Source organism: Collimonas sp. OK412, assembly GCF_900112135.1.
In the GTDB taxonomy this organism is placed as follows: domain Bacteria; phylum Pseudomonadota; class Gammaproteobacteria; order Burkholderiales; family Burkholderiaceae_D; genus Collimonas; species Collimonas rhizosphaerae.
In genome coordinates, this window is sequence record NZ_FOLC01000013.1 from 112,700 (window position 1) to 162,439 (window position 49,740).

A 49,740-nucleotide genomic window follows, 5' to 3' on the forward strand; every position below is an offset into this window, starting at 1 on the left:
AGGGCGCAGTTCCTGCCGAAATCCACGCTCAGCGGCGATGCCAATGTGCTGGTGACGCCGAACCTGGACGCCGCCAATATCCTGTTCAATGTGCTGAAGATGACCGGCGGCCAGGGCGTTACAGTGGGGCCGGTATTGCTGGGCGCCGCGGCGCCGGTGCACATCCTGAATCCGTCGGCGACTGTGCGGCGGGTGGTCAACATGACGGCGCTGGTGGTGGCGAACGCGATCTCTGCCAAGCAGGGAGCATAAGCTGACGGGGGACAGGATGCTTGATCCTGTCCCCCGCTCAATGCAATACCTGCAATGCTGTCAGTCGAACAGCTCTTGCCAGAAACTCTCTTTCTTCTTCGGCCGGCGGTAATCGCCGTACTGCGACCCCTGCTGCTCCTGACGATATTCGGGCTGATGCCGGACCGGAGCTGCCGGCTGCGCCCTGGCGCTTGCCAGTTCATGCGTCGATTGCTGGATGATCTTGTCCAGTTCGCCGCGGTCCAGCCAGACACCGCGGCAGCCGGGACAATAATCGATTTCGATGCCCTGGCGCTCGCTCATGACGAGCTCCTTGTCTTTACATACGGGGCAATGCATAGTCACTCTCCATAATAATCAAACGTAACCCTGGCAGGCCGTGCAGGCCCTGCCGCGGATTTACTCTTTGTTGACGAATCCCAGCAGCTGCAGCAGGCTGGTGAACAGGTTGAAAATCGAGACGAACAGGCTGACGGTAGCCATCACATAATTGGTCTCGCCGCCGCGCACGATATTGTTGGTTTCAAACAGGATCATGCCCGACATCAGCAGCACGAACACCGCGGATACGGTCAGCGACAAGGCCGGGATGCTGAAGAAGATCGCTGCCAGTCCGGCCACGAAAGCCACCAGCACGCCAACCGTCAGCATGCCACCCATGAAGGACAGGTCGCGCTTGGTGACCAGCGCGTAGGCGGACATCCCCAGGAAAATGACGGCGGTGCCGGCCAGCGCCATCATCACCGTCAAGCCGCCGTTAGGCAGGCTCAGGTAATGGCTGACGATCGGTCCCAGGGTGTAGCCCATGAAGCCGGTCAGGGCGAACACCAGCCCCACGCCGAGCCCCTGGTCACGGTATTTGGTCACCAGGAACAGCAAGCCGAAATAGCCGATCAGGGTAATGATGATGCCGGGCGCGGGCAGGCTGAACGCTATCGAGGCGCCGGCGACGATGGCGCTGAAGCCCAGGCACAGCGACAGCAGCAGGTAGGTGTTGCGCAGGACCTTGCGCGCAGCGCCGTCCATCACCGTGGTGGCGGCATGCCTGGCGCTGCTGTTTCTGAGAGTGTTGTAACGGTTGTTCATGATGGTCTTTCGTCAAATTAGATAAGAGCTGGTTCGCTGACCGGCACCGTGTATCTGGTATGCCGGATCGATTTGGCGCGCGACAGCAGGCGGTCGATGGCTTGTGCGGCGCGATGCGCGGCCTGGTCGACCATGGCCGCGACATCGTTTCCTTTTTCGGTGATCACCACGGTCGGCAGGCCGGGCAAGGTCAGCTGGATCTGGCAATGCTTGTCGATGCCGCCCTTGGGGCCGTTCTGGTCGCTGATGCGCACTTTCATTGCCTGGATGCTGTATTGCCTCCTGTCGAGCGCCAGGCTCAAGCGACGGATAACGTACTCGCGCAGCCTGCGGCTGAGTTTTACACCTTTGGTAGCGACGATGGCGATAGTCGGTTTCATCAAAGACTCCAGTTCGTTTCAGGAGAAATCATCATATAGCCGCGACATGAACTTAAAAAGCGAAGATAATCGAAGAATTACTTCGGAAAAACGGAACAATGAAGACATCGGGACTGAATTTCCGCCACCTGCATTATTTCTGGGTGGTGGCCAAGGAGGGCAGCGTCACGCGCGCCGCCGAACGGCTGGGACTGGCGGTGCAAACCATCAGCGCCCAGCTGTCGCTGCTGGAGCAGGCGATAGGAAAGTCGCTGCTGGCGCCGCAGGGGCGGCGGCTGGTATTGACCGAAGCAGGACGCCTGGCGCTGGGTTACGCCGACCAGATCTTCCTGCTGGGCGAACAGATGCAGGAGGCGCTTGCCGCCGTCGAAGACGAACCTACCTTGCGGCTGGCGGTCGGCATTTCGGATTCGCTGCCGAAACTGATCTCGTCGCGCCTGCTGGAAGCCGCGCTGCGCCTGCCGCAACGGGTCAAGCTGGTGTGTTTCGAGGACAAGTTCGAGTCGCTGCTGGGCGACCTCACCATGCACAAACTGGATGTGGTGCTGACTGACCGGCCGGCGCCGTCCGGCGCGGCATTACGTGTGTTCAGCCATCTGCTCGGCGAAAGCGACATCGCGCTGTTTGGCAGCAAGGAGCTGGCCAAGCGTTACCGCGCAGGATTCCCGGCCAGCCTGAGCGGCGCGCCCTTGCTGCTGCCGACCCGCAACAACGTGATCCGCGGCCGCATCGACCATTGGTTCGAGACGCATGAACTGCGGCCGGACGTGGTCGGCGAATTCGATGACAATGCGTTGCTGAACACCTTCGGCCGCAACGGCCTGGGCCTGTTTCCGGCGCCGTCGGCGCTCGCCGTAGACGTCGAGGAACAGTTCGGCGCGGTGCTGATCGGCGAGCTGGACCAGGTGCATGAGCAGTTCTATGCGGTGTCGAATGAGCGCAAGATCAAGCATCCGGCGGTGGAGGCGATTCTGTCAGCGATACACGGCAGGGTGTTCACCCCGGTCAAGCGTAAATGAGCTAGGCCTCTGACAAGGCGCGCCGGTGCTCGCCGGGGCTGCTTCCTGTCCATTTCTTGAAGGCTCGGTGGAAGGCGCTGGAATCGGCAAAACCAAGGCTGATGGCTATCTCTTCTATGCTCCTGGCTGAGCCGCTCAGGTAATTGATCGCCAGGTCGCGCCGCAGGTTGTCCTTGATCGCCTGGTACGATTGCCCCTCGTGGCTAAGCTTGCGGCGCAGGGTCGAAGCCGGCGTGTTCAGCTGTCTCGACAGGCTGTCGAAATCCGACCATTCCGTCAGCGGCAGCTGGCGCAGCCGGCGGCGGATGGTCGCCGCCAGGCTGTCGTGGTTGCTGTATTTCACCAGCAGGTTGCCGGGCGCTTCGCGCAGGAAAGGCTGCAGCGTGCGCTGGTTCTGCACGATCGGCAAAGCCAGGCAGGCGGCGTCAAAGGTGATGCTGGTTTGCGGCTGGCTGAAACGCGCCTGGTCGCAAAAGCGGATCTTGTAGTCCAGGCTGGCCAGCGGTTCCTCGCAGCGGAAGTCCGCCGACAGCAGCTGGATGCGGCGTCCGATCAGCCAGCTGCCGATGCCGTGCACGATCATCAGGAAGGTGCCGTAGGCGAACATGCGGCGCGGGTGGCCGCTGTCGCTGATGGCGATGCGCGCCAGGCCGTCTTGTTCGGTGAGGGTGGCTGACATGTCGTCCAGCACCAGACGCAGGAAAACCAGCATGCGTTCAAGGGCCTTGCCGAGATTGGCGCTGTGCAGGGCGCTGCGGCACAGCATGTTGAAGCTGCCGACCCGCATCGGATGGCTGTCCATGCCGAAGAATTCATCGTCCATGGCATGCGCGATCAGGTACCACAGCCGGCCGTAGTTGGCGGCGGCGACCCGGGCGTGCGGTTCGTGCAGCCAGCGCGGCGCGATGCCGGCCTCGAGCAGCAGCGATTCGGTATCCATGCCGCGCTGGCGCATGCTGTGCAGCGCTTCATCGACGAAGCTGATGGCGATCGTACCCTTTTCCCACTCTTCCATATGACCACCTCCAAAACCTACTGCGCGGCTCAATCTCGGGGCGGCGATGCTCACCGTACTTTCGTACGGCTGCGCTTCTCACCCCGACCTTGAGCCGCTCGCTACGGTTTTAGAGGTGGCCATAATCTTATTTGCTCGGTATTGCAATTCCGATCAAACCCGCTGATCGCTTTTGACATGGCTGCCAGCCACTAAATATTCTAGACTTGATTGCAGCAATTCTATTTCTAACAACAACAAGAGCCGATTAAGCCTGCCATTTTAGGTTAGAGGAGAACACTCATGCCATCTGCTTTTCCAGGCGATGCTGCAACTGCGCACGCCAGCATTCCTGAATATGCCGAGTTTTATGCGGATTTCAATGTCGACAGCATTGCCGCCGAACTGTCCGGCAGCCTGCAGAGCGGCATCAACGCCTGTGTCGAGTGCTGCGATCGCCATGCCGTGCCCGGCCGCATCGCGTTGCTTTGGGAAGGCAAGGATGGCCGCAGCGCCAGCTATACCTTCGCCCAGCTCAAGGAATTGTCGGGTCGTTTTGCCAATTTCCTGAAAGAACGGGGCGTCCAGCCCGGCGACCGCGTCGCCGGATTGCTGCCGCGCACGCCGGAACTGCTGGTCGCGATCCTCGGCACCTGGCGTGCCGGCGCGGTATACCAGCCCTTGTTTACCGCTTTCGGCTCGAAATCGATTGAATACCGGGTGGCCGCCAGCGAAGCCAAGCTGATCGTGACCGACGCCGATAACCGCCATAAGCTGGAGGAAGTGCCGGATTGCCCGCCCATCATGACCGTAGCCGATGAAACGGCGGCCGGCGATTTCAATTTCCGGGCCGAGATGGCGCGCCAGCCGGCCGAGTTTGCGCCGGTGATGCGCAAGGCTGACGACGCTTTCATCATGCTGTTCACCTCCGGCACCACCGGGCCGGCCAAAGGCGTTGCGGTGCCGCTGCGGGCGATGCTGGCGTTCTACGTCTACACCCGCTACGCGATGGATGTGCAGCCGGAAGACGCTTTCTGGAATATCGCCGATCCCGGCTGGGCCTATGGCTTGTACTACTGCGTGACGGGGCCGATGCTGATGGGGCACGCGATTACCTTCTATGAGGGTTCGTTCACGGTAGAAAGCACCTACCGCATCATCGACAAATACAAGATTACCAATCTCGCCGGTTCGCCCACCGCGTACCGGCTGCTGATCGCCGGCGGCGCCGAAGCGGCGGCGCCGGCCAAGGGCCGGTTGCGCGTTGTCAGCAGCGCAGGGGAACCGCTGAATCCCGAAGTGATCCGCTGGTTCGGCGAACACCTTGCCTGTCCGATCAACGACCACTATGGGCAGACCGAAACCGGCATGGTGCTGTGCAACCACCATGGCTTGCGGCACGAAGTGCACATGGGTTCGGCCGGCCTCGCCATGCCCGGTTACCGGCTGGCAGTGCTGGACGACGATGAAAACGAACTGGGAGTGGGCCAGCCAGGCGTGCTGGCGGTGGACCGCCGGCATTCCCCGGTGTACTGGTTCCAGGGTTATTGGCAGCAGGATGCCGCCGATAACGAGGGCCGCTATTACGTCACCGGCGATACGGTCGAGAAAAACCAGGATGGCAGCATCAGCTTTATCGGGCGCGGCGACGATATCATTACCTCTTCCGGTTACCGCATCGGGCCTTTCGATGTCGAAAGCGCATTGCTGGAGCACGCGGCGGTAGTGGAAGCGGCGGTGGTCGGCAAGCCCGATCCCGAGCGCACTGAACTGGTCAAGGCTTTTGTCGTCTTAAGCAAGGACTACCAGGCCAGCGCGGAACTGGTGGCCGAGCTGCAGCAATACGTCAAGCATCGGCTGGCGGCGCATTCCTATCCGCGCGAAATCGAATTTTTAACTGAACTGCCCAAAACGCCGAGCGGCAAACTGCAGCGCTTCATCTTGCGCAACCAGGAAATCGCCAAGGCTAAAATCTAAAGAAGAAAAGAAGAGAAAACCATGCAAATCGAAAATAATGTATTCCTGATCAGCGGCGGCGGTTCCGGCCTGGGCGCGGCTACCGCCGCCATGCTGGTGCAGGGCGGCGCCAAGGTGGTGATCGCCGACATCAACCAGGAAGCCGGCGCCGCGCTGGCGACGCAGCTGGGCGCCAACGCCCGTTTCGTGGCGACCGATGTGTGCAGCGAAGCCAGCGCCGCGGAAGCTGTCAGCACGGCGCTCACCGTGTTCGGCGGCTTGCACGGCCTGGTCAGCTGCGCAGGCGTGGCGCCGGCCAAGCGCATCGTCGGCAAGGAAGGGCCGCATGCCCTGGAAGATTTTGCGCGGGTGATCCAGATCAACCTGATCGGCACGTTCAACATGATGCGGCTGGCCGCGGATGCGATGAGCAAGGGCGAGCCGAATGCCGACGGCGAGCGCGGCGTGATCATCAATACGGCTTCGGTGGCCGCCTTTGACGGCCAGATCGGCCAGGCTGCCTATGCTTCGTCCAAGGGCGGGGTGGTGGCCTTGACCTTGCCGGCGGCGCGCGAACTGTCGCGCCACGGCATCCGCGTGATGACGATTGCGCCCGGCATCATGGAAACCCCGATGCTGCTCGGCATGCCGGAAGAGGTGCAGGAGGCGCTCGGAAAAATGGTGCCGTTCCCGCCGCGGCTGGGCAAGCCGGCCGAATTCTCGGCGCTGGTGAAGACCATCGTCGAGACGGTCTACCTGAACGGCGAAGTGATCCGCCTCGACGGCGGGATCCGGCTGGCGCCGAAATAACGGCGCAGTCCGGCTTGTGGGGAATGAGGGGCAGCTGGGCGCGAGCTTAGCTGCCTTGCCGTTTTACGATCTCTTTATTGAAGAAGTCATAGATGCCGTTCTCGCCCATGCGGCGGGCATCGGCCAGCTCGCCGGCCTTGGTCGAGTACAGGATCTTGTTGTCCGGGCTGAGCAGCACGGCGGCTGGAATCCCCTTCTTGATCGGGTTGCCGTAAGACTGGGCAATGTCGAGATTCTTGTCGAAATTGCCGACGTCGATTTTCACCAGCACAAATTTGCCGTCGATCAGCGACGCGCTTTTGCCATGGATCGCCTTGTCCAGTTCGCGGCAATCGGTGCACCAGTTGGCGCCGAACACCAGAATCACCTGCTTGTGGCTGGCCTGGGCCTGGCTCAACGCCTGGCTCAGGTCGGCCTTGGCGTCGGCCTTTTCATCGTAGGGCAGCGGGGCGGCGGCTACCGCCTGCGCCAATAGCAGTCCCAGGCAGAGGGCGAAGAATTTTTTCATCATGCAATCCTGTTCAGGTTGGGTATTTTACGGATACGGCCGTATGCCGAATAGTATATTTCGTTTTGGTAATTGGCGGCGCCGCCTCGATTTTGACTGAACGATAACTCGTTGCCTGGATCAGAATCAGCGGGAAAGCTCCGTGAGTTTGCCAATTTATGGCAAACTGCGGGCTGATTTCGGGAGCCTCGTTTGAGCATCTTAAAAAATTTACCGTTTGAGTGGCTGGTCGGCATCCGCTATACCCGTGCGGGCAAGCGCAGCGGCCGCAACAGTTTTATTTCCTTCATCTCGCTCATTTCGATGGCCGGCATCGCCCTCGGCGTGGCGGCGCTGATCGTGGTGCTGTCCGTGATGAACGGCTTCCAGAAAGACGTGCGCGACCGCATGCTGTCGGTGCTGGCCCATATCGAAGTGTTCGACGCTTCCGGCTCCATGCCGAACTGGGAAGAGGTCGCCCAGCAAGCATTCAAGAACAAGGAAGTGATAGGCGCAGCGCCCTATGTCGATGCGCAGGCCATGCTGGTGCGCGACAGCGTGTTGCGCGGCGTCGCGGTGCGGGGCGTGCTGCCGGCCGAAGAGCCGAAGGTGTCGGACGTGGCCAGCAAGGTCAAGCGCGGCAGCTTCAATGACCTCAAGCCGGGCGAATTCAATATCGTGCTGGGGATAGAGCTGGCGCACGCCTTGAGCGTCGGCATCGGCGACAAGGTGACGCTGATGGCGGCGCAAGGGCAGGTGACCCCGGCCGGCGTGATTCCGCGCCTGCGCCAGTTCACCGTGGCCGGGATTTTCGAGGCCGGCCATTTTGAATACGATTCGACCCTGGCCTTCATCCACCTGGAAGATGCGGAAAAGATGTTTCGCCAGGATTCGCCGTCCGGCGTGCGCCTGAAGGTCACCGACATGCTGCAGGCGCCGCAGATCGTGCAGCAGCTGGCGACCACGCTGCCGCCCAACCTGTACCTGCGCGACTGGACCCAGCAGAACAGCAACTGGTTCGCCGCGGTCAAGACCGAAAAACGCATGATGTTCATCATCCTGACCCTGATCATCGCGGTGGCCGCCTTCAACCTGGTGTCGACCCTGGTGATGACGGTGACCGACAAGCAGGCTGACATTGCGATCCTGCGCACCCTGGGCGCGTCGCCGGGCTCGATCATGAAGATCTTCATGATCCAGGGCGCGCTGGTGGGCCTGGTCGGTACCGCCATCGGCGTCGGCGGCGGGGTGCTGGTGGCCCTGAATATCGACGTTATCGTGCCGTTCATCGAACGCATGCTGCATGTGCAGTTCCTGCCCAAGAGCGTGTACGTGATCACCGAATTGCCGTCAGACCTGCGCTGGCCGGATGTCTGGACCATAGGCGGGGTCGCCGTGGTGCTGGCTTTCCTGGCCACCCTGTATCCGAGCTGGTGGGCCGCCCGGGTGAAACCTGCTGAGGCATTGCGTTATGAATAATACAAACAATTCCATCGTCCTTTCCTGCCGCAACCTGGGCAAGACCTTTACCCAGGGCAGCTATTCGGTGAAGGTCTTGAACGGTATCGATATCGATGTCGCCAAGGGCGAGCAGGTCGCCATCGTCGGCGCTTCCGGCTCCGGCAAGTCAACCCTGCTGCACCTGCTGGGCGGCCTCGATGCGCCTACCGCCGGCAATGTCAGCCTGCTGGGCAAGGACTTTACGACGCTGGGCGAAAAGACGCGCGGCGACTTGCGCAATAACGCACTGGGTTTTGTTTACCAGTTCCATCATCTGCTGCCGGAGTTTTCCGCGCTGGATAACGTCGCCATGCCGTTGATGATCCGCCGCCTCAAGCGCAGCGATGCGCAGCAGCAGGCGCGCGAGATCCTGGCGCGGGTCGGTTTGGCCGAGCGGGTGATCCATGTGCCGGGCGAACTGTCCGGCGGCGAGCGCCAGCGGGTGGCGCTGGCGCGGGCGCTGGTGACCCGGCCGGCCTGCGTGCTGGCCGACGAGCCGACCGGCAACCTGGACCGGGCTACGGCGCAGATGACGTTCGACCTGATGCTGGAACTGTCGCAGACCCTCGGCACGGCATTCGTGATCGTGACCCATGACATCGAACTGGCGCGCCGCTGCGGCCGCATCCTGCGCCTGTCAGAGCGCGGGCTGGAGCCGTACCAGGACTAAGCGCCTGATGTGCAGGGAATCAGGAAGCCGGCGTCGCGAGATGGCCGGCTTCCTTGTTTTGCAGGCTGCCGAAAAACAGCGCGTACTGGCGGGTGAACTGGGCGCCGAAGAAAAAAATCTGCGCCGAATAGTAAATCCACAGCAGCAGCGCGATCACCGAGCCGGCCGCGCCATAGCTGGAGGCGACGCCGCTGTTGCCAAGGTAGATGCCGATCAGGTATTTGCCCAGCACGAACAGGGCGGCGGTGCCGATCGAGCCTATCCAGACATCGCGCCACGGCAGTTTGACCTGCGGCAGCATCTTGTAGATCGAGGCGAACAGGCTGGCGATCACGGCAAACGAAAACAGTTGCGACAGCGGCGAGACAACCACCGTCACGCTGATCCACATACCGCCCAGGTATTTGGCCAGCAGCGCCAGCGCAGCGCTCACCACCAGCGAGGTGAGCAGCAGGAAGGCCAGCACCAGTATCAGCCCGAACGACAGCAGCCGGGTGCGGACCAGGCCCACGAAACCGGAGTGGCGGGTGACAGGCACGTACCAGATCTCGTCCAGGCTATCCTTCAGTTCGGAGAATACGGTGGTGGCGCCGACCAGCAGCACCGCCACCGCGATCAGCGCCGCCAGCGGCCCCGAACGGTTGCTGTGGGCCGCCGCCAGCAGCAGCTGGATGGCGTCGGCGCCGGTCGAACCGATCAAGCCGGAGAGCTGGCCTACAATCTCGCCGCGCGCCGCCTGTTCGCCGAATACCGCGCCGGCAATCGCGATCACCAGGATCAGCATCGGCGCCATCGAAAACAGGGTGTAGAAGGCCAGCGCCGCGCCCTTGCTGCCGCAGCGCTGCTTGAACCATTCCTGCAGGGTGCCGGCCAGCATGGCCTGGATCCGTTGCCGCTCGGGAAATTTGATCATGCAGTCGCCTTTTTTGAAATTTACCGGCCGAAGCGGGAATGCTCATAACGCGGATCGGGGCCGTTTTCGAGCTTGCGCACGATGCCGCTGTCGTCGAAATACACGGTCATCTGCGAGTTCCAGACGCCGGCTTCCTTGTAAGAGTAATTCCAGCCGTTTAGCTTGACCCGGTCGTAATAGATGGTTTCGTACGGTTTGCCGATGGTGCGCAGGACGTCGGCCTGGTTGAACTGGTTAACCTTGATGGTAGCGAATTTTTCCAGGGTCAGTACTTGCTCGTAAGAAATCAATCGATGGTCGGGGCCGATTTTCGCCATGTACGTCGCCTGGCCGAACGGGCCGCGCGAATATTCCAATAATACATCATTGCCGTCTTGATAAGATCCGGTCGGCCTTCCCAGGCGCGCCAGGACTTGCGCCTCGGGTTCGCCGGGATTGACCGGCGGCGCCAGCAGCGAGGCGCAGCCGCCGAGGCCCAGCAGCAAACCGGCCAGGAGGAGGGGAAAGGGTTGCTTCATGGTGATACTCCCAGATAAATTGTTGTTGGTGCGACGCTAAGTATTTGAATCCGCAGGATTTTTGCTATATACTGCGCGTCTGGTCAAGTTTGACCGGATTTTTTAATTGTTTGTTCACGGTGCATAGGGTTACGTACTCTGTACACCGCTTGTGAAAGGTAAAGCATGACTATCGAAAAAACAGCCAAGGCCGCTATTATCACTGATAATGCGCGCGGTCAAAACGACACCGGCTCCCCGGAAGTGCAAGTTGCGCTGCTGACAGCCCGTATCAACGACCTGAACGGTCACTTCAAAGCCCACGCCAAGGATCACCATTCCCGCCGCGGCCTGATCATGATGGTTAACCGTCGTAAAAGCCTGCTGTCCTACCTCAAGGGTAAGGATCTGAACCGTTACCGCTCGCTGATCGAAAAACTCGGCTTGCGTAAGTAATCGTAGTGCGCGGCTCATCGTCGGCCTCCGGTATTTTCAGCGGCATCCTGTTTCGATATTTCGTGACGATGTCCTTGGTCCGTCGATAAGTTGAAAAAAAATGCCTGTATCAGTTTCTGATGCGGGCATTTTTGCTTTTGGCAGCAGCTTCTTTGCGGCTTATCTGCACAAGTTTCAAGAGGTTGGTACTAGGCAAGGAGACGGCAATTCATTGGCAGCAGCCAGCGATGAATCGTCAGTGGTGAGGTGAACGACAGCGCCTGAAAATCTGTCGGCAAATAAACAATTGCGGGAAAGAGTTTAAGAGCCGCAAGCGTCAGCTTGCAGCGAATTACTCTGTCCCCAACTGATGAGAGGGATATATTGTGTTTAATAAAGTTACGAAGACATTCCAGTATGGTCAGCACCAGGTCACGCTGGAAACCGGCGAGATCGCTCGCCAAGCCTCCGGCGCAGTGCTGGTGTCGATTGAAGATACCGTTGTGCTGGCTACCGTGGTGGCACGCAAAGATGCCAAGCCAGGTCAGGATTTTTTCCCATTGACCGTTGATTACGTTGAAAAGACATACGCAGCCGGCCGCATCCCAGGCGGTTTCTTCAAGCGCGAAGGCCGTCCTTCCGAAAAAGAAACCCTGACATCGCGCCTGATCGATCGTCCGATCCGCCCGCTGTTCCCGGAAGGTTACCTGAATGAAGTGCAAGTCATCATCCATGTGCTGTCGGTCAATCCTGAAATCGATCCAGACATCGCTGCAATGATCGGCGCCTCGGCAGCCCTGTCGGTTGCCGGCATTCCTTTCGCCGGCCCGGTCGGCGCTGCGCGCGTCGGCTACATCGACGGCCAGTACGTGTTGAATCCAACTACTTCGCAGCTGAGCAAGTCGGCCATGGACCTGGTGGTTGCCGGTACTGAAACCGCGGTGCTGATGGTTGAGTCCGAAGCCAAGCAATTGTCGGAAGAAATCATGCTGGGCGCGGTTGTATTCGGCCACGAGCAATCGAAGGCAGTCATCAACGCCATCCACGAACTGGTGCGCGACGGCGGCAAGCCTGAAGTCGAATGGAGCCCGGCGCCCAAGAATGAAGCGCTGATCGCCCGCGTTGCACATTTCGGCGAAGCCAAGCTGCGTGAAGCCTACCAGACCAAAGACAAGCAAGCCCGCACCACCAAGCTGAAAGACGCTACCGCGGAAGTCAACGCGGCATTGGCTGCTGAAGCTGCATCGATCGGCGGCACCGCACCTGACTCATCCGAAGTCAGCGGCATCCTGTTTGACCTGGAAGCCAAGATCGTCCGTTCGCAGATCCTGGAAGGCGAGCCACGCATCGACGGCCGCGATACCCGCACTGTGCGCCCGATCACGATCCGTACCGGCGTCCTGCCGCGTACCCACGGTTCGGCACTGTTCACCCGCGGCGAAACCCAGGCGCTGGTAGTCGCCACGCTGGGCACCGCGCGCGACGAGCAAAAGATCGACGCGCTGATGGGCGAATACTCGGACCGTTTCATGCTGCATTACAACATGCCACCGTTCGCTACCGGTGAAACCGGCCGCGTAGGTACGCCTAAGCGCCGCGAAATCGGCCATGGCCGCCTGGCCAAGCGTGCACTGCAGGCAGCACTGCCGGCGCCGGAAGATTTCAGCTACTCGGTGCGCCTGGTATCGGAAATCACTGAATCCAACGGTTCGTCGTCGATGGCTTCGGTCTGCGGCGGCTGCCTGGCGCTGATGGATGCCGGCGTGCCGATGCAGGCGCACGTTGCCGGCATCGCCATGGGCCTGATCAAGGAAGGCAGCAAGTTCGCCGTCCTGACCGACATCCTGGGCGATGAAGATCACCTGGGCGACATGGACTTCAAGGTGGCCGGTACTGCCAACGGCATCACTGCCCTGCAGATGGATATCAAGATCCAGGGTATCACCAAGGAAATCATGCAGGTCGCTCTGGCGCAAGCCAAAGAAGGCCGTATCCATATCCTCGGCAAGATGCAAGAAGCGGTGCCGCACGGTAAAACCGAGCTGTCCGATTTCGCGCCGCGCCTGATCACCATCAAGATCAATCCGGAAAAAATCCGCGACGTGATCGGCAAGGGCGGCGCAGTGATCCGCGCCCTGACCGAAGAAACCGGCACCCAGATCGATATCAGCGACGAAGGTGTCGTGACTATCGCTTCGGTAGATGCCGCTGCAGGCCAGGAAGCCAAGCGCCGTATCGAAGAACTGACGGCTTCGGTTGAAGTCGGCAAGGTCTACGAAGGTACGGTCTTGAAGCTGCTGGACTTCGGTGCGATCGTGCAAGTGTTGCCAGGCAAGGACGGCTTGCTGCACATCAGCCAGATCGCCAATGAGCGCGTCAATGCAGTCGCCGACTACCTGAAAGAAGGCCAGCAAGTGCGCGTCAAGGTTCTCGAAACCGACGACCGCGGCCGTCTGAAGCTGTCGATGAAGGCAGCCCAGTCTGAAGAAGGCGGCGAAGCTGCTCCGGTAGCAGCACAGTAATCCAGTGCTGCAAGTAGCATGAAAAACGCCCGGGATGCATTTGCATCCCGGGCGTTTTTACGTTTGTGCAATAAGAAGTGCTGACGGGCCGCTCTTGCTAGGCTTCCCATCCTTCGATATTGATGTAGTAGCGCGTTGACCGGCCGGCTCCCGCCTGGCGCAACAGTTTCATTTGTTCCAGTTCGATGAGGTCGCGCGAAGATGTGGCCCGCGAGGCGCCAGTCAGGTTTTCGTACTTCTTTGTGCTCATCCCGCCTTCAAAGCCGCCGGGTCCTGCATCCAGCAATGCATTGAGCGCCTTGCGCTGGCGCGGGGCGAGTTCTTTGTCGCGATGATCGAACCAGAATCTCGCCTTCACCAGCGACTCGTCAATCACTAGAGACGCCTGCTCGCAAGCGACCCGGACTTGCGCGACGAACCATACGACCCAGCTGGTCACATCCATGGAGCCATGCTGCGCGCGTTCCAGTTCACGATAGTAGTCTTCTCTTTCTTCGAGCAGCCGTTGAGAGAGGCGAATCAGGCGGCTGGCTTCGCCAGTGTCGCGCGCAAGCACCAGATCGACGAGGACCCGGCCGACACGGCCATTGCCATCTTCGAAAGGGTGGACGGTCTCGAACCACAGATGGGCGAGCGCAGCCTGGGTGAGGCTCTCCGCTTCCGCCTTATTGTTGAACCATTTGAGCAGCTGCTCCATTTCTGCCGGCACGCGGGCGGAAGGAGGAGCTTCGTAATGAACATTCTCGCTGCCGATGCGCCCGCTGACGATCTGCATGGGCTCAGCGTGTTCGCGGTAAGCGCCGACACGGATCTTGCTCATGCCGGAAAAGCCGGTGGGAAACAATGCTGCTTGCCAGGCCTGGAGGCGTTCGTGGCTCAGCGGGGCGGAGGCATTGCTGACGGCGTCATCCATGATGTCCAGCAGGCCGTCGATATGCCGTGGCGCGTTCGGGCCTCCGCCGTTAACGACGCCCAGCCTGCGGCCGACGGATGAACGGACAGCCTGCAGATCCAGGCGCTCGCCTTCGATTGCGGCAGTTGAAACCGCCTCCTGGCTCCAGGCTTCCGCGGCCAGTTCCTGGCGCTGCTCAAATCCCAGTGCGGCCAGCTTTCCTTCGATCACGCCCTGGGCGCGTCTTGCGAGAGCGATTTCCTTGCCAACCAGCGCAATGTCATAGCGCATTTTTGGCCAACCGGGATCTTGCCAGATAAGATGAGGTGATTTCATTGCATTATCGACTCAATAAATGAGTTGATTATAATGCATAATCGACTCATTGCAAGATGTGAAAATTCCATGAAAGCGACTCATCGTGACGCATGGCCGCCCGCAACGACGATAAAAAGCCGTCCGAGAATTGCTCCTCGGACGGCTTTTATTGAATCAGGCAGGACTGCTTAATCGAACACTGGCGATTCCACACCCAGGATCTTGTGCAGCTTCGGCGATGTGGTGGTGTACTGCATGTGGATCTTCTTGTCCGGGAAAATGTAGGGCGCAGCGCCGAATGCGGCCAGCGCGGCTTCATGGAAGCCCGACAGGATCAGTTTTTTCTTGCCCGGATAGGTGTTGATGTCGCCCACCGCAAAGATGCCCGGCACATTGGTTTCGAACTTTTCGGTATCGACCACTTTCAACTGCTTGCGCTCGATATCCAGGCCCCATTCGGCGATTGGGCCGAGTTTTGGCGACAGGCCGAAGAACACCAGCAGGGTGTCCAGCGGCAGGCGGCGGGTGACGCCGTCCGGGCCGGTGACCTTGATCTCGCTCAGCTTGCCGTCCTTGGCTTCGTGGCCGGTGACCTGGCCGACCAGGAACTGCATTTCGTAGGCTTCGCACAAGGCTTTCATCTTGGCGACGGAAGCCGGCGCCGCGCGGAATTCTTCGCGACGATGCAGCAACACCACCGATTCGGCCTTGCCGACCAGGTCCAGCGCCCAGTCCAGCGCCGAATCGCCGCCGCCGCAGATCACCAGGTTCTTGCCGTGGAACTGGGCCGGATCCTTGACGCGGTAGAACAGCTGCGTGTTGTCGAACTGGTCGATGCCTTCGACCTTGATGGTGCGCGGCTGGAACGAACCGACGCCGGCCGCGATGAAGATGGTCTTGGTGATGAAGCGGGTGCCGGCCGAGGTTTCCAGGTCGAAGCGGTTATCTTCGCGGCGCGCTACCAGCGTCACTTCCTGGTTAAGGTGGAAGGTCGGTTCGAACGGCTCGATCTGCTTGAGCAGGTTGTCGGTCAGTTCCTGGCCGGTGCAGACCGGGACTGCGGGAATGTCGTAGATCGGCTTGTCAGGGTACAGCTCCACGCACTGGCCGCCGACCACCGGCAAGGAGTCGATGACATGGGCCTTGATTTCCAGCAGGCCGAGTTCGAAGACCTGGAACAGGCCGACCGGACCGGCGCCGACGATGACGGCATCGGTTTCGATCACGCTGTTGGCAGGGTTGAGTGCTGGTGCGAGTTTGACGGTGGTATCCATACGACGATCTGATTCCTGTTTCAGTTGGGTCCCCCAAAACGCCCTGCCGGTTTTGGCTGCGACGGCGATTGGATGAAGGTTTTCGCGAATTTCCGTGCGACGGCGAATACATGCTGCACTGTGGCTGGGGACAATGGCCTGGCTTAAATCGGCGCTTGGCGCCACGCCGCCCGGTAAGGGCGGGTTCCAGCTTAACGTTGCAAGAAGTCCAATTTTTCCTTGACGTCTTTCCATTCCTCGGCTTCCGCCAAAGGAGCGATGGTCTTGGTGATCGACGGCCAGTGGCGCGACAGGTCTTCATTCAATTTGATGAAATGCAGCTGGTCCGCCGGCACATCTTCTTCAGCATAGATGGCGTTGACCGGGCACTCGGCGACGCAGACCGCGCAGTCGATGCACTCGTCGGGGTCGATCGACAGGAAATTCGGGCCTTGGCGGAAGCAATCAACCGGGCATACATCCACGCAGTCGGTATAGCGGCAGCGAATGCAGGATTCGGTCACAACGTGGGTCATAACAACAGTCCTATCTGTAAATAATGTTCTTGAAGCGGATATTGAGGCGGCGGCGGGTAGCCCGGAGCAAGTGCTGCCCTTGATATATACCCAGTCGCAAAGCCTTGTATTTTAAGGTAATTCGGGTTTTCCCACAAACAGCTGTTATATAGAATCCATATAAGCAAATGTGAAATTCACATTAGCCGCAATTGCCGGTATTTCCGCAGTTTTACCACATCCGCCGGATGCATTTCGAGGCGGGGCCAGGATTGCTTGCGTCGGCTTGGCAAAATGGCTATCGTGGACGCCTTTGTTGCTACGGAATAATTATGTCATCTTCCAACGAAAGCTCCACCAAAGCGATTTTTTACGCCCTGGGCGCCAATGGCGGCATCGCACTGGCGAAGTTTGCCGCCTCGATCTATACCGGGTCGGGAGCGATGCTGGCAGAGGCAATCCATTCGCTGGCCGACTGCACCAACCAGGTGTTTCTGCTGATCGGCCTGAAAGAAGCCAAGAAACCGGCAAATTCGTCGCATCCCATGGGTTATGCGCGGGTGGTGTATTTCTGGGCAATGATGGTGGCGCTGCTGCTGTTTTTTGTCGGCGGCGCGTTTTCGGTGATGGAGGGCATCGAGCACCTGAAGCATCCGCAAGCCATCAGCACCCCTTGGGTGGCGCTGGGCGTGCTGGGCATATCGGTAGTGCTGGAAGCGTTTTCTCTGCGCGGCGCGATGGTGGAGATCCGCAAGATTTCGCATGGCAAGCCGTTCATGCAGTGGTTCCGCGAAACCCGGCAGTCGGAGCTGATGGTGGTGGCGGGCGAGGATATCGCCGCCCTGGCCGGGCTGGCGCTGGCGTTTGTCGCGGTGCTGATGACGGTGGTCACCGGCAATCCGCTGTGGGACGCCTGCGGCACGATTGCAGTCGGCTTGTTGCTGATGATCGTCGCGGTGATGGTGATCCGCGAGGTCAAGGCCATGGTCACCGGCGAATCGGCGGCGCCCGAGGTGCACGCTGCCATCAAGGCGCATATCGAAGCCGACGCCGACGTAGCGGCCGTCAGGAACCTGATTTCCATGCAATGGGGCGAGCAGGTCATGGTTGCAGTGCAAGCCGTGATGCGGCCGCAGCCCTCCGATGTGGCGCTGGTCGATGCGATCAACCGCATCGAAGCCTCGATCCAGCAGCGCTGGCCGCAGGTGCACTGGTGTTTCTTTGAACCGGACCATGCACAGGCGGCGCCGGCCGCTGCCGAAGCCTGACATTTCATTAGGGAGCATTGCCATGAACCTATGCTTTCCGCGTTTTCCACAAGCAGCATTGACAGTTTTGATCGCTGCCGCCGGACAGCCGGCGCTGGCTGCGGGCATGCCTGCAGCCAGCGATCCGGCCGTTCACTTCAATGCCGTCGGCGTCCGCAACAGCTTTAACAGTTTGTCGCGCGAAGACCGGCGGGACTTGCTGGCGGCGCCGGAATCGGAATCGTCTTCGCAGGGCGGCAGCCGCAGGCAGGCCATGAACAGGGCGCAGCGTTGCGAGGGGCTGGAGCAGCAGCTCAAGGGAGCCGCGCACCGCGAGCCGATAATCGCTCCCGATTTTTATCCGTATGCGGACCTGTCCCGGACCTATCCCGGCCAGCCGAATCGCGAGCCTAACGGGGCCCGGCCCAACTATGCGGAGCCGAACGGCAGGGATCGGGGCAACACCTCATTGATGGACGTCTTTTTCGCATCGAAGGATAAGGAGTCGCGCAGCCAGCGACGTGATCTGGAAATGCGTTATGCCGATGTGTGCGGCAAATGAGACCGCTGCTGTAAGATGCAAGATCGGTCCAGGCAATCCCGAGGTTTTGCCGGCCACTCACCGCCATGCAATTAATCAAAAACCATGATCATTACTTCACTGCTCGACACAGATTTGTATAAATTCACGATGATGCAGGTGGTGCTGCATCATTTTCCGGCGGCCGAAGTGGAGTATCGCTACAAATGCCGGAACAAGGGCATCGACCTGCGGCCCTACGTCGATGAAATCCGCGATGAAATCGCCGGCCTGTGCCGTTTGCGCTTCCAGGAGCAGGAACTGGCTTACCTGGGCAGCATGCGTTTCTTCAAAAGCGATTTCGTCGATTTCCTCAGCCTGTTCCACCTGCAGCAGAAATACATCAGCGTGCAGCCGTCGGCGGCGGACAACGGTGAAATCGATATCACGGTCAAGGGACCGTGGCTGCACACCATCCTGTTTGAAGTGCCGGTGCTGGCGATTGTCAACGAAGTCTATTTCCGTGCGACCCAGAGCGCGCCGGACCACGCAGAAGGACGGCGGCGCCTGCAAAGCAAGATGGCCCTGATCCGCGACGACCCTGCCATGGCCGGTTGCAAGGTGGCCGACTACGGCACACGCCGGCGTTTTTCCCGCGGCTGGCACGAGGAAGTGGTGCAGACCTTGCAACGCGACTTTGCGCAGCACCTGGTCGGCACTTCCAACGTCCATTTCGCGATGAAGTACGGCATGACGCCGCTGGGCACGATGGCGCACGAATACCTGCAAGCCTGCCAGTCGCTCGGTCCGCGGCTGCGCGACTCGCAGATCTACGGCTTTGAGATGTGGGCCAAGGAATATCGCGGCGACCTCGGAATCGCCTTGTCCGACGTTTACGGCATGGCGGCTTTCCTGCGCGATTTCGACCTGTACTTCTGCAAGCTGTTCGACGGCGCCCGCCACGATTCAGGCGATCCGTTCGAATGGGGCGAACGCCTGATCAAGCATTACCAGGACAACCGGGTCGATCCCTCGACCAAGACGCTGGTGTTTTCCGACAGCCTCGATTTCGGCAAGGTCAATGCGCTGTACCTGCGTTTCAAGGACCGGACCAGGGTAGCGTTCGGCGTCGGCACCAACCTGACCAACGACCTCGGCTACACGCCATTGCAGATCGTCATGAAGATGGTGCGCTGTAACGGCCAGCCGGTCGCCAAGCTGTCCGATACGCCGTCCAAGAACATGTGCGACGACCAGGCTTACCTGAATTACCTGCGCCAGGTCTTCGAGATCGCCGAGCCGGTTGCCGCGGCGACATAGTGTGGTGTCTTTGTTATTTTTTTGATATTGATTCCAGGCTAAAATAGCCGGCTTCGATCGATCACCTTATCTGGAAGATTACATTGCACAAAAAAATACTCGCTATCTTGATCGCTTTGCTGCCCGTGGCGGCGCAGGCAGCGGAGCTGGACGGCGCCCGGCTGTCGGCCTGGTGGGGCGTGCCTTTCATGGGCCTGCTGCTGTCGATTGCGCTTGGCCCGCTGCTGGCGCCGGCTTTCTGGCACCACCATTACGGCAAGATTGCCGTCGCGTGGTCACTGGCTTTCCTGATTCCCTGCGCGCTGGCGTTTGGCGTGCCGACAGCCGCCGCCGGCGTGGTGCATGCCTTCCTGGCCGAGTATTTTCCTTTCATCATCTTGCTCACTGCCCTGTTCGTGGTGGCCGGCGGCATATGCCTGCGCGGCAACCTGCATGGAACGCCGGCCCTGAACACCGGGCTGCTGGCGATCGGCACGGTGCTGGCCAGCCTGATGGGCACCACCGGCGCTTCGATGCTGCTGATCCGGCCGCTGATCCGAGCCAACGACAATCGCAAGCATGTGGTGCATATCGTGGTTTTTTTCATTTTCCTGGTGGCCAATGCCGGCGGCGCCCTGACTCCGCTCGGCGATCCGCCCTTGTTCCTGGGATTCCTGAAGGGCGTGGATTTTTCCTGGACCGTCAAGAACATCTTCGGCGAAACCATGTTCATGTGGGGTTCGCTGCTGGTGATTTTCTATTTGCTGGACCGCTTTTATTTCCATAAGCGCGAAGAAGAATTCGCGCCGTCGCTCGACCCGACGCCGGACGACGCCAGGCTGCGCTTCGAAGGAAAGTTCAATTTCGTCCTGCTGGCCCTGGTGGTGCTGCTGGTGCTGATGAGCGGCTTCTGGAAACCGGGCGTCAGCTACGACATCTATGGCACCACGGTAGAGCTGCAGAACCTGCTGCGCGACGGCTTGCTGGTGGCGGTGGTCCTGGCCTCGCTGTGGCTGACGCCGAAGGTCGCCCGCGAAGGCAACGATTTCACCTGGGGACCGATCCTTGAAGTCGCCAAGCTGTTTGCCGGCATTTTCGTCACCATCGCCCCGGTGATCGCCATGCTGCGCGCCGGCGAGCAGGGCGCTTTCGGCCTGGTGGTCAGCGCGGTCACCGGCGCCGACGGCCAGCCCAACAATGTCATGTATTTCTGGGCTACCGGCATACTCTCGTCCTTCCTCGATAATGCACCGACCTACCTGGTATTCTTCAATACCGCTTCCGGCGATGCGGGCGAACTGATGACGCGGCTGGCGGCGACGCTGGCGGCGATTTCCTGCGGCGCCGTGTTCATGGGCGCCAACAGCTATATCGGCAACGCCCCGAACCTGATGGTGAAAGCCATCGCCGAAGAGCGCGGCATCCGCATGCCTTCTTTCTTCGGCTACATGGGTTGGGCCTGCGTGGTATTGTTGCCCTTGTTCGTGATAATGACGTTTATTTTTTTCCGTTGATTTTTCCCCGTTAGTGGCAGAACCATGAAACCAAAGATATTGATGGCGCGCGCCGTGTTTCCCGAAGTGATCGCCGGCCTGCAGCAACACTTCGAAGTCGAAAGCAACCAGGAAGACCGCATCTTCAGCGCGGCCGCGCTGGCGCAAAAACTGAGCGACAAGGATGGCGTGATCGCCACCGCCAGCGAACGCATCTCGGCCGAATTGCTGCAAGCCTGCCCACGCCTGAAGGCGGTGTGCAACCAGGCGGTCGGCTATAACAATATCGATGTCGCGGCGGCCACCAAGGCTGGCGTGATGGTGACCAACACGCCGGACGTGCTGAACGAAACCACCGCCGATTTCGGCTGGGCCTTGCTGATGGCGACTGCGCGCCGGGTGACGGAGTCCGAGCACTGGCTGCGCGCGGGACACTGGAAGCAGTGGCGCTACGACAGTTTCCTGGGGGCGGACGTGCATGGCGCCACGCTCGGCATTATCGGCATGGGACGCATTGGACAGGCGATTGCGCGGCGCTCGCTGGGCTTCGACATGCAAGTGCTGTATCACAACCGTTCACGCCTGGCGCCAGAGCTGGAAGTGCGCGCCAACAACGCGCGCTATGCCGGCAAGGAAGAATTGCTGGCGGCAGCCGACCATGTGATCCTGGTGCTGCCGTATTCAAAGGAGTCGCACCATACCATCGGCGCGGCTGAACTGGCCTTGATGAAACCGGGCGCGACCCTGGTCAACCTGGCGCGCGGCGGCATCGTCGACGACCTGGCCCTGATCGCGGCATTGCGCGACAAGAAAATCGCCGCTGCCGGACTCGATGTATTCGAGAACGAACCGGCGCTGCATCCTGGTTTCCTGGAATTGTCGAATGTGGTGCTGACGCCGCATATCGCCAGCGCCTCTGAACCTACGCGGCGCGCGATGGCCGACTGTGCGGCGGCTAACCTGCTGGCGGCCTTGCTGCCGACAGCGGAGCGCAAATGGCCGCCGAACCTGCTTAACCCGGAAGTGCTGGGCCGGGTCACGCTGAGTTAGGCCGGCCCGGATCCGGTTTTAGTCTTTCAAGTCTTCGACCAGGTCGATGTATTGTTGTTTTGCATCGTCCTGGCCAGTGCCTTTCAGCTCATTCCATGCATCCCATTTGGCGCGGCCGACAAAATCGGTCATGCCAGGGCGTTCGCCGGTGACATCGCCGCTGCTGCCTTGTTTAAACAGGGCATACATCTTCAGCATGGTCATGTTGTCAGGACGCTCGCTCAATGTTTTTGAGTCGGCCTGGGCTTGTTCGAATTGGGCTTGGAGGGTCATGGGGATCTCGTATCAAGGAAGAGGGAAAAATCGGCTCAGTCGGGGGTGACCGCGCCGACCACTGCGGAACCTGCTTTAACGGTACCTTCAACTACGGTAGAGGCAACGCTGACAGCCGCGCTGCCGACACTGACGCCGGCGCCGACCACGCTGGTGGTCACGCTGACCACCGTGCAGGCGTCGAGCAGCGGCACGGCAAGCAGCAGCACCGTTGCCAGCCGCAGCGGGTTCAGGCCAGGCAGGCTGAAATGGTTCATCAAGGCGCCGTTGAACTTAGACGCCCAGCAGTTCAACTTCAAAAATCAGGGTGGCGTTCGGTGGAATCACGCCGCCGGCGCCGCGTGCGCCATAACCCAGCGCTGCCGGAATGATCAGTGTGCGTGTGCCGCCGATTTTCATGCCTTGCACGCCTTCGTCCCAGCCTTTGATGACATGGCCGGCGCCCAGCGGGAATTCGAACGGGTCGCCGCGGTCCTTGCTGGAGTCGAATTTCTTGCCGGCGCTGCCGTCGGGATTTTGCAGCCAGCCGGTGTAATGCACGGTCACGTGGTTGCCGGCTTTTGCTTCAGCGCCGTCGCCAACGGTGACATCTTCATATTGCAGGCCGGAAACGGTAGTGATGGTCGACATGGGTGTCCTTTTAAAGTAGTTAATGGTGCCAGGCTGCGTGGGTGCCAGGCTGCGTGCCAAAGCCAGCCGCCGGGCAGGGTAATGCAGTGTAAACGAAAATCCGGCCGCCAGCCCGGGCCGCGCGGCAATCTAGTGGGTTGCTTCGGCTGGCTGGCAAAAGCCATTTAAATCCGTGACCGCGATTCATGCGCGGTAAAATAGCCGTTTTCGCTTTTTCCGGGTTTGCCCCATGTTCGTTGTCATGCCAGTTTTTGTTCGCCGTTCTGTCCGTTGTTCCGTACTGGCCGCCTGCGGCCTGCTGACTGCATTTTCCACTTTCGCCGCCGCGCCTGCAGCGGCCATCGGCAACGCCGTGGTCGTGCTCAATTCGCGCGATGCCACCATCACCTTGCTGGACCAGGCGACTTATAAGGAAATCAATACTTTCCCGGTCGGCAAAGAGCCGCATCACCTGATGCCGACGCCGGACAATAAATCGCTGATCGTGGCTGCCGCCACCGGCAATTCCCTGCTGTTCCTGGACCCGAAAAGCGGGCTGCTGCAAAGCCAGGTCAAAGATATTGTCGATCCTTACCAGATCGGTTTTTCGCCGAACCAGAAATGGTTCATCGCCAACGGTCTGCGTCTCGACCGCATCGATATCTACGGTTACGACGGCAAGAACCTGAAGCTGGCCAAGCGCTTGCCGCTGCCGTCCATGCCTAGCCACATGGCGTTTACCGCGGACAGTGCGCTGGCGTTCATCACCCTGCAGGGCAGCGACGAACTGGCTGCGGTCGACCTGGCGACGCAGAAGGTGAAATGGACCATGCCGATCGGCAAGCAGCCGGCCGGGGTCTACATGACGCCGGACAACAAATACCTGCTGGTAGGCGTGATGGGCAGCGACTACGTGGCCGTGGTTGACTGGCGCACCCAGAAGATCGTCAAGAAGATCAAGACCGGCGACGGCGCCCACAATTTCCGTCCGCAAGGCGACAACCGCCATGTATTCGTCTCGAACCGGGTGGTCGGCAGCATCAACGTGCTCGACCTGAATACGCTGGAAAGCACCGGCAGCATCGCTGTCCCGGGCGGTCCGGACTGCATGGAGATCACCGCCGACGGCAAGACCATGTGGGTCACCCAGCGCTGGCTGAAGAGGGTGTCGGTAATCGACCTGGACACGCGAAAAGTGATCAAGACGATTCCTGTGGGGCGTTCGCCGCACGGCATCTATTTCAATAACCGTGCTTCTGAATTGTGATGCGCATGTTCCCCGCAACCAGGCGTAGCTGGCTGAGGGCAGCACTGGCGCTGGCGGCCCTGGCGCCGGCCACGCTGGCGCTGGCGCAGCCGCAGCCGGCCAAGGCATGCAGCGGCACGATCTACCTGAGTTTCGACACCGGCAGCCAGTCGCAAGCCGAATACATTGCACAGACCCTGAGACGGCACCGCATCAAGGCCACGTTTTTCATGGCCAACGAGAAAACCGTGAACGGCGATTACACCCTGGACCCGAGCTGGGCGCCGTTCTGGAAATCGCTGGTGGCTGACGGCCACGCTTTCGGCAGCCATACATTCGACCATGTGTACGCCAAGCGAGACCTGGCGGACGGCAAGATCGAAGTGAAACCGCAGTTCGGCGCCAACGCCGGCAAGCTGCAAGCCTGGACCCCGCAGCAATATTGCGATGAGCTGAACCGCGTCGACCAGCGTTTCCAGACGCTGACCGGCAAGCACATCGACCATTTCTGGCGCACGCCCGGCGGCCATCTGACGCCGCATACGCTGGCGGCCGGCGAGGCTTGCGGCTACAAGCATGTGGCCTGGGCCGCGGCCGGTTTTTCCGGCGACGAACTGCCTAGCGACAAATGGCCGAACCAGCTGCTGCTGGAGCGCACGCTGAAAAATCTCAAGGACGGTGATATCGTCATGGCGCACCTGGGAATCTGGTCGCGTAAAGATCCTTGGGCGCCGGCGGTGCTGGAGCCCTTGATCAGCGGCCTGGAGAAAAAAGGATTTTGTTTTGCGACGTTGCGCGACCATCCGGCCTACCAAGGCAGCCTGAAAGGCCCGGTCGCGGAAATCAAAGCGGGAAAGGCGCATAAGGCCTCATGATAAATACATTGGTGGACTGGTTCGCCAGCGTCCAGGCATGGCTGTTCCAGTCGGTGGTGCAGCCGCTCATGTTCCATGCCGGTTTCAGCGAATACCTGGAAGATGCTTTCGACGGCACCGAATGGTTCCTGATCGGCGTCTGCGAACTGGTCCTCCTGTTCCTTATCCTGCGGCCGCTGGAAGCATGGATTCCGGTGCACAGCTTCAGCGACCGGCGCGCGCGCTGGATCGATTTCCTGTACACCGTGCTGTACCGCCTCGGCGCCTTTTCGGTATTCGTGTTTTTCCTGGTCGATCCCCTGGTGGCGAAAGTCACCGAGCTGCTGCACCTGCAAGGGGTCAACCCGTTCAACCTGGAAGACCTGCTGCCGGGCATGACCGACCGGCCGCTGGCCGCCTTCCTGATGTACCTGGTGGTGCTGGACCTGTGCGAATACTGGTACCACCGCGCACAGCACAGCTTCGGCTGGCTGTGGGGCTTGCACAGCCTGCATCACAGCCAGCAGAACATGAACCTGTGGAGCGACGACCGCAACCACTTGCTCGACGGCCTGATCCATGACGTCGTGATGGCGCTGGTGGCGCTGGCGATCGGCGTCGAGCCGGCGCAATACGTGCTGCTGGTGTCGATCACGCGCATGCTGCAAAGCCTGCAGCACGCCAATGTGCGGATCCACTTCGGCCGCCTGGGCGACGCCATCGTCGTTTCGCCGCGCTTCCACCGCTGGCACCACGCGGTCGGCGTCGGCCACGAGAGCAAGGGCAAGGGAACACTGGGCGGCCATAATTTCGGCGTGCTGTTTGCGTTCTGGGATGTGCTTTTCCGCAGCGCGCATTTCGGCAAGACTTTTGAACATACCGGCGTGCGCGACCAGCTGCCGAGCGCCGGCAGGACGGTCCGCGACTACGGCAGCGGCTTCTGGGCGCAGCAATGGCTGGGCCTGAAGCGCATGGTCGAATTTTCCAGAAGGCGGTCCAGCTGATGCGCCCGGTACTGGTAGCCTTCGGCCGGGCTCTGTTGTCGCAGCTGCATTACCGCATGCTGATGCTGACTTTCCTGCCGTTCGTATTGTCGATCGTGATCTGGGGGCTGGCCTTGTGGTGGGGTTTGCAGCCGATGATCGACTGGCTGCAAAAGAATTATTTTGCCGGCAACGACGGCTGGGGCATTGCCAATTATGTGCCGGCCTGGCTCGGCCTGGGCGCGCTCAAGACCGTCATCGTGCCGTGGCTGGCGCTGTGGGCTTTGCTGCCGCTGATGATCCTGACCGCCTTGCTGTTCGTCGGCGCGTTTGCCTTGCCGGCGACCGCGCGCCACATCGGCCGCCGCCATTTCCCCGACCTCGAACTGCGCCACGGCGGCTCGCTGCTCGGCAGCGCCTGGACTTCCTTTACCGCCTTCCTGCTGTTCTGCGTGCTGTGGCTGGTGACGTTGCCGCTGTGGCTGATCCCGCCGTTCGCCTTCCTGGTGCCGCTGGTGTTGTGGGGCTGGCTGACATACCGGGTGTTTGCCTACGAAGCGCTGGCGGCGCATGCCGACAAGGACGAAATGCGGGCGCTGCTGCGGATCCATCGCTGGCCGCTGCTGCTGATCGGGGTGATCGCCGGCGCCCTGGGCGCGGCGCCGACCGTCTTGTGGCTGGGCGGCGCCTTGTGGCTGGTGGTGTTTCCCCTGCTGGCAGCCGCTTCCATCTGGCTGTATGTGCTGGTGTTCGTGTTCACCGGCCTGTGGTTTGAATATTATTGCCTGGCGGCGCTGGCCAAATATCGGGCGGCGGGCCAGGCTGCTATCATTATGGCTGAACGTGGCGAGGACCAGGTGATTCACCAGTTGTCCGATACGCCGCAGTTGTAGGGTTCATGTGCCGGTAAAGATTCGGAGTTAAGATCGGTGTGGAATGCCTTGACGTCATTAATTATCTTTCTGCCAAATACCTCTATCCATCCTCAGCTGAACGGCGATCCCCATGGCAATCGGACTTATCATCATCGGCGACGAAATCCTGTCAGGCAGGCGAGTCGATAAACACTTTCCGAAAATACTGGAAATGCTCACTGCCCGGGGTTTGCGCCTGGACTGGGCGGAATACATAGGCGACGACCGGGCCCGTATCACGGCCACCCTGAAACGTACTTTCGACAGCGAAGACATCGTGTTCTGCACCGGCGGCATCGGCGCCACGCCGGACGACCACACCCGCCAGTGCGCCGCCGCGGCGCTGGGCGTGCCGCTGGTGCTGCATCCCGAAGCGCGCGAGAAAATCCGCGAACGGATCGCCGACACCGCGCGCGACGCCGGCCTGGCGCTGGATTACGATACGCCGGACAACCTGCATCGGCTGAAGATGGGCGAGTTTCCGCAAGGCGCCGCCATCATCCCCAATCCGTTCAACAAGATCCCCGGTTTTTCGGTGTCGCACCAAGGAGAGGGCGCCCATTATTTCGCGCCTGGTTTCCCGGTGATGGCCTGGCCCATGTTCGAATGGGTGCTGGACACCTATTACGCAGACCGCTTCCACCAGGACCCGCAGCTGGAACAGTCGGTGCTGGTGTTCGAGGCGATGGAATCGACGCTGACGCCATTGATGGAAGCTATCGAGGCGGAGTTTCCGCTGGTGAAAGTGTTCAGCCTGCCGCACGTGGGCGATGCCGGCACCCGGCGCCACATCGATCTCGGCGTAAAGGGAGAGCCGGTGCAAAGCGCGGCAGCGTTCAAGAAAATGCTGGCAGGCCTGGACCAGCTAAAGGTAGATTACCGGCCGGCATGACGCCGGCTCCATCGGATTCCTATCCTACTTATTTCCTCCACTCATTTTTCCACTTATTTTCCACTTAACCAAAGCGTTTGCCGCCGGCGATCGGCGGCAATCCGCTGCTATCTGATTGACATCATATGTTCGGATTCCTTTTCAAGCGCGCTGACCGTCCCGACCGCAAAGCGCCGCAAGCCGCCGTTGCTCCACAGGCCGCGTTGCGCGCCGAGGCCAGGCAGGTATCGGACCTGGCCCGGCAGCAAGCGTTACAGCAAGCGCAGGCTTTGACTGATGAAACCGCCGCGGTGGCGTTCATCCTGCAATCCGCGTTTGCCGATGCCCGTTTGTGCGCGGCGCAGCTGGTGCAATCGCCCGCGGCCCTGGAGCAGGTTTTGCAGGCATGCCGCAACACCGACCGGCGCGTCGCCAAGCTGATGCAAGGACGGCTCGACAGCGGACGCCAGCAGCAGCAGGTTGCCGACAAGGCAGCCGCATCGGTGGCGCAGGCGCAGCGCCTGCTGCAAGAGCAGCAACTGATGCCGAACCAGGTGGCCGAGCTGGACCGGGGCTGGGACGCCAAGGATGTGCCGGCTGGATTGCAGCAGCAATTTTCGCAAGTGCGCGCCGCGCTTGCCGATCGCCTCGCGGCCCAGGCTGATTTGCAGCGCAGCGCCATCGGCGTCCTGGCCAGCGCGCGCGCATTGCACCTGCAGCTCAAGACGGACATGGCCGCCAAGCCGCGGAACCAGCAGGAACTCGACACGCTGGAAGCGCAAATGGCGGCTTGCGCCAGCCACGCTGAAGCGCCGACCTTGCCGCGCCACCTGGCGGCCGAATTTGCGCTGGAAGCCCAAGCCTTGCGCAAGCTGCTGTCGGATTTGCAGCAGCACCGATCCGCCTTGCAGGCGCGCAGTGATTTGCTGGCAAGCTGGGAAAGCGCCGCCGAAGCGCTGGATGGAGAGACATTGAAGGCGGATTGGTCAGCCTTGCCCAGATTGCCAGCGGCATTGCTTGACGACGGCCTGGAACAACGGTACCAGGCACTGCTGAAGCAATATACGGTTGCAGCGCCAAGCAAACCGGAAAAGACCCGGCCGCCGGCAGCAACGGCAGAGGGCGGCGAGCGCCCGCAAATCGACGCAACCCTGGACGGCCTTGAAAAAGCCCTGGAAGACGGCGCGCTGCAAGCGGCGATGGATTTCGACAAAACGCTGCGGGCCGTCGATTTCAAGCAGCACAAGCCGAGCGCGGCGCAAAGCAGCCGCCTGGCGCAAGCGCGCGCCGAGTTGGCGCGGCTGCAAGGCTGGGCGCGCTGGGGCGGCAATGTGTCGCGCGAAGAATTGACCAAGGCTGCGCAAGAGTTGCAGCAGCAAGCGCTGGCGCCGGCCGAACTGGCAAAAAAAATCGGCAGCCTGCGGGCGCGCTGGAAATCCCTGGATGTCAGCTCAGGTCCGGCGCCGAAAACCCTGTGGGAAGGTTTTGACAGCGCATGCACCAGCGCCTATGCGCCTGTGGCGGCGCATTTCCAGCAGCAAGCCGAACAGCGCCAAGCCAACCAGGGCAGCGCGCGCGCCCTGATCGACGAAGTGCAGCAATATGCGCAGGCGGCATTGCAAGCAGAACAGCCGACCGGGGCGGCAGCGGACTGGAAAGCCATCGCCCAGTTTTGCCAGCAGAAACAGCAAGCCTGGAAAAACCTGGGGCCGATCAACCGTGGCGAAAAAAAGACGCTCGACAGCAGTTTTGCCGCAGCCATCCAGACCTTGCTGGCGCCGCTGGCGCAACAGCAGGCCGGCGAAATCGCCAAGCGCGAACAGCTGATTGCCGAAGCGGCGCAATTGCCTGCCAATCAGCGCGATACCGCCGAGCGTGTGAAGGAATTGCAACAGCGCTGGCAAGAGCAGGCCAAGGCGCTGCCTTTGCCGCGCCAGGACGAGCAGGAACTGTGGCAGCGTTTTCGCAGCGCTTGCGACGCCATCTTTGCCCAGCGCAAGGAAGCGGCGTCCAGCGCCGATGCCGAGCGGCGCGATAACCTGCGTTTGCGCGAAGAACAATGTGCGGCGCTGGAAGCCGCAGTGAACCAGCCGGCGGCAGAATTGCCGAAAATCCTGCAGCAGGCCCAGCAGGAATGGGCGCGCGGCGGACAGGTGCCGCGTGCGCTCCAGGCCCAGGTTGAAGTACGTTTCCAGGCCGCCCTTGGCGCCCTGCAGGCGCGGCTCGAGCAGGGCCGGCGCCAGGCCGCTTTGGCGCAAGCCGATGCCCTGCGCGACAAGCTGGTCTTGTGCCAGCAGCTTGAAACGGTGATAGCGGCTGCCGAGAATCCGCTCGAAGCCGACTGGCGCAACCGCTGGCAAGCCCTGCCGCGGTTGGCGCCTGCCTTTGAAAAGGTTGTCGCGGCGCGTTTCGAGCGTGGCTTGCAAAACGCCGATGGCTACGCTGCCACGCTGGAAAGCCAGCGCCCGGCATTGCAGCAAGAGTTGCTGCTGGCGGAAATCCTGGCTGGCATCGATAGCCCGCCGGCGTTGTCGCGCGAGCGTTTGCAGTTGCAGGTGGAAGTATTGCAAGCGTCGCTGAAGGCGGGCGGTTCGGCGAAAAACATCGAACAACAGCTGTTGCATATTTGCAACCTGCCAGCCTTGATGGATGAAGCGGCGCTGCAGCGGCTGTTGAAACTGGTGGCCCAGGTCAAGCCCGCAGCGGATAAATAAAAGGCGCCGGGCAAAAAAATACCCCGGCTGGCCGGGGTAAATACCGATACCGCTATCGCGGGTACCGAGGAGATTCAGGCTGGCGCGCCAGGCACGCCAGTTTTGCAAATTACTTCTTGGCGCGGGACGCAGTCTTGGTAGCAGCTTGCGACAATTGGTCGACAGCGCTGTTGACGTTGGTTTCCAGCGCTTCAACAGCTTGCTTGGTGCTCTTGGCGAACTGTTCGTAACCGGCGTTGGCGCTGCCGATGGCCGATTTGACGAAAGCAACTGCGCCTTCTGCGCCAGGAGGCACGTTCTTCGATGCCTGGTCAACGAATTCGATGACTTTACGCTTGGTTTCTGCAACTTGCGCTTCAGCCGACTTGGCCAGTTCAGCTTGCGTGCTGGAAGCGATGCTGGCGAAATGACGGCCGTAAGCAATTGCTTTTTCAGTGTTCGGCTGGGCCAGCGCTGCGCTCAGCGAGAAAAATTCCTGTGGATCTTTAGCCGAAAACAGTTTCTGGGTAGTAGCGTTCGAATCTTCCAGCGAAGCCTTGGCGGCGTTCAGGTTGAGGTCGATCAGCTTTTCCACGCCGGCAAACGCCTTGGTCGTGAAATCGGTGAACAGGGCCAGATTGGATTCAAAATTGGCTTTGGCGGCGGCTGAAAATTGTTCTGCAACGGTAGACATGGCTTCTCCTAAGATTCGGTGCTATAAAAACGAAAAGGGCGATAGGGCAATTCAAGGGTGGCTAAGATCTAGCCGTTGATTGCGCCTGCCAGTAGTCTCGATGAGCATTGTGCGACGCAACAATTTCATTTTAAATTATTCTGAACCTGTGTCAAGAGATTTTTTGTGCGCTGCAATATATTGTTTATATCGATTTGAAAAAAGCTTATGAAATCAATTTATTAGCGCATTATTTGTTGTTGTTTCGAGCACTCTGCGGCGGCAGCCGGCCAATGGTAGACTGACCGTTTTACCGGATCCGCGCCGTCTATCTTGAAAGCCTTCTACAGCGACCATTTCGTGCTGCCCCTGCCAGCCGGACATCGTTTCCCCATGCAGAAATACCGGCTTATCCATGAAGCCGCGCTGGCGGCCGTCGGCGATATCGATTTCCATGAGGCGCCGACCACCAGCGACGGCGTGCTGGCCCTGGCGCACCACCCACGCTATATCAATGCGGTCAGCGCCGGCACTTTGCCGGAAAGTGTGCAAAAAGCCATCGGTTTTCCCTGGACGCCGCAGATGGTGGAGCGCTCGCGGCGCTCCGCCGGCGCCACCATCGCCGCTTGCCGCGCCGCGCTGACGGATCCCGGGCGGATCGCGGTCAACCTGGCGGGCGGCACCCACCACGCGTTCGCCGACCAGGGCGCCGGTTTCTGCGTCTTCAACGATGCGGCGATCGCGGCGCGGCTGATGCAGGCGGAGCGCCGGGTGCAGCGGGTCGCCATCGTCGACCTCGATGTCCACCAGGGCAACGGCACGGCGTCGATCCTGGCCAAGGACGATTCGATTTTCACCCTGTCGCTGCACGGCGCCCGCAATTATCCGTTCGACAAGGAAAACAGCGACCTTGATGTGGCGCTGGCCGACGGCACCGGCGACCAGGCTTACCTGAGCGCGCTGCAGGACGCACTGGCGACCATGCTGGGACGCTTCTCGCCGCAGCTGATCATTTTCCTGGCCGGCGCCGATCCGCATGAAGGCGACCGGCTGGGGCGGCTGAAGCTGAGTTTCGATGGCCTCGCCCGGCGCGACGCCATGCTGCTGGAGACTGCCGGCCGCCATGCGATACCGGTAGCGATCGCGATGGCGGGCGGGTATGGCAAGAATATACAAGACACGGTAGCGATCCACCTGCAAACTATCTCGCTCGCAGCACAGTGCGCGCGCCGGCAGGGCGCCGTCCAGCCGTCTACCTCACCCGGATAATCCATGCATTCAGCCAGTCTTTCCACCGCGCCGCCAGCCCATCGCCTGCTGGCGGCCATGCCCATGGTATTCGTGCTGCTCTGGAGCACAGGGTTCGTGGTGGCCAAGTTCGGCTTGCCGTATGCGCCGCCGCTGACCTTCCTGCTGCTGCGCTTCGCCGGCGTGCTGCTGGTCCTGCTGCCTTTGGTGCTGCTGATGCGCGCCCCTTGGCCGGCAGGCCAGGTCCGGCATATCGCGATAGCCGGGATCTTGCTGCAGGGCGGTTACCTGGCCGGCGTCTGGTGCGCCATCAAGCTGGGCATGCCGGCCGGCGTGTCGGCGCTGATCGTCGGCATGCAGCCGATTCTGACTGCGTTCGCCGCGCCCTTGATCGGCGAATCGGTGCGGCCGCGCCAATGGCTGGGATTGTTGCTCGGCATTTGCGGAGTAGGGCTGGTGGTCGCCGCCAAGGTCAGCCTGATCGGCCTGTCCTGGCAAAGCATCTCGCTGTGCCTGCTGGCTTTGGTTTCGATCACGCTCGGCACCTTGTACCAGAAACGCAAGTGCCCGCATTTCGATTTGCGCACCGGCACCATCATCCAGTTCGCCGCCTCGATCGCGGTGCTGCTGCCGTTCGCGGTTTTCTACGAACACCTGGGGCCAAGCCTGGATACGGTGCAATGGACGCCGCGCTTCGTCGGCGCTTTGCTGTGGTCGATCCTGGCCTTGTCGATCGGCGCGATCTTCCTGCTGTTCGCGCTGATACGCAAAAGCGCGGCAACCCGCGTCACCAGCCTGCTTTACCTGACGCCGCCGACCACCGCGCTGATGGCCTGGCTGATGTTTGGCGAAGTATTCAACCTGCTGGGCATCGCCGGCATGGCGGTGGCGATACTGGGCGTGGTATTTGTGATGAAAAAATAAGCGGGTTCAAACCGGCAGCAGCATCACCAGCTTGAGTTCCGGCCGGTTGGCCACCCGCAGGTTGACTTGCCGGTACGACAGCTGGCCCAGGGCCGGATGGCTGAAGCGGCGTTCGCCGCCTTCCTTTTCCACTACGTCATGCAGGTTCCAGGCGCGTTTGAACGCGCTGCTGGCGGCGCTCAGGCGCGCCACCAGCTGGACAATCTCCGGTTCATCCAGGTACATGCCGCAATCGGCCCGGAATTCGGCAGCCAGCCGGCTGGCTCGTTGTTCCCAGTCGCTGATGAGTTGCGCGGCTTCCGGGGTGCAGTAGGTGTATTCGAGCAGGTTCCTGCCGGCGCTTTTTTTATCCAGCCAGCCGACGAACAGCGTCTTGGCGGCGCGGTTCCAGGCGATCGCATTCCAGTGGCGGTCCAGCAGGTAGGCGGGGGTCTTGATGGCGCCGGTGACGGCCAGTATTTCAGCCGGGATTTCCTGGGCCAGCGCGTCCTGCGCCTGCGGATCTTTTTTGCCCGACAGTTCAAACAGGTAAGCACGCTTGGCGCGCGACAGCTGCAAAGCTTCGGCGATCCGCGCCAGCGCCGGCGCCGATACCGACACGGTGCGCCCTTGTTCTATCCAGGTGTACCAGGTGACGCTGATATCGCACAGCTGGGCCACTTCTTCGCGCCGCAAGCCAGGAGTGCGGCGGCGCGTGCTGCCGCCCAGCCTGAGCGCTGCGGTCGGAAGCTGGGTGCGCTGGGTCTTGATGAATTCGCCCAGTGCTTTGCGTTTGCCGGTCTGGTCCATGTTTATCCTGTTATTCGTAGTACTAGTATAAGCACTAGTCTTGTAACAGGATAAAAAATAATTAGACTGGATCCTGCCTGAAACGACATGGCCTGTTCCCGAGGAGAAAACCGATGACCGCCGTACGCAACCACGACAAAGTAGTTTCCGAACAATTCGGCAGCACCGCTGCCGCCTACCTGACCAGCACCGTCCACGCCCAGGGCGCGGACTTGCAGCAGCTGGCAACCTACGCCAGCAAATTCCCGCAAGGCAAGGCGCTCGACGTCGGCTGCGGAGCAGGGCATGCCGCGTTCGCGATTGCGCCGCATACCGGGGTAGTGATCGCCTACGACCTGGCTGCCGAAATGCTGGACGTCGTGCAGCAAGCCGCCGCCGAGCGCGGCCTGAAAAATCTTCACGTACAGCAAGGCAGCGCCGACCGCCTGCCGTTTGCCGACGCTTCATTTGAGCTGGTGTGTACGCGCTTTAGCGCGCATCATTGGACCAGGCTGCCGGAAGCGCTGGCTGAAATGGCGCGGGTGTTGAAACCGGGCGGCACATGCATCGTGATCGATACCGCTGCACCGGAGGACGTGTTGAGCGACACCTATTTCCAGTCGATCGAACTGCTGCGCGACACCTCGCACGTGCGCAATCGCAGCGTGGCGGGCTGGCGCCGGTTGCTGGCCGAAGCCGGCTTGCGTCCGGCGGCGGACAACAGCTGGAAGCTGCCCTTGCAGTTCGATACCTGGGTGGCCCGGATGCGTACGCCGCCGGAACGGGTGGCGGCGATCAAGTCGTTGTGGGACAGTGCGCCGTCGGAAGTGGCGGCTTATTTTGAGCTGCAGGCCGACTACTCGTTTTCGATAGACGTCGTGCAACTTGAATGTTACAAATAGTCAGAATGTCTGGATCAGGAGTTACGGTAAAATCTATCTCGCAAATTCTGGTCCAGACATCGAAAGTCGTTTAATTTAGTGCGCTAACCCTCTAATTCTCTTGCGATTTCTTAGATATTTGCCTACACTTCCACAAAGTTATAGATCGCCGCATATTGGAGCCGCAAATGGGCAAATCCGCGTTAATTGTTTTTTTGTCACTCTTCCTCGTGCTCGCGAACGCGCCCGTTGCCCTTGCTTCAGCCGAAACTAAACACAGCACTGCAAAAAAAGCCGCTAAAAAACCAGCGGCTACAGCTGCTTCCGCCGGCAAAAAAGCGGTAGCCAGATCCGGTTCCAGAAAACATGCCGTGATCGCGGCACGTGGCCGGAGCGATACGGCATCGTTCAATAAGAATGAAAAGCTGGTGAAGAAAGTAGTGATGGTCCATGGCCGTCGCAAAGTCACTTACCAGCGCATCGCATTCGCACCTGCAGTGCCGGCTTTGCCGCCGGTCCTGTCTGCCGGCGAGCAAGCCGGACTGAACCTGACGCGCGATCCGCTCGAACTGAAATCGAGCGTGGCGCTGGTGCTGGACCAGAACAGTTCGGAAGTGCTGCTGGATAAAAATTCCCAGATTGCGTTGCCGATCGCGTCGCTGACCAAGCTGATGACCAGCATGGTGGTGGTGGAATCGAAACAGGACATGAACGAAGTGCTGACCGTGACCGATGACGACATCGATCGCGAAAAGCACAGCGGCTCGCGCTTGCGCATCGGTTCGCAGCTGACACGCGCCGACATGCTGCACATCGCCTTGATGAGTTCCGAGAACCGCGCCGCATCCGCGCTCGGCCGCTCCTATCCTGGCGGCTTGCCGGCTTTCGTGCTCGCCATGAACGCCAAGGCAAAAGCCCTGGGCATGACCGAAACCCACTATGTCGATTCGACCGGCCTGTCGCACCTGAATGTCGCCAGCGCCCGCGACCTGTCGCGCCTGGTCATGGCTGCCTACCAGCATCCGGTGATCCGCCAGTATTCGACCGATTCCAAATATGTAGTGGAGCCGGGCGGCCGGCCGCTGCAATACTCGACATCGAACCACCTGGTCGAAAATCCTGAATGGCAGATCGGTTTGCAAAAGACCGGATACATCAACGAAGCAGGCCGCTGCATGGTCATGCAGACCACGATCGACGGTCGCCAGATCGTGATGGTGTTCCTCGATTCGCGCGGCAAGTATTCGCGCCAGGCAGACGCCGACCGGGTCCGCAAGTGGCTCGCCGATGCACATCCTGCCGCCCTGACGCGCGTAAAGATCGCCGACGGCCAGACCTAGGGTTTACCCGGGACGTAGACCAGACCGGATTATCATCCGGCATAAAAAAAACAGAGTTTATTCATTGCGAATAAACTCTGTTTTTTTTATGTCTTGCCTGGTTACGATTGCTGCGAGGTATATCCGAGCACCGCGGAAATCTGGTTCGCGGTGCTGATCAGGTCCTCCACCCATTCCTCCTGCAGGCGATCGGCCGGCGCCGAGATCGACAGGCCGGCCACCATCTTGCCGGAATCGTCGCGGATGCCGGCCGCCATGCAGCGCACGCCCAGCTCCAGTTCTTCGTTGTCGCGCGCATAACCGAGCGCGCGCACCAGGCTCAGTTCGCGTTCCAGCTTGCTGAGGTCGGTGATGGAATTCTTGTTGTGTCCTGCCAGCCCGGTGCGGGTGGCGTAGGCGCGCACCATTTTCGGATCGTCGATGGACAGGAACAGCTTGCCGGTGGAAGTCAGGTGCAGCGGCGCCCGGCCGCCGATGGCGCGCACCACCTGCATGCCCGAGCGTTCTGAAAACGCGCGGTCGATATAGACGATTTCATCGCTCTGGCGCACCGACAGGTTGACGGTCTGGTTGGTCTTGCGATGCAGGCCGCGCATGAAATCAAGCGCCGCTTCACGCACGTTGAGACGGCTCTTGACGACATTGCCGAGTTCCAGCAGGCGCATGCCAAGGCGATAGCTGCCCGGCTCGGAGCGGTCGACAAAACGCTTTACCACCAGGTCGTTGAGAATCCGGTGCGCGGTCGACGGATGCAAGCCGGTGACGGCCGATAGTTCTTTCAGGCTTACCGGGTCAGGGTAGAGCGCCAGCGTATCGAGCAGTGAAATCATGCGCTCTATGACCTGGATCGAAATCTTGTCGGCGTCGTCGGCAGTGGCTGTTTTCATTGGAGTAATGGTGCATTGCAATGGAATGTTTATATCATAATGTGAAAAGTTGTGCTTCGTTATTGTCGTCGATTAGAGTGCATTCACGAGCCGGCGCGCTGGCGGCAACCGGCGAAAAAGCATTTAGCGTGCAGCGCAGCAAGGCTGTTAAAATTCGCTAACGCAAACCGGCGTTTCCATCACAGCGAGCCTAGTACCGCACTGGCTTGCCATCAGATCCAGCACAGCATGAGCGAAAACAAGCAATCATCGCAGTCGCAAGACGCGCCGCAGCAGCCGATCAGCGAATTCAAGAGCACCAGCGGATTCAAGAGGATTTTTTCAGCGTTCTTCTATTCTGCGGAAGGCTTCAAGTCGGCCTGGAAAAACGAACATGCATTCCGCCAGGAGCTGATGATCGTGGTTCCCGGCATCATCGTCGCCTTGCTGCTGCCGGTGACGGCGCTGCAGAAACTGCTGCTGATCGCGGTGCTGGTCTGGATCATCATCATCGAGCTGATCAATTCGGCGATTGAAGCGGTGGTGGACCGGGTCTCGCTGGAACGTAATCCACTCTCCAAGAACGCCAAGGATTTCGGCAGCGCCGCGGTGCTGCTGACCTGCGTGCTGGCGGTCGCCACCTGGGCGGTGATCTTGTATCCCGTCCTGTCCCAAGGCTAAATCCTGCAAAGAAGGCTTTTTCGGTTTTCTGTTGCCCATGTTTGCACGTTTGTGTATATTTACACTTGTTTGTGCACGATATGGGCGATATGAACACGACCAACCTACTTCTCAAAGAGCGCCACGCATTCATCCGGCAACGCCTGCTGGCTGACGGCCGGGTGCTGGCGCTGGACCTGGCACAGCAGCTTAACGTCTCAGAAGATACCATCCGGCGCGACCTGCGCGACCTCGCCGCCGCCGGTTTGTGCACCCGCGTGTACGGCGGCGCGCTGCCGCTGCCTCCTGCGGCGGGGCCGCTGGCTGAACGGCGGGCCCAGGCGCCGGAGCGCAAGGCGCAGCTGGCGCGGGCGGCGGTGTCGCTGGTAACGGCCGGCAACGTCCTGTTCATCGACGCCGGTTCGACCAACCTGGAGATTGCCGCGGCACTGCCGGAGCTGCCGCTGACGGTCGTCACCAATGCCGCCGCTGTCGCGCTGGCGCTGCAAGAGCGGCCGGCAATCGAACTGATCATGATCGGCGGCCGGGTCGACCGCCGCAGCGGCGCCAACCTGGGCGCTGCCGCGCTGCGCGACGCCGAGCGCATGCGGCCCGACATTTTTTTCCTGGGCGGCTGCGGGGTCGACGCCAGCGCCGGCGTCACCTGCTTTAACTACGAAGAAGCCGAATTCAAGCGCAGCCTGGCTGCCGTCAGCAAAGCGGTGCTGGTGGCCGCCACCAGCGAAAAATTCGGCACTGCGGCGACTTATGCGGTGCTGCCTGCCGCCCACCTTACGCACCTGGTGCTCGAATCCGATACCGACAGCAGCCAGGCCGGCGAGTTTGCCCGGCAAGGCGTGCAACTGCTGTACGCCAATGCTGACTACCTGAAAGCCCAGCCATGAACCATATCGGTCCCAAGCAACGTCTCGCTACCCGCCTGGCCTTCCTTAGCGCAGGCCTGGCCATGGCGGCCTGGGCGCCGCTGGTGCCGTATGTCAAAGCGCGGCTCGGGCTGGAAGAAGCCGAGCTCGGTTTGCTGCTGCTGTGCCTCGGCGTCGGCTCCTTGCTGGCCATGCCGCTGACCGGCGTGCTGGCGGCGCGCCTCGGCTGCCGGCGCGTGGTCCTGGCGGCCGGCGGCCTGGCTTGCCTGGCGCTGCCTTGCCTGCCGCTGGCGGCCAGCGCGCCGCAGCTGGCGCTTACCTTGTTCATCTTCGGCGCAGCCATAGGCACCCTCGATGTGGCCATGAACATACACGCCGTCATGGTGGAAAAAGCCAGCGGCGGCGCCCTCATGTCCGGTTTCCACGGGTTGTTCAGCGTGGGCGGATTCCTCGGCGCCGGCGGCATGGCGTTGCTGCTGTGGAGCGGCTTGAGTCCGGCCTGGGCCAGCCTGGCGGCGGCGCTGGTTGTGACGCTGGCGCTGGCGGCGGCCGGTCCGCACCTGTTGCGCGAGCCTGAGCCGGGCGAGCGCGGAAGCTTGTTCGTGCTGCCGCATGGCGCGGTGATCTTTATCGGCGTGCTGTGTTTTATCGTATTCCTGGTGGAGGGCGCGATCCTCGACTGGAGCGCGCTGTTCCTGACCGCCAGCCGCGGCCTGGACCCCCGCCAGGGCGGGCTCGGTTATGCCGCTTTTGCCATCGCCATGACCAGCGGCCGCCTCAGCGGCGACCGCATCGTCAAGCGTTTTGGCAGCAAGCGCGTATTGCTGCTGGGCGGCCTGTGCGCCGCCGCCGGTTTTTTTGTGGCAGTGCTTGCGCCGGCTGCCAGCATGGCCTTGCTCGGTTTTGTATTGATCGGGCTGGGCGCATCCAATATCGTACCCATCCTGTTTACCGCAGCCGGCAACCAGCCGGCGATGCCGGCCAGCCTGGCGATCGCCGCCATCACTACCATCGGTTACGCCGGCATCCTGGCCGGCCCCGCGCTGATCGGCTTTGTGGCGCACGCCAGCAGCCTGAGCATTGCCTTCGGCGGACTGGGCTGCGCATTGCTGCTGGTAGCCTCCAGCGCGTATCTCGGCGTAGCTGGCGGGACTGCGCGCAAGTCCCGCTGAGAGCGGCGGCCAAGGCAGCTGCCATCGCGCCGCGCGGCAACGCGACTCCTTACAGCTTGCAAAGCTATATGCTAATTCAGCGGGAATAAACGTCCCCCTTATTCGCCTGGCCAGTCCATACATATCTGTTTTCTGCATAAGGAGAGAAGAAAGAATTCGTTTTGTTTTCCAGGCCGCCTCATTAATCTGTATTCCTCAAAACAAAAAACATCTACAAACAAGGGAAGCAGAACATGTTCAAGAAAATAGTCAGGTCGGTCATCGCCATCGCCTTGGTAGCCCAGGGGGCGCAGATTGTTCATGCGGCTGATTTTTCGCTGCTCAATGTTTCTTACGATCCGACACGCGAGCTGTACCAGGAGTACAACAAGGCTTTTGCCAAGTACTGGAAAGACAAGACCGGCGACAATCTCACCCTGAAGGCGTCGCATGGCGGTTCCGGCAAGCAGGGGCGCTCGGTGATCGACGGCCTGGAAGCCGATGTGGTGACCCTGGCGCTGGCCTACGATATCGACGAGATTTCAGAAAAAGCCAAGCTGCTGCCGGCCGACTGGCAAAAACGCTTGCCGCATAACAGCACGCCGTATACATCGACCATCGTGCTGCTGGTGCGCAAAGGCAATCCGAAGGGCATCAAGGACTGGGACGACCTGGTCAAGCCTGGCGTGTCGGTCGTGGTGGCCAACCCGAAAACTTCCGGCGGCGCGCGCTGGGCCTACCTGGCTGCTTACGGCTATGCGCTGAAGAAGAACAATAACGACGACGCCAAGGCGCGCGATTTCATTTCGCGCCTGTACAAGAACGTGCCGGTGCTGGATTCCGGCGCGCGCGGTTCGACGGTCACCTTTGCCGAACGCGGCGTAGGCGATGTGCTGCTGTCGTGGGAAAACGAAGCCTACCTGGTGGAAGCGGAATTCGGTAAAGGCAAGTTCGATACGGTGTTCCCGTCCCTGAGCATCCTGGCCGAACCGCCGGTGGCGGTGGTGGACAAAGTGGTCGACAAGCGCGGCACGCGCAAGATTGCGCAAGCCTACCTGGAGTACCTGTACTCGCCGGAAGGCCAGGAAATCGCCGCCCACAATTATTACCGTCCTATCGACCCTAAAGTCGCCGCCAAGTACGCCGGCAAGTTTCCGAAGCTGAGCCTGTTCACCATCGACGACACTTTCGGCGGCTGGAAAAATGCGCAGAAGGTGCACTTCAGCGACGGCGGCGTGTTCGACAAGATTTATCAGCCTGGCGTGAAATAAGCAGGCTGACCGGAATGAATCAACTGCCCTGCCTGGCGGGGCGGTTCCAAGATTGCTGAAAATGACTATTTTGTTATTGGCCGGCAGCCCGTCGGCGCCTTCGCGTTCTACCCGTTTATTGCATTACACAGGTGAAAAACTGGCGTTGCTGGGACACCGCTACAGCAAGCTCGACGTGCGCGACCTGCCGGGCGATGCGCTGCTGCGGGCCGATTTCAGCCACGCGGCGATCCAGGCTGCGCTGGAGCAGGTAGCGCAAGCCACGGCGGTGGTAGTGGCGACGCCGGTCTACAAGGCTTCGTACAGCGGCGTGCTGAAAGCGTTCCTCGACCTGCTGCCGCAGTTCGGCCTGACCGGCAAGCTGGTGCTGCCGCTGGCCACCGGCGGCAGCCAGTCGCACATGCTGGCGCTGGATTACGCCTTGCGCCCGGTATTGTCGTCGCTGGCGGCGCGCCATGTACTGCCCAGCATCTATGCGACCGAAGCGCAGGTGCAATGGTCGGAGCAAGAAGGATTGAGCCTGGACCAGGCCATCTTCCAGCGCATCAGCGAAGGCGTGCAGCAGTTGTCGGACAGCTTGCTGGCGTTGCGTAAAACCGGCGCCAACCATTTCGATCCGATTCCGTTTTCGCAGGTGCGATGTAGCGTGTAGCAGAAAATCCGGCCGAATCAGCTAACTAAACAACACACCCCGCCCAGCGTTCTGCAAAAAATCCACCTTGACTGGCGGAGGGGAGCGTTTTGTCCAAAAAAACAGGAAACAAGCAATGACAGTCTCGACCAGCAACAAACACACAAGGCGCCACGTACTGGCGCTGCTCTCCGCAGTCGCCGCCGGCGCCGTCTGCACAGTTACGGCCGGCTTGCCGCAATTGGCGCATGCGCAGGACAAGCAGGTGTTGCGCATCGGTTACCAGAAAGCCGCCAGCACCCTGGTGCTGCTGAAAGCCCACGGCACCTTGGAAAAACGCCTGGCAGCGCAGGGCATCGAGGTCAAATGGGCGGAATTTGCCGCCGGCCCGCAATTGCTGGAAGCCTTGAACGTCGGTTCGGTCGATTTCGGTTATGTCGGCGAAGCGCCGCCGATCGTGGCGCAGGCCGCCGGCGCCGATTTTGTGTACAGCGCCTATGAGATCCCGACGCCGGAAGCGGAAAGCATCCTGGTGCCGAAGAATTCGCCGATCACTTCGCTGGCGCAATTGAAGGGCAAGAAAATCGCCTTCAACAAAGGCTCGGACGTGCACTGGCTGGTCATCAGCCTGTTGAAGAAGGGCGGCGTCGCCTATAACGAATTCCAGCCGATCTACCTGGCGCCCGCCGACGCCCGCGCTGCCTTTGAACGCGGCGCGGTCGACGGCTGGGCGATCTGGGATCCGTTCCAGACGGCTGCGATCAAGCAGATCGATGCGCGGGTGCTGGCGAGCGGCAGCGGTGTCGTCAGCCACCATCAGTTTTTCCTGAGCGCGCGCAAGTACGCGGAAAAGAACCCGGCGGTAGTCAATGCGATCCTGGAAGAAGCCGGCAAGGAAGGACAGTGGATACGGACCAACTACAAGGAAGCGGCAGCTCAGCTGGCGCCGATCCAGGGGCTGGAGCCGGACGTGATCGAAACCGGCCTCAAGCATTACGCGCACATCTACAAGCCGGTCGACAGCAAGGTGCTGGACGAGCAGCAGAAGATCGCCGATACCTTCTATGAACTGAAACTGATTCCCAAGAAGATCTCTACGCGCGATGCAGTATTGCCCGCCAAATTGGCAGACAAATCCTGAGGCCCGACACATGTCTATCTCTTTGTTCCGCCGCCGCTCCCTGCAGAAAATCCGCCACGCAATGACGCTGCCGTTGCTGGCCGCGCTGCTGCTTGCATCGCCGCTGAGCCAGGCCCAGCCGGCAACCAGGGAGCCCGAGCAGATACGCATCGGCTTCCAGAAAAGCGCGGTCAACCTGGTGGTGCTGAAACAACGCGGCACGCTAGAGCAGCGCTTCAAGAACAGCAAGATCGTCTGGCTCGAATTTCCAGCCGGCCCGCAGCTGCTGGAAGCCCTCTCCGCCGGCAGCCTGGATTTCGGCCTGACCGGGGATGGCCCGCCGGTATTTGCGCAGGCGGCCAACAAGGATCTGCTGTACGTCGGCGCCGAACCGCCGAAGCCGGAGAGCTCGGCCTTGCTGGTGCAGCCCGCCTCGGACATCAAGACGCTGGCGGATTTGAAGGGCAAGCGCATCGCTTTGCAAAAAGGCTCCAGCGCGCAATTCCTGCTGGTGCGGGCGGTCAGGAAAGCGGGCCTGGCCTGGACCGACATCCAGCCGGTCTACCTGGCGCCGGCCGACGCGCGCGCTGCGTTTGAGCGCGGCAGCGTCGACGCCTGGGCGATCTGGGATCCGTACTACGGCGCCGCCGAACTGAGTTTCAAGCCGCGCGTCCTGAGCACCGGCAGCGGCCTGTCGAACAATAATTCGTTCTACCTGGCGGCGCGCGGTTTTACCGAAAACTATCCCGGCACGATACTGAGCCTGCTGGATGAACTGACCAAGGCCGACCGCTACGTGCAGCAAAACCGCAAGGAAGTGGCGCAGCTGATTGCCGATGTCAGCGGCCTGAACCTGGCGACGGTGCATCTGTTCCTGCGCCGCCGTCCCGATCCGTCGCCGACCGCCGTGCTCAGCCCGGCCCTGGTGGCCGACCAGCAACGCGTGGCGGACAGCTTCAAGGAACTCGGCCTGATTCCGCGCGCGGTCAAAGTTGCCGATATCGTCTGGCATCCCAAGAACGCGCCGCTGGCGCAGCAGTAAATACACACACATACGGAAGCAGTCATGAACGTTTTCTGGTTTATTCCTACCCACGGCGACAGCCGTTATCTCGGCACCTCCCAAGGTGCACGCCCGGTCAACTTCGATTACATGAAGCAGATCGCGGTGGCGGCCGACACCCTCGGTTACGACGGTGTGCTGCTGCCGACCGGACGCTCCTGCGAAGATGCCTGGGTAGTAGCATCGAGCTTGCTTGGTTTCACCCAGCGCCTGAAATTCCTGGTGGCGATCCGGCCCGGCCTGAGCACGCCTGGCCTGGCGATCCGCATGGCTTCGACTTTCGACCGGCTGTCGAACGGCCGCCTGTTGATCAATGTGGTCACCGGCGGCGACCAGGCCGAGCTGGAAGCGGACGGCTTGTCCGCCGACCATGCCGAGCGTTATGAAATTTCCTCGGAATTCCTGAAGGTCTGGCGCGGCGCCTTGTCCGGCGAAGGCGGCGACGCCGGCTACAATTTCATCGGCAAGCACATCAAGGTCAAGGGTGCGAAGACGCTGTACCCGCCGGTGCAGAAACCGTATCCGCCTTTATATTTCGGCGGCTCTTCGGAACCGGCGCATGAGCTGGCGGCGCAGCAGGTCGATGTCTACCTGACCTGGGGCGAACCGCCGGCCGCTGTCGCTGAAAAAATTGCCGACATCCGCGCCCGCGCCGCCAAGCATGGCCGCACCGTCCGTTTCGGGATCCGGCTGCACGTGATCGTGCGTGAAACCAGCCAGGCCGCATGGGCGGCCGCCGAGGAACTGATCAGCCATGTCGACGACGACGTGATTGCCAGGGCCCAGGCTGCATTTTCCAAGATGGATTCGGAAGGGCAGCGGCGCATGGCGGCCTTGCACGGCGGCCGCCGCGACAAGCTGGAAGTGTCGCCCAACCTGTGGGCCGGGGTCGGCCTGGTGCGCGGCGGCGCCGGCACCGCGCTGGTAGGCGATCCCGAAACCGTGGCGCAGCGGATGCAGGAATATGCGGCGTTGGGCATAGATACATTCATTCTCTCCGGTTATCCGCACCTGGAAGAGTCCTATCGTTTTGCCGAACTGGTTTTCCCTTTGCTGGGAAAGGGCCGCGCCGCCTCCGGCGAGCAAGCGCTGACCGGACCGTTCGGCGAAGTGATCGCCAACGGCCTGCTGCCGAAGGCATCGCAAAGTTGATGGAGGCGACATGAGCGCAATCAGTAGCGCGGCAACCGCAGCTGCGCGGCCGCAAGCAGGTAACACGGAAAAGATCCGCAAGCTTCAGGCGTCGCGCATCTGGCAAGAACGCCTGCTGCCCTGGCTGCTGCCGGTGGCCTTGATCGTGGGCTGGGAATTTGCTGCGAAGGTGGGCTGGCTGTCGAGCCGGATATTGCCGGAACCGTGGGCGGTGGCGCGCGCGGCCTGGTCCCTGGCCTTGTCCGGCGAACTGTGGACGCACGTGCGGATCAGCGCCTGGCGCGCGATTTCCGGTTTCGCCGTGGGCGGCGGCCTGGGCCTGCTGCTGGGTTTGCTGACCGGTACTTTCAAGCGGGCGGAAACCCTGCTCGACACCAGCATCCAGATGATCCGCAACATCCCGGCGCTGGCCCTGATCCCGCTGGTGATCCTGTGGTTCGGCATCGATGAATCGTCGAAACTGTTCCTGGTGTCGATCGGGGTATTTTTCCCGGTATACCTGAACACCTTCCACGGCATCCGCTCGGTCGACAAAGGCTTGATCGAGATGGCCAAGAGCTACGGCTTGTCCGGCTGGCCCTTGTACCGCGATGTGATCCTGCCTGGAGCTTTGCCGTCGATACTGGTCGGCGTGCGTTTTGCGCTGGGCCTGGTGTGGGTCTTGCTGATCGTCGCCGAGACCATCTCGGCGCAGGCAGGGATCGGTTACATGACCATGAATGCGCGCGAATTCCTGCAGACCGATGTGGTGCTGGTAGGCATCCTGCTGTATGCCTTGCTGGGCAAGCTGGCCGATATCCTGGCGCGCGTGCTGGAACGTTACTGGCTGCGCTGGCATCCCGGTTATCAATGAGTATGCAGTACAAGTTAAGTTAATCAAGGTGGAAACGCGATGCAGAATGATCCAGTCGAAAATGCCGAAGTAAAAGCCGCGGGCCAGCTTGGCGCCGGCCGTGGCGTCGGCATCCGGGTGCGCTCGGTGTCGAAGTCGTATGCCGGGCGTGAAGTGCTGAAGACGCTCGACGTCGAAGTCGCCGCCGGCGAATTCGTGGCGATTGTCGGCCGCAGCGGTTGCGGCAAGAGCACTCTGCTGCGGCTGATCGCCGGGCTGGAGCAGGCCAGCGGCGGCGGCATCGGTTTCGGCGCGCACGGCGAGAAGCCGGAAATCCGCATCATGTTCCAGGATTCCCGGCTGTTGCCGTGGAAGCGGGTGCTGGACAACGTCGGCCTCGGTTTGCCGCGCGCCTCGCTGGCTTCGGCCAAAGCCTTGGCGCAGGTCGGACTGGAAGAGCGAGCCGGTGAATGGCCGGCGGTATTGTCGGGCGGACAGCGGCAGCGGGTAGCGCTGGCACGGGCGCTGGTGCACGACCCGGAACTGCTGCTGCTGGATGAGCCGCTGGGTGCGCTGGACGCCTTGACCCGCATCGAGATGCAGCAGCTGATCGAATCGCTGTGGAAGGAACGCGGATTTACCGCGGTGCTGGTAACGCATGACGTGCAGGAAGCGATTGCGCTGGCGGACCGCGTGCTGCTGATCGAAGACGGCGAAATCACGCTGGACGAACGGATCAGCCTGCCGCGTCCGCGCGCACGCGGCAACCTGGCTTTTGCGCAGCTGGAAGAACGGATACTGGCGCGTGTATTGAAGCACCCCGCGGCACAGCCTGATTCGGCGCTAGGCGATGTTTCGCTGCAGCGTACGGTAAGCCAGGTCGGCTGGGCCATCTGATGTTTGACGCAATTTTTGACGCATTTTTTTGAAGCAGCCGCATTACCAAAGGAGAACCAATGAGCATCCAGGCAATTAACGTCCGCAACCAGTTCCGCGGCAAGATCCACAGCATTACCGAGGATGACGTGTTATCCGCGCTCGATATCGAAACGCCTTCGGGCATCGTTTCCTCGGTCATCACCACCCGTTCCGTGCGCGATCTCGGCTTGGTGGTCGGATCTGAAGTGGTGGCGCTGGTGAAAGCTACCGAAGTATCGCTCGCCAAGCTGTAATTTTTTACCGCTGGCAAATCCCATTCAATCGTATCTGTTCAGGAAAATATCATGACTATCCAAGCCATCAATGTACGCAACCAGTTCAAGGGCAAGATCAAGGCCATCATCGAAGGCACGGTCGTCTCGGAAGTCGACGTCGAGACGCCGGCCGGCATCGTCACTTCGGTGATCACCACCCGTTCGGTCAAGGACCTGGGGCTGGTGATCGGCACCGAAGTGGTGGCGCTGGTCAAGGCTACCGAAGTATCGATCGCCAAGATCTGATTGCCATCCTTTCTTGTATCGACCACATCGAGGTAAGCCTATGTCCTTTCCCGCCCTGGAACAGTATCTGGCTCGTCTGAACGGCGCCAGGGAAGACCCGGCCCGCGACGCTGCCCGCAGCGATTGCCGGGTCTGGCTGGACGGCGACGGGCGCGCCCAGGGGCGTTATTTCAACACCACCCTGACCAGCGTATTCCAGCCTTTGCGCCGGATCGAGGCTGGAACAGGCAAGGGCGCCATCGTCGGCCATGAAGGTTTTGCCCACAGCTATTCGGCCAGCGACAACGGCCTGTACCTGTGGAAACTGCTGGACCATGCGGCCAGCGACGACGAATCGATCGAACTCGACCGCCTGTGCCGCATGCTGCACTCGATCAATTTCTACCGCCAGGCGGAAGCCACCGCGGGCGACCTCTACCTGAGCGTGCATGCGCGCCTGCTGGCGGCGGTCGACAGCAACCACGGCATGGCGTTCCGGCGGATCCTGACGCTGCTCGGCCTGCCGCACGAGCGGATCGTGCTGCAGTTGCCGACCATTACTGAAAACCAGGGCTGGCTGCTAAACTATGTGCTGGACAATTACCGGCGCAATCATTTCCGGTTGGCGGTGAATGCCGACGACGTGGCGCAGGCGGCAAGCCTGCTGGAACGGGTGCGGCCGGATGTGATCAAGATCGATGCGCGCGGCGTCGCGCACGACGAGCAGGCCACGCGCCTGCTGGAAGACTGCGCCAAGCGCGGGATCCAGGTGATTTTCAAGCGGCTGGAAAAGGCGCGCGACCTGGAAGTGCTGCAGCAGCTGGCAAGGATTGCCGCGCTGCCTCTGCATGCGCAAGGTTTTCTGTGGGACTTGCCGCAAGCTGCGCTGCATGCATTCGCGGCGCCCGGCGCTCTGCAGGACGGCCTCTCTACGGCGGCACTCGATACTGGAGGAAGTTGATCATGGCGACGCTGTCATCGTTCCGCGTGCTGGTGGTGCCCGGGCTGTACAACAGCAGCCCGCAGCACTGGCAATCGCGCTGGCAGCGGTTGTACCCCGGTTTCGAGCGCGTCGAGCAGGCCAGCTGGGATGCGCCGGTGCTGGAAGTCTGGTCGGAGTGCTTGCGGCAGCAGCTGCTGAAATCGGAACAGCCGACGCTGGCGATAGCGCACAGCTTTGGCTGCCTGGCCACGGTGCATGGCGCCTTGAATGAAGTTCCCAACCTGGCCGGTGCGTTGCTGGTGGCGCCGGCCGATCCCGATAAATTCGATGTCGGCGCGGCCGTCAACGGCCGCCTGCCGGTGCCGGCGATCGTGGTCGGCAGCCTGAACGACCCGTGGATGGAAAGCCGGCGCGCGCGTCATTGGGCGAAAACCTGGGGCGCCGAATACATCGACGCCGGCGCGCTCGGGCATATCAACGCAGAATCCAACCTGGGCGACTGGCTGTACGGCCAGTCCTTGCTGCAGCGGCTGGTGGCGCTGGCGGCTGAGCATTCACGGGAAGCGCGTCCCGCGGCTGCCCGCTAATCAAGCGTGGCGGGCATACATGGAATTGAGCCGTATGTCGTCGCCGCGATACACGGCGCGGTAGCGCAGGTAGCCTTGCCCCTCAACATGCTTGCGCCAACCCTCGCCACCTAGTTTTTCGAGGAATCCCGCATAAGAGTCATGCACCATGTCGTCGTAGAAGCCCCCAACCGTAGGAGATACTTTTATCTTCTGGATCGAGCGATAAATCTCTACGACATTCTCGCTGTAACGATCTCGCCCAAACCGATCCTCTGTATCCCTGCGCCATAGCCGCGTCATCATGTCGATCTGGTCGGCGAATACCACTTGTCCCCTCCGGTAATAATCCAGGCTATCGTGCTCCTTCAGGTTGCCGGCATTGTCGCGCACCTGGATTTTCCCCACTGCCTGGGCAAATTTGACGCTATACAGGCGCTCGAAACCTTCCGCCATGGTGACCATATGGCGGAAGGCCAGATACATCAAGCCGTGGGCCTGCAATTGCTTGTCAATCGCGAGATCCTTGGAGATGTCGCAGTTGGCAAAATAGTTCTCCACCGAGGAACGTACACTTGGATCCAGGGCAAATTGTTTTTCCACTTTTGGATTCCGCGGGTGCCGCGAAGGAGGCGCAATGAAATACTTCCGAACTTCGTTAGATGGTGGAACCACTTCTATCCATGGCTGCCCGGAATGATACTCACAGGTTTTTCTGGCAGCCTGATACATGTCGTTGAGCGCCAGTTGCGACAACTTCATGCTGTCGTCCGCGACCGGTACGCCATCAACGATACG

At 60.9% G+C, this 49,740-nt stretch carries 54 protein-coding genes (1 of these 54 running past the window's edge); 37 read left to right on the plus strand and 17 right to left on the minus strand.

What is annotated here, in order from left to right; all coding sequences use genetic code 11:
- A protein-coding gene (locus BM062_RS15040) for an NADP-dependent malic enzyme (protein WP_092398206.1) crosses the window boundary here: on the plus strand, positions 1-252 show its end. It extends 2,058 nt beyond the left edge of the window; 252 of the gene's 2,310 nt are visible here — the last part of the coding sequence; its start codon lies off the left edge, out of view; the stop codon is at positions 250-252.
- A gap of 60 nt (positions 253-312) precedes the next feature.
- On the opposite strand, the gene BM062_RS15045 is transcribed toward BM062_RS15040, so the two are convergent.
- The 3 genes from BM062_RS15045 to BM062_RS15055 all read right to left on the minus strand — a co-directional run bounded on the left by BM062_RS15045 (position 313) and on the right by BM062_RS15055 (position 1,718).
- Positions 313-591 (minus strand): TFIIB-type zinc ribbon-containing protein, encoded by a 279-nt coding sequence (locus BM062_RS15045; RefSeq protein WP_092398208.1) that lies wholly within the window; start codon positions 589-591, stop codon positions 313-315.
- Positions 592-651: 60 nt separating this feature from the next.
- Positions 652-1,278, minus strand: coding sequence for a Bax inhibitor-1/YccA family protein (locus tag BM062_RS15050; RefSeq protein ID WP_092398311.1), 627 nt, complete (start codon positions 1,276-1,278; stop codon positions 652-654).
- Positions 1,279-1,355: 77 nt separating this feature from the next.
- Positions 1,356-1,718, minus strand: coding sequence for an HPF/RaiA family ribosome-associated protein (locus BM062_RS15055; RefSeq protein WP_092398210.1), 363 nt, complete (start codon positions 1,716-1,718; stop codon positions 1,356-1,358).
- A 98-nt stretch (positions 1,719-1,816) separates the two neighbouring features.
- Here BM062_RS15055 and nhaR point away from each other — a divergent pair, with 98 nt between their 5' ends.
- On the plus strand, positions 1,817-2,737 hold the full coding sequence (gene nhaR, locus BM062_RS15060; RefSeq protein WP_092398212.1) for a transcriptional activator NhaR: 921 nt from the start codon (positions 1,817-1,819) through the stop codon (positions 2,735-2,737).
- 1 nt (position 2,738) lies between these two features.
- On the opposite strand, the gene BM062_RS15065 is transcribed toward nhaR, so the two are convergent.
- The gene (locus BM062_RS15065) at positions 2,739-3,752 is read right to left on the minus strand and encodes an AraC family transcriptional regulator (protein WP_092398214.1); all 1,014 of its coding nucleotides are present in this window, start codon (positions 3,750-3,752) and stop codon (positions 2,739-2,741) included.
- A 282-nt stretch (positions 3,753-4,034) separates the two neighbouring features.
- On the opposite strand from BM062_RS15065, the gene BM062_RS15070 reads away from it, so the two are divergent.
- Positions 4,035-5,708, plus strand: coding sequence for an AMP-binding protein (locus tag BM062_RS15070; RefSeq protein WP_254785086.1), 1,674 nt, complete (start codon positions 4,035-4,037; stop codon positions 5,706-5,708).
- A 21-nt stretch (positions 5,709-5,729) separates the two neighbouring features.
- Positions 5,730-6,497, plus strand: a complete 768-nt coding sequence (locus tag BM062_RS15075; protein WP_092398216.1) for an SDR family NAD(P)-dependent oxidoreductase — start codon at positions 5,730-5,732, stop codon at positions 6,495-6,497.
- A gap of 46 nt (positions 6,498-6,543) precedes the next feature.
- On the opposite strand, the gene BM062_RS15080 is transcribed toward BM062_RS15075, so the two are convergent.
- On the minus strand, positions 6,544-7,008 hold the full coding sequence (locus BM062_RS15080) for a thioredoxin family protein (RefSeq protein WP_217647599.1): 465 nt from the start codon (positions 7,006-7,008) through the stop codon (positions 6,544-6,546).
- Between the two features lie 189 nt (positions 7,009-7,197).
- Here BM062_RS15080 and BM062_RS15085 point away from each other — a divergent pair, with 189 nt between their 5' ends.
- Positions 7,198-8,463: a lipoprotein-releasing ABC transporter permease subunit gene (locus tag BM062_RS15085; protein WP_092398218.1), complete on the plus strand. Its 1,266-nt coding sequence runs from the start codon at positions 7,198-7,200 to the stop codon at positions 8,461-8,463.
- Positions 8,456-9,154, plus strand: a complete 699-nt coding sequence (gene lolD / locus BM062_RS15090; RefSeq protein WP_092398220.1) for a lipoprotein-releasing ABC transporter ATP-binding protein LolD — start codon at positions 8,456-8,458, stop codon at positions 9,152-9,154. The genes BM062_RS15085 and lolD overlap by 8 nt, the downstream gene beginning before the upstream one ends.
- A 19-nt stretch (positions 9,155-9,173) precedes the next feature.
- On the opposite strand, the gene BM062_RS15095 is transcribed toward lolD, so the two are convergent.
- Both BM062_RS15095 and BM062_RS15100 read right to left on the minus strand, forming a co-directional pair.
- Entirely contained in the window at positions 9,174-10,067 is an 894-nt protein-coding gene (locus BM062_RS15095) for a YihY/virulence factor BrkB family protein (RefSeq protein WP_092398222.1), read from the minus strand.
- Positions 10,068-10,087: 20 nt separating this feature from the next.
- Entirely contained in the window at positions 10,088-10,585 is a 498-nt protein-coding gene (locus BM062_RS15100) for an outer membrane protein assembly factor BamE (RefSeq protein WP_092398224.1), read from the minus strand.
- Between the two features lie 165 nt (positions 10,586-10,750).
- Between BM062_RS15100 and rpsO the strand changes: the two genes are divergently transcribed.
- Together rpsO and pnp are read left to right on the plus strand one after the other, a co-directional pair.
- Positions 10,751-11,020, plus strand: a complete 270-nt coding sequence (gene rpsO / locus BM062_RS15105; protein ID WP_014007042.1) for a 30S ribosomal protein S15 — start codon at positions 10,751-10,753, stop codon at positions 11,018-11,020.
- Positions 11,021-11,385: 365 nt separating this feature from the next.
- Entirely contained in the window at positions 11,386-13,521 is a 2,136-nt protein-coding gene (pnp, locus tag BM062_RS15110) for a polyribonucleotide nucleotidyltransferase (protein WP_092398226.1), read from the plus strand.
- Between the two features lie 97 nt (positions 13,522-13,618).
- On the opposite strand, the gene BM062_RS15115 is transcribed toward pnp, so the two are convergent.
- The 3 genes from BM062_RS15115 to fdxA form a co-directional block, all read right to left on the minus strand.
- Complete coding sequence (locus BM062_RS15115; RefSeq protein ID WP_092398227.1) at positions 13,619-14,749, minus strand: Fic family protein; 1,131 nt, start codon at positions 14,747-14,749, stop codon at positions 13,619-13,621.
- Positions 14,750-14,919: 170 nt separating this feature from the next.
- The gene (locus BM062_RS15120; RefSeq protein ID WP_092398229.1) at positions 14,920-16,005 is read right to left on the minus strand and encodes an NAD(P)/FAD-dependent oxidoreductase; all 1,086 of its coding nucleotides are present in this window, start codon (positions 16,003-16,005) and stop codon (positions 14,920-14,922) included.
- Between the two features lie 191 nt (positions 16,006-16,196).
- A complete protein-coding gene (gene fdxA, locus BM062_RS15125; protein ID WP_041742182.1) occupies positions 16,197-16,520 on the minus strand; it encodes a ferredoxin FdxA in 324 nt (107 codons plus the stop codon).
- A gap of 311 nt (positions 16,521-16,831) precedes the next feature.
- Here fdxA and BM062_RS15130 point away from each other — a divergent pair, with 311 nt between their 5' ends.
- The 5 genes from BM062_RS15130 (at position 16,832) to BM062_RS15150 (ending at position 22,108) form a co-directional block, all read left to right on the plus strand.
- A complete protein-coding gene (locus BM062_RS15130) occupies positions 16,832-17,767 on the plus strand; it encodes a cation diffusion facilitator family transporter (RefSeq protein ID WP_092398231.1) in 936 nt (311 codons plus the stop codon).
- Between the two features lie 67 nt (positions 17,768-17,834).
- Positions 17,835-18,308, plus strand: coding sequence for a hypothetical protein (locus BM062_RS15135; RefSeq protein WP_139220065.1), 474 nt, complete (start codon positions 17,835-17,837; stop codon positions 18,306-18,308).
- An 84-nt stretch (positions 18,309-18,392) separates the two neighbouring features.
- Positions 18,393-19,586 (plus strand): nicotinate phosphoribosyltransferase, encoded by a 1,194-nt coding sequence (pncB, locus tag BM062_RS15140; protein WP_092398235.1) that lies wholly within the window; start codon positions 18,393-18,395, stop codon positions 19,584-19,586.
- Between the two features lie 83 nt (positions 19,587-19,669).
- Positions 19,670-21,079, plus strand: a complete 1,410-nt coding sequence (locus BM062_RS15145) for a sodium:proton antiporter (RefSeq protein ID WP_092398237.1) — start codon at positions 19,670-19,672, stop codon at positions 21,077-21,079.
- A gap of 24 nt (positions 21,080-21,103) precedes the next feature.
- A complete protein-coding gene (locus BM062_RS15150; RefSeq protein WP_092398239.1) occupies positions 21,104-22,108 on the plus strand; it encodes a 2-hydroxyacid dehydrogenase in 1,005 nt (334 codons plus the stop codon).
- A gap of 18 nt (positions 22,109-22,126) precedes the next feature.
- Here BM062_RS15150 and BM062_RS15155 read toward each other — a convergent pair whose 3' ends face one another.
- Genes BM062_RS15155 through BM062_RS15165 form a run of 3 tightly spaced genes read right to left on the minus strand, consistent with a single transcriptional unit; the run spans position 22,127 to position 23,011 of the window.
- Complete coding sequence (locus tag BM062_RS15155) at positions 22,127-22,381, minus strand: acyl-CoA-binding protein (RefSeq protein ID WP_092398241.1); 255 nt, start codon at positions 22,379-22,381, stop codon at positions 22,127-22,129.
- A gap of 35 nt (positions 22,382-22,416) precedes the next feature.
- On the minus strand, positions 22,417-22,638 hold the full coding sequence (locus BM062_RS15160; RefSeq protein WP_092398243.1) for a hypothetical protein: 222 nt from the start codon (positions 22,636-22,638) through the stop codon (positions 22,417-22,419).
- 16 nt (positions 22,639-22,654) lie between these two features.
- The gene (locus tag BM062_RS15165) at positions 22,655-23,011 is read right to left on the minus strand and encodes an FKBP-type peptidyl-prolyl cis-trans isomerase (RefSeq protein ID WP_092398245.1); all 357 of its coding nucleotides are present in this window, start codon (positions 23,009-23,011) and stop codon (positions 22,655-22,657) included.
- A 241-nt stretch (positions 23,012-23,252) separates the two neighbouring features.
- On the opposite strand from BM062_RS15165, the gene BM062_RS15170 reads away from it, so the two are divergent.
- The 6 genes from BM062_RS15170 (at position 23,253) to BM062_RS15195 (ending at position 30,572) form a co-directional block, all read left to right on the plus strand.
- Positions 23,253-24,257: a YVTN family beta-propeller repeat protein gene (locus BM062_RS15170; protein WP_254785087.1), complete on the plus strand. Its 1,005-nt coding sequence runs from the start codon at positions 23,253-23,255 to the stop codon at positions 24,255-24,257.
- A complete protein-coding gene (locus BM062_RS15175; protein WP_254785088.1) occupies positions 24,257-25,111 on the plus strand; it encodes a polysaccharide deacetylase family protein in 855 nt (284 codons plus the stop codon). The genes BM062_RS15170 and BM062_RS15175 overlap by 1 nt, the downstream gene beginning before the upstream one ends.
- Positions 25,108-26,094, plus strand: coding sequence for a sterol desaturase family protein (locus BM062_RS15180; protein ID WP_092398249.1), 987 nt, complete (start codon positions 25,108-25,110; stop codon positions 26,092-26,094). Before BM062_RS15175 ends, BM062_RS15180 begins: the two co-directional genes overlap by 4 nt.
- Positions 26,094-26,966: an EI24 domain-containing protein gene (locus tag BM062_RS15185; protein WP_254785089.1), complete on the plus strand. Its 873-nt coding sequence runs from the start codon at positions 26,094-26,096 to the stop codon at positions 26,964-26,966. The genes BM062_RS15180 and BM062_RS15185 overlap by 1 nt, the downstream gene beginning before the upstream one ends.
- A 112-nt stretch (positions 26,967-27,078) precedes the next feature.
- Positions 27,079-27,879 carry a competence/damage-inducible protein A gene (locus BM062_RS15190; protein ID WP_092398251.1) on the plus strand — a complete coding sequence of 267 codons (801 nt, stop codon included), beginning with the start codon at positions 27,079-27,081 and terminating at the stop codon, positions 27,877-27,879.
- 125 nt (positions 27,880-28,004) lie between these two features.
- Positions 28,005-30,572, plus strand: a complete 2,568-nt coding sequence (locus BM062_RS15195) for a DUF349 domain-containing protein (RefSeq protein ID WP_092398253.1) — start codon at positions 28,005-28,007, stop codon at positions 30,570-30,572.
- A 109-nt stretch (positions 30,573-30,681) separates the two neighbouring features.
- On the opposite strand, the gene phaP is transcribed toward BM062_RS15195, so the two are convergent.
- Positions 30,682-31,245, minus strand: coding sequence for a TIGR01841 family phasin (gene phaP / locus BM062_RS15200; RefSeq protein ID WP_092398255.1), 564 nt, complete (start codon positions 31,243-31,245; stop codon positions 30,682-30,684).
- A 312-nt stretch (positions 31,246-31,557) separates the two neighbouring features.
- Between phaP and BM062_RS15205 the strand changes: the two genes are divergently transcribed.
- The gene (locus BM062_RS15205) at positions 31,558-32,493 is read left to right on the plus strand and encodes a histone deacetylase family protein (RefSeq protein ID WP_092398257.1); all 936 of its coding nucleotides are present in this window, start codon (positions 31,558-31,560) and stop codon (positions 32,491-32,493) included.
- Positions 32,494-32,496: 3 nt separating this feature from the next.
- Positions 32,497-33,396, plus strand: a complete 900-nt coding sequence (locus BM062_RS15210) for a DMT family transporter (RefSeq protein WP_092398259.1) — start codon at positions 32,497-32,499, stop codon at positions 33,394-33,396.
- Between the two features lie 6 nt (positions 33,397-33,402).
- Here the strand turns inward: BM062_RS15210 and BM062_RS15215 are convergent, their stop codons facing one another.
- Entirely contained in the window at positions 33,403-34,185 is a 783-nt protein-coding gene (locus BM062_RS15215) for a helix-turn-helix transcriptional regulator (protein WP_092398261.1), read from the minus strand.
- A gap of 113 nt (positions 34,186-34,298) precedes the next feature.
- On the opposite strand from BM062_RS15215, the gene BM062_RS15220 reads away from it, so the two are divergent.
- Both BM062_RS15220 and pbpG read left to right on the plus strand, forming a co-directional pair.
- Positions 34,299-35,066, plus strand: coding sequence for a class I SAM-dependent methyltransferase (locus BM062_RS15220; RefSeq protein ID WP_092398263.1), 768 nt, complete (start codon positions 34,299-34,301; stop codon positions 35,064-35,066).
- Between the two features lie 167 nt (positions 35,067-35,233).
- Positions 35,234-36,385, plus strand: coding sequence for a D-alanyl-D-alanine endopeptidase (gene pbpG, locus BM062_RS15225; RefSeq protein ID WP_092398265.1), 1,152 nt, complete (start codon positions 35,234-35,236; stop codon positions 36,383-36,385).
- Positions 36,386-36,486: 101 nt separating this feature from the next.
- Here pbpG and BM062_RS15230 read toward each other — a convergent pair whose 3' ends face one another.
- A complete protein-coding gene (locus BM062_RS15230; RefSeq protein WP_092398267.1) occupies positions 36,487-37,272 on the minus strand; it encodes an IclR family transcriptional regulator in 786 nt (261 codons plus the stop codon).
- A 228-nt stretch (positions 37,273-37,500) separates the two neighbouring features.
- Between BM062_RS15230 and BM062_RS15235 the strand changes: the two genes are divergently transcribed.
- From BM062_RS15235 to BM062_RS15300, 14 genes are all read left to right on the plus strand, one after another.
- A complete protein-coding gene (locus BM062_RS15235) occupies positions 37,501-37,932 on the plus strand; it encodes a diacylglycerol kinase (protein ID WP_092398269.1) in 432 nt (143 codons plus the stop codon).
- An 89-nt stretch (positions 37,933-38,021) separates the two neighbouring features.
- Positions 38,022-38,816: a DeoR/GlpR family DNA-binding transcription regulator gene (locus BM062_RS15240; protein ID WP_092398321.1), complete on the plus strand. Its 795-nt coding sequence runs from the start codon at positions 38,022-38,024 to the stop codon at positions 38,814-38,816.
- The gene (locus tag BM062_RS15245; protein WP_092398271.1) at positions 38,813-39,967 is read left to right on the plus strand and encodes an MFS transporter; all 1,155 of its coding nucleotides are present in this window, start codon (positions 38,813-38,815) and stop codon (positions 39,965-39,967) included. Before BM062_RS15240 ends, BM062_RS15245 begins: the two co-directional genes overlap by 4 nt.
- A 233-nt stretch (positions 39,968-40,200) precedes the next feature.
- Complete coding sequence (locus BM062_RS15250; RefSeq protein WP_092398273.1) at positions 40,201-41,217, plus strand: sulfate ABC transporter substrate-binding protein; 1,017 nt, start codon at positions 40,201-40,203, stop codon at positions 41,215-41,217.
- A 61-nt stretch (positions 41,218-41,278) separates the two neighbouring features.
- Positions 41,279-41,869: an NADPH-dependent FMN reductase gene (gene ssuE, locus BM062_RS15255; RefSeq protein ID WP_092398323.1), complete on the plus strand. Its 591-nt coding sequence runs from the start codon at positions 41,279-41,281 to the stop codon at positions 41,867-41,869.
- A 115-nt stretch (positions 41,870-41,984) separates the two neighbouring features.
- Complete coding sequence (locus tag BM062_RS15260; protein WP_175501017.1) at positions 41,985-42,989, plus strand: sulfonate ABC transporter substrate-binding protein; 1,005 nt, start codon at positions 41,985-41,987, stop codon at positions 42,987-42,989.
- Between the two features lie 10 nt (positions 42,990-42,999).
- On the plus strand, positions 43,000-44,010 hold the full coding sequence (locus tag BM062_RS15265) for a sulfonate ABC transporter substrate-binding protein (protein WP_092398275.1): 1,011 nt from the start codon (positions 43,000-43,002) through the stop codon (positions 44,008-44,010).
- Positions 44,011-44,034: 24 nt separating this feature from the next.
- On the plus strand, positions 44,035-45,183 hold the full coding sequence (ssuD, locus tag BM062_RS15270; RefSeq protein ID WP_092398277.1) for an FMNH2-dependent alkanesulfonate monooxygenase: 1,149 nt from the start codon (positions 44,035-44,037) through the stop codon (positions 45,181-45,183).
- A gap of 10 nt (positions 45,184-45,193) precedes the next feature.
- Positions 45,194-46,036, plus strand: a complete 843-nt coding sequence (ssuC, locus tag BM062_RS15275) for an aliphatic sulfonate ABC transporter permease SsuC (RefSeq protein WP_254785090.1) — start codon at positions 45,194-45,196, stop codon at positions 46,034-46,036.
- Between the two features lie 39 nt (positions 46,037-46,075).
- A complete protein-coding gene (locus BM062_RS15280; RefSeq protein ID WP_092398279.1) occupies positions 46,076-46,912 on the plus strand; it encodes an ATP-binding cassette domain-containing protein in 837 nt (278 codons plus the stop codon).
- 59 nt (positions 46,913-46,971) lie between these two features.
- On the plus strand, positions 46,972-47,187 hold the full coding sequence (locus tag BM062_RS15285) for a TOBE domain-containing protein (RefSeq protein ID WP_014007004.1): 216 nt from the start codon (positions 46,972-46,974) through the stop codon (positions 47,185-47,187).
- 51 nt (positions 47,188-47,238) lie between these two features.
- Positions 47,239-47,454, plus strand: coding sequence for a TOBE domain-containing protein (locus BM062_RS15290; RefSeq protein WP_014007003.1), 216 nt, complete (start codon positions 47,239-47,241; stop codon positions 47,452-47,454).
- A 40-nt stretch (positions 47,455-47,494) separates the two neighbouring features.
- Positions 47,495-48,394, plus strand: a complete 900-nt coding sequence (locus BM062_RS15295; protein WP_092398281.1) for an EAL domain-containing protein — start codon at positions 47,495-47,497, stop codon at positions 48,392-48,394.
- A gap of 2 nt (positions 48,395-48,396) precedes the next feature.
- Positions 48,397-48,963, plus strand: coding sequence for an RBBP9/YdeN family alpha/beta hydrolase (locus BM062_RS15300; RefSeq protein ID WP_092398283.1), 567 nt, complete (start codon positions 48,397-48,399; stop codon positions 48,961-48,963).
- On the opposite strand, the gene BM062_RS25605 is transcribed toward BM062_RS15300, so the two are convergent.
- The coding region (locus BM062_RS25605; protein ID WP_217647600.1) for a hypothetical protein at positions 48,964-49,740 on the minus strand (777 nt) is incomplete at its 5' end.

Bases quoted from the DNA above. Each gene is read 5' to 3' on its own strand.
- BM062_RS15045 (WP_092398208.1), bottom strand. From the start codon at position 591: ATGCATTGCCCCGTATGTAAAGACAAGGAGCTCGTCATGAGCGAGCGC.
- BM062_RS15050 (WP_092398311.1), bottom strand. From the start codon at position 1,278: ATGGACGGCGCTGCGCGCAAGGTCCTGCGCAACACCTACCTGCTGCTG.
- BM062_RS15055 (WP_092398210.1), bottom strand. From the start codon at position 1,718: ATGAAACCGACTATCGCCATCGTCGCTACCAAAGGTGTAAAACTCAGC.
- nhaR (WP_092398212.1), top strand. From the start codon at position 1,817: ATGAAGACATCGGGACTGAATTTCCGCCACCTGCATTATTTCTGGGTG.
- BM062_RS15065 (WP_092398214.1), bottom strand. From the start codon at position 3,752: ATGGAAGAGTGGGAAAAGGGTACGATCGCCATCAGCTTCGTCGATGAA.
- BM062_RS15070 (WP_254785086.1), top strand. From the start codon at position 4,035: ATGCCATCTGCTTTTCCAGGCGATGCTGCAACTGCGCACGCCAGCATT.
- BM062_RS15075 (WP_092398216.1), top strand. From the start codon at position 5,730: ATGCAAATCGAAAATAATGTATTCCTGATCAGCGGCGGCGGTTCCGGC.
- BM062_RS15080 (WP_217647599.1), bottom strand. From the start codon at position 7,008: ATGATGAAAAAATTCTTCGCCCTCTGCCTGGGACTGCTATTGGCGCAG.
- lolD (WP_092398220.1), top strand. From the start codon at position 8,456: ATGAATAATACAAACAATTCCATCGTCCTTTCCTGCCGCAACCTGGGC.
- BM062_RS15095 (WP_092398222.1), bottom strand. From the start codon at position 10,067: ATGATCAAATTTCCCGAGCGGCAACGGATCCAGGCCATGCTGGCCGGC.
- BM062_RS15100 (WP_092398224.1), bottom strand. From the start codon at position 10,585: ATGAAGCAACCCTTTCCCCTCCTCCTGGCCGGTTTGCTGCTGGGCCTC.
- rpsO (WP_014007042.1), top strand. From the start codon at position 10,751: ATGACTATCGAAAAAACAGCCAAGGCCGCTATTATCACTGATAATGCG.
- BM062_RS15115 (WP_092398227.1), bottom strand. From the start codon at position 14,749: ATGAAATCACCTCATCTTATCTGGCAAGATCCCGGTTGGCCAAAAATG.
- BM062_RS15120 (WP_092398229.1), bottom strand. From the start codon at position 16,005: ATGGATACCACCGTCAAACTCGCACCAGCACTCAACCCTGCCAACAGC.
- fdxA (WP_041742182.1), bottom strand. From the start codon at position 16,520: ATGACCCACGTTGTGACCGAATCCTGCATTCGCTGCCGCTATACCGAC.
- BM062_RS15130 (WP_092398231.1), top strand. From the start codon at position 16,832: ATGTCATCTTCCAACGAAAGCTCCACCAAAGCGATTTTTTACGCCCTG.
- pncB (WP_092398235.1), top strand. From the start codon at position 18,393: ATGATCATTACTTCACTGCTCGACACAGATTTGTATAAATTCACGATG.
- BM062_RS15150 (WP_092398239.1), top strand. From the start codon at position 21,104: ATGAAACCAAAGATATTGATGGCGCGCGCCGTGTTTCCCGAAGTGATC.
- BM062_RS15155 (WP_092398241.1), bottom strand. From the start codon at position 22,381: ATGACCCTCCAAGCCCAATTCGAACAAGCCCAGGCCGACTCAAAAACA.
- BM062_RS15160 (WP_092398243.1), bottom strand. From the start codon at position 22,638: ATGAACCATTTCAGCCTGCCTGGCCTGAACCCGCTGCGGCTGGCAACG.
- BM062_RS15165 (WP_092398245.1), bottom strand. From the start codon at position 23,011: ATGTCGACCATCACTACCGTTTCCGGCCTGCAATATGAAGATGTCACC.
- BM062_RS15170 (WP_254785087.1), top strand. From the start codon at position 23,253: ATGCCAGTTTTTGTTCGCCGTTCTGTCCGTTGTTCCGTACTGGCCGCC.
- BM062_RS15175 (WP_254785088.1), top strand. From the start codon at position 24,257: ATGCGCATGTTCCCCGCAACCAGGCGTAGCTGGCTGAGGGCAGCACTG.
- BM062_RS15180 (WP_092398249.1), top strand. From the start codon at position 25,108: ATGATAAATACATTGGTGGACTGGTTCGCCAGCGTCCAGGCATGGCTG.
- BM062_RS15185 (WP_254785089.1), top strand. From the start codon at position 26,094: ATGCGCCCGGTACTGGTAGCCTTCGGCCGGGCTCTGTTGTCGCAGCTG.
- BM062_RS15190 (WP_092398251.1), top strand. From the start codon at position 27,079: ATGGCAATCGGACTTATCATCATCGGCGACGAAATCCTGTCAGGCAGG.
- BM062_RS15195 (WP_092398253.1), top strand. From the start codon at position 28,005: ATGTTCGGATTCCTTTTCAAGCGCGCTGACCGTCCCGACCGCAAAGCG.
- phaP (WP_092398255.1), bottom strand. From the start codon at position 31,245: ATGTCTACCGTTGCAGAACAATTTTCAGCCGCCGCCAAAGCCAATTTT.
- BM062_RS15210 (WP_092398259.1), top strand. From the start codon at position 32,497: ATGCATTCAGCCAGTCTTTCCACCGCGCCGCCAGCCCATCGCCTGCTG.
- BM062_RS15215 (WP_092398261.1), bottom strand. From the start codon at position 34,185: ATGGACCAGACCGGCAAACGCAAAGCACTGGGCGAATTCATCAAGACC.
- BM062_RS15220 (WP_092398263.1), top strand. From the start codon at position 34,299: ATGACCGCCGTACGCAACCACGACAAAGTAGTTTCCGAACAATTCGGC.
- pbpG (WP_092398265.1), top strand. From the start codon at position 35,234: ATGGGCAAATCCGCGTTAATTGTTTTTTTGTCACTCTTCCTCGTGCTC.
- BM062_RS15230 (WP_092398267.1), bottom strand. From the start codon at position 37,272: ATGAAAACAGCCACTGCCGACGACGCCGACAAGATTTCGATCCAGGTC.
- BM062_RS15235 (WP_092398269.1), top strand. From the start codon at position 37,501: ATGAGCGAAAACAAGCAATCATCGCAGTCGCAAGACGCGCCGCAGCAG.
- BM062_RS15240 (WP_092398321.1), top strand. From the start codon at position 38,022: ATGAACACGACCAACCTACTTCTCAAAGAGCGCCACGCATTCATCCGG.
- BM062_RS15245 (WP_092398271.1), top strand. From the start codon at position 38,813: ATGAACCATATCGGTCCCAAGCAACGTCTCGCTACCCGCCTGGCCTTC.
- BM062_RS15250 (WP_092398273.1), top strand. From the start codon at position 40,201: ATGTTCAAGAAAATAGTCAGGTCGGTCATCGCCATCGCCTTGGTAGCC.
- ssuE (WP_092398323.1), top strand. From the start codon at position 41,279: ATGACTATTTTGTTATTGGCCGGCAGCCCGTCGGCGCCTTCGCGTTCT.
- BM062_RS15260 (WP_175501017.1), top strand. From the start codon at position 41,985: ATGACAGTCTCGACCAGCAACAAACACACAAGGCGCCACGTACTGGCG.
- BM062_RS15265 (WP_092398275.1), top strand. From the start codon at position 43,000: ATGTCTATCTCTTTGTTCCGCCGCCGCTCCCTGCAGAAAATCCGCCAC.
- ssuD (WP_092398277.1), top strand. From the start codon at position 44,035: ATGAACGTTTTCTGGTTTATTCCTACCCACGGCGACAGCCGTTATCTC.
- ssuC (WP_254785090.1), top strand. From the start codon at position 45,194: ATGAGCGCAATCAGTAGCGCGGCAACCGCAGCTGCGCGGCCGCAAGCA.
- BM062_RS15280 (WP_092398279.1), top strand. From the start codon at position 46,076: ATGCAGAATGATCCAGTCGAAAATGCCGAAGTAAAAGCCGCGGGCCAG.
- BM062_RS15285 (WP_014007004.1), top strand. From the start codon at position 46,972: ATGAGCATCCAGGCAATTAACGTCCGCAACCAGTTCCGCGGCAAGATC.
- BM062_RS15290 (WP_014007003.1), top strand. From the start codon at position 47,239: ATGACTATCCAAGCCATCAATGTACGCAACCAGTTCAAGGGCAAGATC.
- BM062_RS15295 (WP_092398281.1), top strand. From the start codon at position 47,495: ATGTCCTTTCCCGCCCTGGAACAGTATCTGGCTCGTCTGAACGGCGCC.
- BM062_RS15300 (WP_092398283.1), top strand. From the start codon at position 48,397: ATGGCGACGCTGTCATCGTTCCGCGTGCTGGTGGTGCCCGGGCTGTAC.